Raw genomic sequence first — 51,311 nt, 5'->3', positions numbered from 1 at the left:
CCCAGCGCGGCCAGCAGCGAGGGCAGCAGGAACGCCACCCGCCAGTCGCCCAGCACGGTGTACAGCGTGGCCTGGATCCACATCAGCATCGGCGGCTTGTCCGAATACAGCTCGGTACCGCGGTGCGGGAACAGCCAGTCCCCGCTCAACACCATCTGCTTGGCCACCAGCGCGAAGCGCGGCTCGTCGGAGGGCCACGGATCGCGCATGCCCAGGCCGGCCCCAAGTACCAGCAGGGCCATCAGGGCAAGCAACCAGAATTCTCGGGACGCGCGTGTCTTCAGCATGGGCGCGATTCTAACGGTCTGGGACTACCCCTTCTTTAGCAGACGCGCATAGAAGAAGCCGTCAGCATCGTTCTCGCCGGGCAGGCGTTGGCGGCCGGCCCACGAATCGTGGCCGAAGGCGTCACCCAATGGCAGGAACCCCGCGCCCCGCGTGCGTTGCAGGAAGGCTTCGACCTGGAACTGGTTTTCCTCGCGCAGGATCGAGCATGTCGCGTACAGCAGGGTGCCGCCGGGTGCGAGCATGCTGAAGCAGGCGTCGAGCAGGCGTGCCTGGACGGCCACCAGGGCCTCGATGTCGGTCGCCCGGCGATGCAGCAGCACGTCCGGCTGGCGGCGGATGATGCCGGTGGCCGAACAGGGGGCATCGAGCAGGATCACATCGAACGGCTGCCCATCCCACCAGCTGGCCGGATCGGTCGCATCGGCCGCGCGGACCTGCGCGTGTTCGCCCACGCCGGTACGCGCGAAGGTCTCGCTGATCCGCTTGAGTCGGCGCGGATCGATATCCAGCGCCAGCAGCTGCAGGCTGGGGTCACGTTCGAGCAGATGGGCCGCCTTGCCACCCGGTGCCGCGCAGGCGTCGAGCACGCGCGCGCCCTTGGGCACGGCCAGCGCATCGGCCACCTGCTGGGCGGACAGATCCTGCACCGACAGCGCGCCCTCGGCGAAACCGGGCAGTGACGACACCGCCACCGGTACCGGCAGGCGGATCGCATCGGCGCACAGTTCGGAGGCCTCGGCGGCAATACCGGCCGCCTCCAGCTGCGCCAGCAGCGCTTCGCGGCTGGCCTGGTGGCGGTTGACCCGCAGCCACAGCGGCGCGGCCTGCAGGCTGGCGGCGAACACGCTCTCGGCCTGCTCCGGCCAGTCCTGCTCGATCATCTCGGCCAGCCACTGCGGGAACGCCTCGCGTGCCGGCAGCGGCGGAATGCCTTCGCGCTGGCAACGGCGCAGCAGCGCGTTGACCATGCCGGCCTGGCGTTCGCGACCCAGCGCGCGCGCGGCATCGACCGTGGCCGAGAGCGCGGCATGCGCCGGCAGCTCCAGCACGTCGAGCTGCGCAAACCCCACCAGCAGCAGCGCGCGCAGTTCATCCTCGCGCACGCTCAGCGGGCGCTCCATCCACTTGGCCAGTGCGGCGTCGTAGGCGGTCCGGCGGCGCAGCACGGCAAAGCACAGGGCCTCCAGCAGCGCGCGGTCCCGGCTGTCGTCCAGGGTCGGCAGGGCGGTGGCCAGTTCGGCCTTCAGCGAGCGGCCGCGGCCGATCACCTGGGCCAGCACGCGTGCGGCGAGTACCCGGGTCGGAACGCCCGGGGCCAGCGGGGCGCGGGTCGGGGCCTGTTTTTCCTGGCGCGGATGGGCCATCTCAGGCGCCCACGGTCAGGTCGCGGCGGGCATTGAGGTAGTCGGCGGCGGTGATTGCCTTGCCGCCTTCGCGCTGCAGCACGCGCAGGCGCAGCGCGCCCTGCCCGCAGGCGATGTCGATGCCCTCGCGGCCGGCGGCCAGCAGCGTGCCCGGGGCTTTGCCCTGGTTGTCGGCCAGCGCCACGGCACCATGGATGCGCACGCGCTCCCCGGCCAGCTGGGCCTCGGCGATCGGCCACGGGTTGAAGGCGCGCACGGTGCGCTCCAGCGCCTGGGCGTCATGGCTCCAGTCCAGCCGCGCCTCGGCCTTGTCCAGCTTGTGGGCGTAGGTCACGCCCTGCTCCGGCTGTGGCTGGGCGATCGGCTTGAGGCCGGCGCGCAGCAGGCCCAGGCCGTCGGACAGGACCTGCGCCCCCAGTTCGGCCAGGCGGTCGTGCAGCGATCCGCCCAGTTCGCCGGCCTGGATCGGGGTGTGCTGGCGCAGCAGCACCGGCCCGGTGTCCAGCCCGGCCTCCATCTGCATCAGGCATACGCCGGTATCGGTATCGCCGGCCTGGATCGCGCGCTGGATCGGCGCGGCACCGCGCCAGCGCGGCAGCAGCGAGGCGTGCACGTTCCAGCAGCCGTGGGTCGGGATGGCCAGCACCGCCTTGGGCAGGATGAGCCCGTAGGCCACCACCACCATCAGGTCCGGCTGCAGGTCGCGCAGCTGCTGCTGGGCGTCAGGGGTCTTCAGCGATTCGGGCTGGAACACCGGGATGCCGCGCGCGATGGCTTCCAGCTTCACCGGCGAGGGCGCGAGCCCGCGGCCACGGCCGGCCGGACGGTCCGGCTGGGTGTACACGGCCACCACCTCATGGTGGCGCGCGGCAGCGCGCAGCGACGAGACGGCGAACTCCGGCGTACCGGCAAAGACAATCTTCATGGCGCTCCCACTTGCAGAAAGAAAAACGGCGCCGGGGGTCGGCGCCGAGCAGGCGGTCGCGGCGTGCGGCCAGGCCGCGCCACCGCGCCCGCGGCCAGGTCAGGCAACGTGCTTGCGCTGCTTGGCCAGTTTCTTGCGGACCATCTCGCGCTTGAGCGGCGAGAGGTAGTCGATGAACAGCTTGCCGTCCAGGTGGTCCATCTCATGCTGGATGCATACCGCCAGCACGCCGTCGGTGGTCAGCTCCTGGGCCACGCCCTGGCGATCCAGGAAGCGCACGGTGATGCTGTTGGCGCGGGTGACGTCGGCAAAGATGCCCGGCACCGACAGGCAGCCTTCCTGGTAGACCTGGCCGCCATCGTTGGCGACGATCTCCGGGTTGATGAACACCCGCGGGGTGTCCTTCTCCTCACTGACGTCGATGACCATGAAGCGCTTGTGGACATCCACCTGCGACGCGGCCAGGCCGATGCCGGGGGCGTCGTACATGGTGTGGAACATGTTGTCGATCAGTTGCTGGAAGGCCGGCGTGGTCACTTCGGCGGCGTCGATCAACGCGGCCTTGGTGCGCAGGCGCGGGTCCGGGAACTCGAGAATGGGCAGGATAGCCATGGCAAATACCGTTGGGGAGCGCCAGTAAAGCGGCGTAGGTCGCAATTCTATCGCCAACGCTTGCCTTGCGCCCCGGTTTCTGGACTATAGTGCTCGAACCTGTTGGGGAATCAGGCACCACACCTATGTTTGAAAGAACTCGTACGGTCGTCGCCGTCGCGATGCTGACCGTCGCTACCTATGCTACCGCCGTTGAAGTGAATGGCGGGCACCCGGAAACCTATGTCGTCCAGAAGGGCGACACCTTGTGGGATATTTCCGCGCGCTTCCTTAAAAAGCCGTGGTTGTGGCCAGAAATCTGGCAGGCCAACCCGCAGGTCAAGAATCCGCACCTGATCTACCCGGGTGACGTGCTGAGCCTGGCCTACCTGGACCGCGTCGTGGCCCAGCCCGGCCCGCGCCAGGACGCCCCGATCAACGCGATCCCGCTGGACCAGGTCGAGCCCTTCCTGAAGCAGCTCAGCGTGGTGGACGACATCAAGTCGCTGCCCTACGTGGTCGCCCTGGAAGACAACCGCCTGCGCGCCACCACCGGGCAGACCGCCTATGTGCGGGGCCTGGACGGTGCGGAAGTCGGCCAGCGCTGGGCGGTGGTCCGCACCACCGTGCGCTACTCGCTGCCCAAGCCCACCGAGGACCTGACCGCCAGCGGTGATGTCACGCCGGGCAGCGGCAACCTGTGGAAGAACTTCGTGGCCGCGCCGAGCAAGCGCAACGAGATGCTGGGCTACGAACTGTCCCAGCTGAACGTGGGCACCGTGGTGAAGCTGCCGGACGGCAAGTCGGAAGTGACCACGCTGGCGCTGCAGGGCCAGGTCGACGGGCGCGAAGTGCGCGCCGGCGACCGCCTGGTGCCGGTCGAGGCCAACCCGTACGACCTGCAGTTCTTCCCGCACGCACCCGCCGCCCAGACCGAAGGCCTGGACATGCGCGTGCTGGCGGTGACGGACATGTACCTGGCCGGCGGCCCGCGCGATGTGATCGCGATCTCGGCCGGCAGCGCCAACGGCATCGACAACGGGACCGTGGTCTCGCTGTGGCGCCAGGGTCGGCATGTCGCCCACCGCATGGAGTATCCGAACTCCTCGCGGATGGACGACTCGCTCACCACGGGTGCCGGCCGCGTCTCGCTGCCGGATGAGTACGCTGCCCACGCGATGGTGTTCCGCACCTTCGACAAGGTCAGCTATGCGCTGGTGATGCAGGGCGTGAAGCCGGTGCTGGTGGGCTATTCGGCCAAGCACCCCGACGCGCAGTAATCGCACGGGTCGGCAACGCCGACCCCGCAACGCGGCAGGTACCGACCGTGGGTCGGTACGCAATCTGACGCAACACCACGACGGCGCCCCAGGGCGCCGTCGTTGTATCCGGGCTAGCCTGAGCAGATGCCCGACGACCTGCCCTCCTCCACCGAGGCGCTGCTGCGCCTGGTCCTGGCCGGCGGTGCGCTGGCCCCTCGACGCGCCCTGCTGGCCGGTTTCGACGATCCCGCCCTGGCCCTGCGCGCCGGCCCCAGCGCCTGGCGCGCCGCGGGATGCAACACCGAACAGCGGGCCCTGCTGGCCCTGCCCGACCGCGCCACCCTGGCCCACGGCCTGCACTGGCTGGCGCAGCCGGACCGGCACCTGCTGGCCATCGGATCCGATGACTACCCCAGCCTGCTGACCCGCGTGGACCAGGCCCCGCTGGCCCTGTTCGTGCAGGGCGACCCAACCGCCCTGTGGCACCCCGGTGTAGCAGTGGTCGGCAGCCGCACGCCCTCCCCCAGTGGTGCCGAGCTCGCCGGCGAGTTCGCCGGCGGCCTGGCCCGCAGCGGGCTATGCGTGGTCAGCGGGTTGGCCACCGGCGTTGATGCCCGTGCCCACCAGGCCGCGCTGGGGATCGCCGACGGGCGCACCGTGGCGGTGGTGGCCACGGGCCTTGACCTGACGTACCCGCCCCAGCACGCGGCGCTGCACGCCCGCATCGCCGCGCGCGGTGCGGTGGTCAGCGAGTACCCACCTGGCACCCAGGCGCGTCCCGGGCAGTTTCCGGCCCGCAACCGCATCGTCGCCGGCCTGACCCTGGGCACCCTGGTGATCGAGGCGGCGATGCGTTCGGGCGCACTGATCACCGCCCGCCTGGCCGCCGAGGCCGGACGGGAGGTCTTCGCCCTGCCGGGCTCCGTGCGCAACCCGCGCGCCCGCGGCTGCCACCGGCTTATCCGCGAGGGTGCACAGCTGGTGGAACACCCCGACGAGGTGATCCAAGGCCTGGCCGGACTGGCCGCCAGCCTGGGCAAGGACTTGCGTTCGCGCCTGGACGCCCCCACTGAACAGGCACGGACAGTACGCGGACGCGTCCCGCCTTCCTCCGACCCGGACTACCAGCGCTTGTGGAAATCGCTGGACGACAACCCAACCTGTATGGATTCATTGATCCAGCGCAGCGGATTGACGGCGGCCCGGCTGTCGGCCATGCTTCTGATCATGGAACTGGATGGAAAGGTGGTCGCCAACCATGGCCGCTACTGTCGAAAACCCTAGTTTCTTCACCTCCACAGCGTCGATGACGCAGGCCGAGGGGCAATGAAAGAGAGCATTCTGGACGTCCTGTTGTACCTGTTTGAACACTATTTCAGCGAAGACGCGGACATCGTCCGCGACCGCGACACCCTCCAGAACAGCCTGATACAGGCCGGCTTCAGCCCCACCGAGATCAACAAGGCCTTCGACTGGCTCGATGCCTTGGCCGAACAGCGCCCGGCCGTCACCCTGGCCCGCGTTGACGGCCCGGTGCGTATTTTCCACGGCCCGGAGCTGGACAAGCTTGACGTGGAAGGCCGCGGTTTCCTGATGTTCCTGGAGCAGCACGGCATCCTGGACGCCAACCAGCGCGAGCTGGTGCTGGACCGTGCCATGGCCCTGGACCAGGACGAACTGGACCTGGACGACCTCAAGTGGGTGGTGCTGATGGTGCTGTTCAACCAGCCGGGCGCCGAGGCGGCCTATGCCTGGATGGAAACACAAATGTTCGTGGACGAACCGGAACCCCTTCACTAAACGTACACTGAGTGCCCAGCGCATTCAGGAGCGGACCGTGGGCCAGTGGTTCTATGCAGAAGGAAACCGTCAGCAGCGTGGGCCGCTGACGTCTGAGGAGTTGATTGCGCTGTACCAGTCCAGCCGGATCGCGCTGGATACGCTGGTGTGGCGCGACGGCATGGCGCAGTGGCAGCCACTGCGCAGCGTGGCCGACGAGGTCGGCCTGGTGATCGCACCGCCGCCGCCAACGGGTGCCGCCCCGGAGGTGGAGTTCAACCCGCCCCCCATCGTCGAGCCGGTCGCCCCGGCGCCGCCGCGCATTCCGGGCTTCGACGTACCGACCCGGGAGCCTGCCGCGCCGCCGCGGCCGTCCTATCCCCGCCCCGCCGCGCCCCCACCGAAGAAGACCTCCGGTTGCCTGATCATCGGCCTGGTCGTGGCCGGGGTGTGCGTGGTGGTATTCGCCATCCTGGCGGCCATTGCCATTCCCGCTTACCAGGGGTACATCGACCGCGCCAGACTGGTCAATGCGGTGAGCACCCTGTCGCCGCTGAAGACACAGGTGGCCGTGTTCGCCCAGGAGAACAACCGTTGCCCGGTCAATGGCGATGACGGCTTCCTGAGTTCTGATGCCTACGCCAACGACGGCGTGAGTGCGGTGCGCATCGGTCGCTTCGGCGAAGGCAAGTGCGGCGTGGAAATTGAATTCTCCATGCCCGGCAAGCGCGCCCTGGACGGCAAGATGCTGTGGTACGAATACGACATTGAACGCCAGGAATGGACCTGCAGCAGTGACGCCGACAGCGAGTACATGCCGGCGCAGTGCCGCGGCTGAGCCGCACTTCAAATTACGGATGAAAAGGGGAAGTACGCAATGACTGAGTGGTATTACGCCGATGGCCAGGACCGTCAGGGTCCGTTGATGGCTGAAGAACTGCGCCAGCGCTTCCAGCGCGGGGAAATCAGCCTGACCACGCTGGTATGGCGCGAGGGCTACGGGGAGTGGAAGGCGCTGTCCGAAGCGGTGGAAGAGCTGCAGCTGCAGAACCTGACCAGCGCCGCCAGCAACCTGGGCAGTGGCTTCGACCTGCGCGGTGACTACACCGCCATCGATAACGGCACCGCGCCATTGCCGGGCACCGGTGGGGGCACCTACTCGCCCTATACCGCCCCGGGCGCTACCGGCAGCTACGGCTCGTCCGTGGTCAGCGGCGGCGAAGTGGTCTATGCCGGGTTCTGGAAGCGCGTCGCCGCCTACCTGGTCGACTACGTGTTGTTGACCGTGACCTCGGCAATCGTCGGCGGCATCATCGGCGCAGTGCTGGGGGTCGCGATGTCCAGCGGCGGCTCCAGCGGTTCGGCCATCGAGATGGCCGCGCAGGGCGTGGGCATGCTGCTCGGTATCGGCATCGGCGTGGCCTATTACGCTGCATTCCACTCATCGAAGGGCGGCGCCACGCTGGGCAAGATGGTGGTCGGGATCAAGGTGGTGCGTTCCGATGGTGAGCGCATCAGTGTGCTGCGCGCCATTGGCCGGTACTTCGCGGCCATGCTCAGCGGGCTGATCCTGTGCATCGGCTATCTGATGGCCGCATTCACCGACCGCAAGCAGACCCTGCACGACATGATCTGCGACACCGTCGTGGTGGACCGCTGGGCCTTCACCGAGCAGTCGCACCTGCAGCGGCACGAACTCGGGACGGCGACCGTCGTGATCCTGGTGATCGCCGGCCTGCTCACCGTGGGCCTGATCGGCCTGATGATCGCCATGTTCGGGGTCATCGCCGCGTCCATGTCCTGACCGGTCCTCACACAGGGCCGCTTGACACAAGCGGCTCCGGCGTGATTCCTCTACAAGGCGCAAAAACTGAACGCCCGGCGCATAACCGGGCGTTCAGCGTATGGAATTCGACGCCCGCCCTTCACTAATGCGGCCATTTGCTCCACCCTAGCGCCCTCTCCCGGGCTGCTGCCCACAGAATTCAATAGACATGCCCAAGCACCTGCTCATCGTCGAATCGCCCGCCAAGGCCAAGACGATCAACAAATACCTCGGCAAGGACTTCACCGTCCTGGCCTCGTATGGGCATGTGCGCGATCTGGTCCCGAAGGAAGGCGCGGTCGACCCCGACAACAACTTCGCGATGCGCTACGACCTGATCGACAAGAACGAGAAGCACGTCGACGCGATCGCCAAGGCGGCCAAGACCGCCGACGACATCTTCCTGGCGACCGATCCGGATCGCGAGGGGGAAGCGATCAGCTGGCACATCGCCGAGATCCTGAAGGAACGCGGGCTGGTCAAGGACAAGCCGATGCAGCGCGTGGTCTTCACCGAGATCACCCCGCGCGCCATCAAGGAAGCCATGAGCCAGCCGCGCGAGATCGCCAGCGACCTCGTCGACGCCCAGCAGGCGCGCCGCGCGCTGGACTACCTGGTGGGCTTCAACCTGTCCCCGGTGCTGTGGCGCAAGGTGCAGCGCGGGCTGTCCGCCGGCCGCGTGCAGAGCCCGGCGCTGCGCATGATCGTGGAGCGCGAGGAAGAGATCGAAGCCTTCATCGCCCGCGAATACTGGAGCATCGACGCGGCGTGCGCGCACCCGTCGCAGCACTTCAATGCCCGCCTGATCAAGCTGGACGGTCAGAAGTTCGAACAGTTCACCGTGACCGACGGCGACACCGCCGAGGCCGCCCGCCTGCGCATCCAGCAGGCCGCGCAGGGCAACCTGCACGTCACCGACGTGGCCAGCAAGGAGCGCAAGCGGCGCCCGGCGGCCCCGTTCACCACCTCCACGCTGCAGCAGGAAGCCTCGCGCAAGCTGGGCTTCACCACCCGCAAGACCATGCAGGTGGCGCAGAAGCTGTATGAAGGCGTGGCGATCGGCGACGAAGAAGGCACCGTGGGCCTGATCTCGTACATGCGTACCGACTCGGTCAACCTGTCACAGGACGCGCTGGCCGAGATCCGCGACGTGATCGCACGCGACTACGGCATTGCCGCGCTGCCGGACAAGCCGAACACCTACCAGACCAAGTCCAAGAACGCCCAGGAAGCGCATGAAGCCGTGCGCCCGACCTCGGCACTGCGCACGCCGGCGCAGGTCTCGCGTTACCTGACCGACGACGAGCGCAAGCTGTACGAGCTGATCTGGAAGCGCGCGGTGGCCAGCCAGATGATTCCGGCCACGCTCAACACCGTCAGCGTGGACCTCTCGGCCGGCAGCGAGCACGTGTTCCGGGCCAGCGGCACCACCGTGGTGGTGCCCGGCTTCCTTGCCGTCTACGAAGAAGGCAAGGACAACAAGAGCGCCGAGGATGACGACGAAGGCCGCAAGCTGCCGGCGATGCAGCCGGGCGACCGCGTGCCGCTGGACCGCATCGTGGCCGATCAGCACTTCACCCAGCCGCCGCCGCGCTTCACCGAAGCGGCGCTGGTGAAGGCGCTGGAAGAATATGGCATCGGCCGTCCGTCGACCTATTCGTCGATCATCCAGACCCTGCTGTTCCGCAAGTACGTGGAGATGGAAGGTCGCAGCTTCCGCCCGTCCGACGTGGGCCGCGCGGTCTCCAAGTTCCTGTCCAGCCACTTCACCCAGTACGTGGACTACGACTTCACCGCCAAGCTCGAAGACGAGCTGGATGCGGTGTCGCGCGGTGAGGAAGACTGGATTCCGTTGATGGCCCGCTTCTGGGAACCGTTCAACCGGCTGGTGGAAGAGAAGAAGGAATCGGTCGATCGCGCCGAGGCCAGCGGTGCCCGCGAGCTGGGCACCGACCCCAAGACCGGCAAGCCGGTGAGCGTGCGCCTGGGTCGCTTCGGGCCCTACGCGGCCATCGGCAGCACCGCCGAGGACGCCGAGGACAAGCCCAAGTTCGCCTCGCTGCGTCCCGGCCAGTCGATGCACACCATCAACCTGGAAGACGCGCTGGAGCTGTTCCTGATGCCGCGCGCGCTGGGTGAGGACAAGGGCGAGGATGTCAGCGTGGGCATCGGCCGCTTCGGCCCGTTCGCCAAGCGCGGCAGCACCTACGCCTCGCTGAAGAAGGAAGACGACCCCTACACCATCGATCTGGCCCGCGCGGTGTTCCTGATCGAGGAGAAGGAAGAGATCGCACGCAACCGGATCATCAAGGAATTCGAGGGCAGCGAAATCCAGGTGCTGAACGGCCGCTTCGGCCCGTACCTGAGCGACGGCAAGATGAACGGCAAGATTCCCAAGGACCGCGAGCCCGCCTCGCTGACCTTCGCCGAAGTGCAGCAGTTCATGGAAGAAACCGGCAAGCCGGTGCGCAAGGGCTTCGGCAAGAAGGCCGCCAAGAAGGTCGTGGCGAAGAAGGCGGTGAAGAAGGCCGCGGTGAAGAGGGAAGCCGCTGAACCGGTGAAGAAGGCCGCGGCGAAAAAGGCACCGGCCAAGAAAGCCACCAAGAAGGCGGCGGCCAAGAAGACCACCAAGAAAGCCGCCAAGAAGACCGTGGCGAAGAAAGTCTGAGGGATTGCCGGTCCGCGGCCCGCAGTAGCGGTGCCGTGCGGCGCGGGCGGATAATGCAGGCCCATGCTGGACCGGCTGCCGTCATGAACGAACTCACCCTGGACACCGCCCTGCCCGCGCTGCGCGCCGGCGGGGTGATCGCGTATCCCACCGAAGCGGTCTGGGGCCTGGGCTGCGATCCCGGCCATGAGGCGGCGGTGATGAAACTGCTGCGGCTCAAGCAGCGACCGATCGAGAAAGGCATGATCCTGGTCGCCGCCGACCTGTCCCAGCTGGACGACTGGGTGCGGCTGCACGCGTTGCCGCCCGAGCGCCAGACCGATGTGCTGGCCAGTTGGCCGGGCGCGCATACCTGGATCCTGCCGGCCGGCCCGCGCGCGCCGCGCTGGATCACCGGCGAACACAGCGGCATCGCGGTGCGGATCAGTGCCCACCCGCTGGTGGCCGCACTCTGCCGCGCGTGGGGCGGCCCACTGGTCTCCACCAGTGCCAACCTGGCAGGCAAGCCACCGGCACGCACCCGTGCCGAACTCGATCCGGCGCTGCTGCCCCTGCTGGACGGCCTGATCGATGGAGCCACCGGCGGCCTGGCGCAGCCCACGCCGATCCGCGATGCGCTGAGCGGCCAGGTCCTGCGTACCTGAGCGGCAGCGCGCGCTGCTTTTGCGCGCGCGCCGGCAAAGCCGCACACTGGCCCCATGCGCCGACCCACTGCTCCCTGGCTGATCCTGTTGCTGCTGTGTGGCAGCGCGCCGCTCGCTGCCCAGGACACAGGCAGCGTGCGCATCTATCGCTGCGTAGGCAGCACTGGGACCGTGTCGCTGCAGGACGCCCCCTGCCGCGACGGACGCCAGGAAGTGCGCGAGATGCAACGCCCGCGCGATCCTGCGCCGCGGGTCGTGCGCAGCGACCGCGACCCGGCCACGCCCGCGGCGGCACCGGCCGAACGTGAGGTGCGCTACGTCCACGTGCAACCGCCGCAACCCATCTACGAATGCATCCGCGACGATGGGAGCCGCTATACCAGCGATACCAGCGAAGGCAATCCACGCTGGGTATCGGTGTGGACCAGCGCCTGGCTGCCCGGCCGCGGGGCCGGCGGCGGTCACGGCGGCGGTCATTCCGGGCCACGCCCGCTGCCGCCGATCATGCCGATGGGCAGCGGCAGTGGCTCGGTGGCGTCCAGCGGCGGCTCGCTCACGGTCTCCGGCGGCGGCTCGCGGGTGGGCGGCAGCCTGACGGTCGGCGGTGGCAGCTCGCAGTGGCAGAGCGAGGGCTCTGCGTATCCAGGCACCTACCAGGACGTGGTGATTCCCGCCGGCAACGTGCTGGTCCGCGACCAGTGCCACGCGCTGCCGGCCAACGAGGTCTGTTCGATCCTGCGCGACCGCCGCTGGGAACTCGGTCGTCGCTACAACAACGCGCTGCAGGGCGAGCGCGACGCCATCAACCGCGAGCAGCGCGGCATCGATGCACGGCTGGATCGCGACTGCCGGTAGCGGTCCCGTTGTATCCTGCGCCAATGAAACCCTGGTGGCTCCTGTTGCTGTGCGTGGCGTTTCCGGCGATGGCCGACGACGCGATCGTGTTCCGCTGCACCGATGCGGACGACAACGTGACGGTGCAGGGCAAGCCCTGTCCGGCCGGCAGCCACCAGGTCATCCAGCGCATGGATGCAGCCCCTTCGCGCACGGAAGTGTCGGTGTCCACCAGCGCCACGCCCACGCCACCCGCAGCGCCGGCACCGCCAGTGCAGCGCCCCGCGCCGGCCGCGCTGCCGCCGCAGGTGCCGGGCAAGGCGCAGCCGATGGAACGCATGATCTCCGAGGCCTACCAGACTCCCGCCGGCACCGCGATCCTCGACAGTGCCACCCTGCCCAAGCCTGGCGATGTCAGCACGACCGGTGCGTCGGACAAGCCCCCGTTGCCGGACATCTACCAGTGCCAGGGCCGCGATGGCGGCCGCTACCTGCACGAGCGTGAGCCGGCGCCGCCGCATTGCGAGCTGATGTCGGTCACCGGGTTGGGGGGCGTGACACCGGTCAATGCGGCCAGCTGCGAAGTGATCCGCGACGATTGCCAACCGCTGCCCGAGGATCAGCGCTGCAGCGCCTGGCAGCAACGCTTCCGCGACGCCCGCGGCCGCGAGCGCTTCGCATCGCCGGACAGCCTGGCCGCCGCCAGCACCGAGCGTACGCGCCTGCAGGCGGTACTGTCGGACAGCAATTGCGCCGTGCCGCAATAGCGCGTGCGGACCAACGGTCCGCACCTACCCGTTACGGGTTAGAACCCGTACCTTAGAAACCCGCCGTCCACGGCGATGCATTCGCCGGTGACGTAGCTGGCCGCCGGCAGGCACAGGAAGCCCACGGCGGCAGCCACTTCCTCGGGCTCACCAATACGGCGCATCGGCGTGCGATCGATCACCTGCTCGTAGTAGTCCGGGTCCGACAAGGGACCAGAGGTCCGCCGGGTACGGATGTACCACGGTGCTACCGCGTTGACGCGGATGCCGTCCTCGGCCCACTCCACCGCCAGGTTGCGGGTCATCTGGTGCATGGCCGCCTTGGTCATGCCGTAGACCGCGCCACTGCGCACATGGGTCAGGCCGGACACGCTGCCCACGTTGACGATGGCCGACGCGGCGTGCCGCGCCAGCAGCGGATGCGCGTAACGCGACAGTTCAAAGGCCGAGAACAGGTTGGTCTCGAAGATTCCGCGCCATTCGTCTTCGGTGTATTCGGTGGCCGGCTTGCTGATGTTGCCGCCGGCATTGTTGATCAGCAGGTGCAGCCCGTCGCTGTGGTCTTCCACCCAATCCAGGATCTCGCGGCGGTCCTCGTCATCGGACACGTCCGCCGACAGCCCATGGATCTCGCGGTCGGGGAAGGCGTCGGCCAGCTCATCGCGGGCCACCTCCAGTGCGTCGGCATCGCGGCCGACGATCAGCAGGTCGGCACCGAAGCCCAACAGTTCGCGGGCGATCGCAAGGCCAATCCCGGCACTGGCACCGGTGATCAATGCGGTCTGTCCATCCAGTCGCCAACGCTGCGCGCTCACCTGTTTCTCCTGCCGTGGGGCACTGCCCCGTCACCGTGTGCAGGGCACCGTGCCCTGCGCTGCGGGCAGGATAGCCCGCATGCGGGTGTGGCGCACGCCATCACACATCGGGTGGAGCAGCGGTGCGACACTGCGCTTCCCTTGGGCTGTGCCTGCGAGGTTGCCATGTTCATTCGTATTGCCCTGCCGTTGGTGGGCCTGCTCGCGTTGAGCGGCTGCAGCCGCCCCGTGCCCCCGGCCCCGGACAAACCGCCGGAGCCGCAGGCCACCGCGCTGCGCGACGCCATGCAGCAGCCGCTGGACAAAGCCAAGGCTGCCCGCGACACGCTGGAGAAGGCGCCGGATACCAGTGCTGCGGACGACGCCGAATCGGGCCGGTAGATCACCCCTGAGTAGAAGCTTGGTGCTTGGTCTTCGATCATGTTCATCGCGAGCGTCGAGGGCCCCGCCGCGACCGGCAGGCCCCTATGTAAATGTCCCCCGGCGTCGCAGGCAAGGGTATGGAGGCCCCGCGCTCGCCCTACCGGCAGCCGCGTCTGACTCAACGCGCGCGCTCCCCTCAGATGGAAGAAGAACCAAAAAAAAACCCGGCCACGGCCGGGTTTTTCTTCGTTCGGCATCACCACCAAAAGTGGTGATCGTGCGTTATCAGAAGCCGCAGAAGCAGTACGCCAGCGCCTTTACGGGCGCGCTGCCGCGCGGGTCGCGGGCGGCGTCTTCGACGAAGCGCAGCTGGGTGTCCACTTCCGGCATCGAGCGGGCCAGCATCATCCGCGCCATGCCCGATTCGCCCAGCATCCACGCACCGGCATGGGAGCCGGCGAAGCCGCCGAGGAACTGTGCGAACGGCGTAGCGGGCTTCTCGATGTAGCGCACGCGCACCTTGTCCGGGCCGCCCAGCTTGGCGCGGTTGGCGGCGTCGGCAACGGCGGCCTTCAACCCACCGAACGCATCGACCAGACCGCGTTCCTTGGCCTGCGCGCCACTCCAGACGCGGCCACGCGCCACTTCGTCCACGGCCTCGACCGGCTTGTTGCGTGCATCGGCGACCTTGCCAGTGAAGTCGGCGTAGCCCTTGTTGATCACCGACTGGATGACCTGGCCCACGGCCGGGTCCATCGGCCGGGTGATGTCGAAGGCACCGGCGAAGCGGGTGGTGCCCACGCCATCGGTGTGCACGCCGATCTTGTCCAGCGAACGCGACAGGTTGGGGATCATGCCGAAGATGCCGATCGACCCGGTGATGGTCGACGGGTCGGCGTAGATGCGATCGGCGTTCATGCTGATCCAGTAACCACCGGAGGCGGCCAGGTCGCCCATCGACACCACCACCGGCTTGCCGGCGGCCTTCAGCGCGACCACTTCGCGACGGATCTGCTCGGAGGCGAACACTTCACCGCCGGGCGAATCCACACGCAGCACCACCGCCTTCACGTCCTTGTCGTCGCGCGCTTCGCGCAGCAGCGCAGAGGTCGATTCGCCGCCCACGCGGCCGGCCGGCAGGTCACCACCGGCGATTTCGCCGGAGGCCACCACCACCGCCACCTGCGGACGCGAATCCACCGGCGAACGACGGCCGTCGAGCTGGGACAGGTAACCGTCCAGGTTGATGCTGCGGAAACCGCCGTCGGCGTCTTCGTCCGCCACGCCGCGATCGGCCAGCAGGTCCTCTACTTCCTCGCGGGTCTTCAGGCCGTCCACCAGCTTCTGCTGCAGCGCGAACTTGGCCAGGTCGCCACCGGCAGCGGCGATGCCTTCAGGCAGGGTGTCGATGCCGGCGGCCAGCTGCGCGGCGTCGAGCTTGCGTGCCTTGGCGATATCGCCCAGGTAGCGCTGCCACACATCGTTCATCCAGAACAGGTCGGCTTCCTTGGCCTGCGGCGACGCCGCGTCCAGCACGTACGGCTCGGCCGCGGACTTGTACTCGCCCACCTTGAACAGGTGCACGTCAACGCCCAGCTTGTCCTGCAGGCCGGTGCGGAAATACTGGCGGTAACGGCCCAGGCCTTCCAGCACCACGCCCCCCATCGGGTCCAGGTAGATCTCGTTGGCCTGCGCGGCCAGCAGGTACTGCCACTGGCTCATGTTGTCGCTGTAGGCCACGATCTGCTTGCCCGACGCGCGCAGCTCCTGCAGCGACGCCGCCACTTCACGCATCGAAGCGAAGCCACTGGGCTGCAGCTTGTCCAGCTGCAGCACCACGCGCTCGATCTTCTTGTCCTGACGTGCCGCCTCCAGCGCGCGCACCAGATCGCGCAGCTGCACTTCATCGGCGCTGTTGTCGCCCACGGCCTTGGCCAGCGCGCGGCTGACCGGGTCGGCACTGAACTGTTCGACCAGCCGGCCTTCCGGCGCAATGACCAGCGTGGTGCGGTCCTCCAGCGCCTTGCCGGCACTGGCGCCCTTGCCCATCGCAATGACGAACAGCACCAGCACCAGGAACAGGAAGCCGAAGAACAGCAGGTTGAGGATCAGCCTGCGGGTAAAGTTCATCACATCCCACAGCCCGGTGAAGAAGCTGGCCACGGGGTTGCGACGCGCGGGTTGGTTCATGGGGAAAACTCCAGTTGGCATCTTGCCGTGGTACCAGCATAGCCGGTGCCGGAGGCCCCGGCATCGGACACAAGTCAGGGGGTCGTCAGGCAGCCGTGGTGAGGCTGTTTCCGACACGTCGGCTGCTGACATGCAGCCGCCACGCCATCAGGATCGCCGCGGCGGTCAGACCGAGGATGAGGCCCAGCCACATGCCCTGCGGGCCCATGCCCAGGCCCAGGCCGAGCCCGGCGCCGAGCGGCATGCCCAGGCCCCAGTACGAGAACATGGCGATGAACATGGGCACGCGGGTGTCCTTCAGCCCGCGCAGTGCGCCGGCCGACAACACCTGGATACCGTCGGGGAACTGGAAAGCGGCCGCATACAGCAGCAGGGTCGATGCCAGCGCGGCCACGCCCATGTCGGCGGTGTAGACCCCCACGATGGCGTCGTGCCCGAACAGCAACACCGCGGCAGACAGCGTCTGCGTGCCCAGGATGATCACCAGCCCGGCGATGGCCGCTCGGCGCACGCCAAGCCCGTTGCCGCGACCCACCGCATGACCCACGCGCACGGTGGTGGCCTCGGCCACGCCCATCGGGATCATGAAGCACAGCTGGGCCACGTTGATGGCGATCTGGTGCGACGCCGCTTCGGTCGCGCCCAGGCGGCCGATCAGCAGCGCGGTCACGATGAACAGACCGCCTTCCATCAGTACGGTGATGCCGATCGGCAGGCCGGTGCGCAGCAGGTCCCAGATGGCCGACCAGCGCGGCAGCTCCAGGTGCGAGAACAGCTCCAGATGCGCGAACCGCTTGGTCTTCCACAGGTAGCCCGCGAAACACAGCGCCTGGATCCACATCATGGTGGCCGAGGCGATACCCAGGCCTTCGGCGCCCATTTCAGGGAAGCCCAGCCTGCCGTAGCACAGCACATAGCCCAGCGGCGCCAGCACCAGCAGGCCGCCGAAGCCCAGCAGCATGGTCGGCAGCGTCCAGTGCATGCCTTCGCTGAGGTAGCGCATGCAGAAGTACAGGGTCAGCGCCGGGCCGCCCCAGCGCACCGCGTGCAGGAACGCGGTCGCGCCCGGCACGATGTCCGGTGCGATGCCGAACGCCGGCAGCAGCGGCGGCACCACCGTGAGGAAGGTGAACATGATCAGCCCCAGCCCCAGCGCCAGCCACAGGGCCTGGCGGAACAGCGGGCCGATCTCGCGCTCGCGGCCCGCGCCGTGCAGCTGCGACACCGAGGCGGTGAGCGAGATCAACGTGCCGATCGGGATCAGCATCGGCAGCCACAGCAGCGCGGTGCCGATGGTGACGGCCGCCAGCGTCTGGGTGCCGTGGTGGCCCGCGATGACGTTGTCGACGAAGGAGATCAGGCCGGTGGAGATATGGCCCAGGACCAGCGGCAGCGCGAGCAGGCCGGTGGCGCGCACTTCCCGGGAGAGGCGCGGCGTGGAGGTAGCGGTAGACATGGGATCACGGACGGCAACTACGGCAGCGCGCGGAGGGCACAGGCACCGGGTTGCGGCCGGTCATCTTACGCGCGCGGCGTGGCAAAACCCACGACCGCGGGTAAATGCGTGGTCGCGCCTGTACTCAGTGCCCCACGTGCTCGCGCAACCACGCATCACGCCCGGCGGGGGCCAACGCCAGGAACTGGTTGCGCACCTGGTCGCGTTCCTGCGGTGGGGTGCGCTGGGCCACCAGCGTGAGCTGGGCCAGCTGGTCCACGTTGAGTTGGCGCAGCACCGCCAGGGCCGGCTCACGCTGCTCGGCGGGCAGGAAGCCGAACAGGCCCTGCAGCTTGGGGAACAGCTGGCCAAGCTGCGGCCCCAGCAGCCAGCCGTCGCGGAAGCGCTGGTCCTGTTCGTTGAAGGTGGCGCGCAGGGTCTGCTGCTGCGCGGCCGGCAGCGCGGCCACACGGCGGGCCGCCTCGCGGATGCGGGCGCGCTCGGACTCGGGCAGCGCCTGCCACTGCGCATAGCGGCTGCGCAGCTCGCGCAGCTGCGCCGGGTCGAGCGCGGCGGCAGTGGCAGGAATCGCCGGCGCGGTGGTCGGGGTCGGGACGGACACCGGCGCGGGCAGCGGCAGCGGCTGTGGCGCGGCCTGCGCGGCGCCGGCCAGGCCCAGGGCGAGCAACAGGATCGACTTATTCATCGGCGGCAGCCGTCTCCAGGCCGGCGGTGGCTGGTTCGGGGCGGCTGGGCTGCGGCTGCGACTCGTCGACCGGCACCGGGCCACCGGCGGCGAACCAGGCATACAGATCGGCATCGCGGGCCAGGGTCAGCTCGGGGTCGGCCAGCATCGCCGCATCGCTGGCCGCATGGACCGGGTCGGCGGGCGCCGCCACGGGTACATCGTCATCCGACAACGCCTCGACCTGGACCGGATTGTCGGTGGACACCGCCCCGTCGGGCACGCTGGCCGCAGGATCCGGTGCCTGACGCTGGTGTTTCCACCACGCCGCGCCGCCCAGCAGCACGCCCGTGGTGACGACCAGGATGAGCAGGCCGCGCCACAGCGGGCGGCGACTGCGGCCTCGGGCCGCGCTGCGCCGCGCCGCGGCCTCGGGTGCCGCAGGCGCCCGCCAGGAGGTGGCGTCCTTGCCCGGGGCCGGCGCGGGGGCCGGTTGGTGCAGGCGTTGCAGGCGCGCCGCAGGCAGGTCGCGCAGGCGCTGCTGCACCTGTTCGGCCAGCGCGCGCCAGCCGGCGGCATCCGGCTGGCCATGGGCGTCGCGCGGGCAGGCCTCGGCCAGCGCCTGCTGGTACTCGGCCACCGGCATGTCGAGGATCTGCGCGGCAGCCGCTTCGTCCAAGCCACCACCGATGCGCAGCAACAGGGCCAGCCGGGCCGGCGGCGACAACGTGGGCAGGTGCGCCAGGCCGGGGGACCACACGCCGCCGGCCGCCGGCACCCGGATCGGATTGCGGTGGGCCAGCAGGATCCAGAACCGGTCCGGCCACTGGGCCATCGGCACATCGCTGGCGATCCCGGCAAAGGCACGCATCACCGCCACCAGCGCCTGCTCGGCAAGGGTGGGGTCGCCGCATTGCAGCTCGGCCACGACCAGGGCACGGCGTTCAACGCCGCGCAGGAAGGCGGACAGCGCGCCGGCTGCGGTAGTGGAAACAGGGGCGTTCGCAGCCGTCATAGCAACTCCATCATTTGCAGAAATGATAGCGATTGCGCCATCAGTCGGGCGTGCCAATGTGGGTGGTCCGTGAAGACGATCCACCCGTCAACCGTATGGCCGCCGCGCAGGTTGTGCACAGCACCAACAAAAACGGCAGAAAACCGGGTGTGAAGCAGGGGTCATGCATGTGTCAGCTTTGTTTCACAGCCATCTAGTTGATTTAAATCATTTTTATTGTGTGGCTATTTTTTGACCAACCCAGCCTCCAGTACGGAATGCCCTGACAAACAGCTCGGAGTTCGACACTGGCACACAGACTTATCCACAGAAGATGTGGATAAGACTGAATCTCCCTTCCACACAGATATTTAGCCGCTATTTAGGTTCCGTCTGCCGGCCCGGCGATAGATTCCATGCGCTGAACAGGCGGGTGCCCGACCGCTACACTGGACCGATGCTGCCCCCCGATCCAGCCCCCCCGCTGACCCTGGAAACCGCTCCGGCCCCATTTCCGGATGCCGCCAGCCTGCAGGTCGCCCTGCCCCTCCCGCTGCCGCAGTGGTTCGACTATGCGCCGCCCCCGGGCGAACCGCCGCATGCCGGCATGGTGGGCCGCCGAGTGCGGGTGCCGTTCGGGTCGCGCGAGCTGGTCGGGGTAGTCGCCGGTATCGGCACGGCAGCCGACGGCAACGCCCTGCGCGCCGCGCTGGCCTGGCTGGACGACGCACCGCTGCTGGCCGGCGAACTGTGGCGTTCGCTGCAGTGGCTGGCGCGCTACACACACGCGCCGCTGGGTGAGGTGGTCAGCACCGCCCTGCCCGGTCCGCTGCGCCGCGGCGAACCGGTGGCCGACACCCACCGCTGGGGGTGGCAGCTGACCGCCGCCGGGCACGAGCAGCGCGCGCGCCTTCGGGCAGGCACGCGGCCGCAGCGCGTTGCCGGGCTGCTGGTGGACGGCGGGCTGGACGAGGACGCCCTGGACGAGGTCATGGAGGACTGGCGCAGCGCCGCCCGCGCCCTGGCCAAACGCGGGCTGGTCGAGCGCATCGCGCTGGCGCACAGCGCCGCGGTGCCCGGCATCCGTCCCGGTCCCACGCCCAACCCCGAACAATCGGCTGCCATTGCCGCGATCACGGCCAGCCCCGGCTTCGGTGCGTTCCTGCTCGACGGCGTCACCGGCAGCGGCAAGACCGAGGTGTACCTGCAGGCCATCGTGGCCTGCCTGGCACGCGGGCGGCAGGCGCTGGTGCTGGTGCCCGAGATCGGCCTGACGCCGCAGACGCTGGCGCGCTTCCGCACCCGTCTCGGCATTCCGGTGCATGTGCTGCATTCGGGCCTCAACGACAACGAGCGCGCGCGGGTATGGGCGGCCGCCGCGCGGGGCGAGGCACAGGTGATCGTCGGCACCCGCTCGGCGGTGTTCACCCCCTTGCCCAACGCCGGGCTGATCGTCATCGACGAAGAGCACGACGGCAGTTACAAGCAGCAGGACGGCATCCGCTACCACGCACGTGACTTCGCGCTGGTGCGCGCCAAGGCACTGGACGTGCCGGTGGTGCTGGGCAGCGCCACGCCGTCGCTGGAATCGCTGCACAATGCGCGCGCCGGCCGCTACACGCACCTGCGCCTGAAGCAGCGCGCGGGCGAGGCGCGGCCGCCGCAGGTGCGGGTGCTGGATGTGCGCAAGCGCCCGTTGAAGGACGGGTTGTCGCCCGAGGTGATGGACGGCATCGCCCAGCATCTGCAGGCAGGCCACCAGGTCCTGGTGTTCAAGAACCGCCGGGGCTACGCACCGGTGCTGTTGTGCCACGACTGCGGCTGGACCGCGCCGTGCAGGCGCTGCGACGCGCCGATGACCGTGCACGCCGGCGGGCGGCGCCTGCAGTGCCACCACTGCGGCGCACGCCAGCCGGCGCCCATGGCCTGCCCGGACTGCGCCAGCCTGGCGCTGCAGCCACAGGGCATCGGTACCGAACGGCTGGAAGAGCGCCTGGTGGAGGCCTTCGCCGACTACCCGGTGATCCGCATCGACCGGGGCACCACCCAACGCCGCGACGCGCTGGAAACCCAGTTGGCCACGCTTGGCGATCGCGCCGGCATCCTGGTCGGCACGCAGATCCTGGCCAAGGGCCACGACCTGCCCAAGCTGACCCTGGTGGTGGTGGTGGGCATCGACGAGGGCCTGTTCTCGGCGGATTTCCGTGCCAGCGAGAAGCTCGCCCAGCAGTTGATCCAGGTGGCCGGCCGCGCCGGCCGCGCCACGGATGCCGGCGAGGTCTGGCTGCAGACCCACCATCCCGGTCACCCGTTGCTGGACACCCTGGTCAACGGCGGCTACCACGCCTTCGCCGACGCCGAACTGCAGCAGCGCGAGGCCGCCGGCTTCCCGCCGTTCGCGCACCTGGCGCTGCTGCGTGCCGAGGCGCAGCAGGTGGAGCATGCCAACGCCATGCTGACCGCGGTGCGTGAGCTGATCGTCGATGACATCGCGGTGGAACGCTATGGCCCGATGCCGGCCCCGATGCCGCGCCGTGCCGGCTACCAGCGCACCCAGCTGCTGCTGTCGGCCCCGTCGCGACGGCCGCTGCACGCGGTACTGGACCTGGTCACACCGCAGATCCACGCGTTGCCGCAGGCGCGCAAGGTGCGCTGGTCGCTGGATGTGGATCCGACGGATCTTTATTGACGGCGTGCGGACCCACGGTCCGCACCTGCCTCGCATGGATACCGCCCCGGCAGGTAGGGACCGTTGGTCCATACACGTGATGCACGCGGATCAGGTCAACGCGGTCATGACACCACGCTGGTATGCAGGGCGCTGCTTCAGCCGTTCGTACCACGCCGCCAGGTGCGGCAGGTCCGGCCGCTGGATCGGCATTTCGAACCACGCGTAGGCGAATGCGCCGAGCGGAATATCGCCCATCGCGAAGTCATCGCCGGACAGCCATGGCTGCTGCGCGAGCGCGTCGTTCGCCAACGCCAGCAATTCGCCCGACCGCACCAGCGCCGCAGCGATGCGGCCCTCGTCACGGTCGGACGGTGCCGTGCGCAGCGTGCCCCAGAACAGGTCGCGGAACGTACCGGCGAAGGTCGAGGTGGTCCAGTCCATCCACTTCTCCGACTGCGCGCGTGCCACCACGTCCTCCGGGTACAGCGTGCCCAGCGCATAGCGCGCGGCCAGGTAGCGCACGATGGTGTTGGACTCCCACAGCGGCAGGCCGTGGTCTTCGATCACCGGCACCAGCCCGTTGGGGTTCATGGCGCGGTACTCCGGCGACTGGGTGCCGCCGAACGCGCCGCCCACTTCGATGGACGCGTACGGCAGGCCGATCTCCTCGGCGCACCACAGTACTTTGCGCACGTTGCTGGAATTGTGCCGGCCCCAGATCTTCAGCATGGTGGTGTTTCCTGTGTTCGGAGAGCGGCGATTACGATACGCCTGTGTGGTGGGTTTTTTTATTTTTGTTTTGTTTGCCGACTAACAGTCGGCACTACGGTCGGCACTACCGCGCCTTCTTGGGGAGTGCGCGCACGTAGGTGGACTTGCCGTCCTTCTTCATTTCGAACAGTCCCGTGGCGGCCAGCAGTTCGCTGAGTTTGCTGTAGCCGTAGTTGCGCGAGTCGAACGAGGCCTGGTTGCCGATCTGGCTGCCCACCGGGCCCAGGTGCGACCAGCCATCTTCGCCTTCGGCCGAGGTCACCGCACGGCGCAGCATCTGCACCAGGCGGGTGTCGTTGCGCAGTTCCGGGCCGCTCTTGCGCGGGCGGGTCTCCTCGCTGTCCTGCTCCACCTCCGGATCGGTGGCGTGCCCCTGGCCCAGCGCTTCCAGATAGGTGAACTTCGAGCAGGCGTTGACGAACGGCTCGGGCGTCTTCTTCTCACCGAACCCGTATACCTTCACCCCGTCGGTCAGCAGGCGCATCACCAGCGGGGTGAAGTCGGCATCGCTGGAGACGATCGCAAAGCCGTCCAGGTTGCGCGCGTACAACATGTCCATCGCGTCGATGACCATCGCCATGTCAGACGCGTTCTTGCCGCGGCTGTAGGCGAACTGCTGGATCGGTCGGATCGCGTATGCGTGCAGCACCGATTCCCAGCCCTTCAGGCGCGGACTCTTCCAGTTGCCATAGGCGCGGCGCACGTTGGCCACGCCGTAGCGCGCCACTTCGGCCAGCACCACGTCGATCTTCGACGACGGCGCGTTGTCGGCATCGATCAGCAACGCGATGCGCTTTTCCGGTTCGGTCATGTCAGCCTCCAGAGCGGTAACGGGACGCCGCCGGGCAAGCGCGACGGCTGCTGAACCCAGTATCTGTCATCCGCGTGAACATCGTGCTTCACGTGCGACGATAGGTCGCGTCGACCATGTTCCCATGGGGTCGGAAGGCCGACCCCCGCCAAGGAGTCATTGCATGACCCGCGATTCCCTGCCCCACCTGGTCATCATCGGTGGTGGTTTTGCCGGCCTCTGGGCCACCCGCGCACTGGCCAGCGCGCGCGTCCGCATCACCCTGGTGGACCGTCGCAACCACCATCTGTTCCAACCGCTGCTGTACCAGGTCGCTACGGCGGGGCTGTCCGCGCCCGACATCGCCGCCCCCCTGCGGCACATCCTCGGCAACCAGCGCAATGTCGAAGTGCGCCTGGGCGAAGTGACCTCCATCGACAAGCACACGCACCAGATCACCCTGGCAGACGGCAGCCAGCTCGGCTACGACACGCTGATGCTGTGTACCGGCGCCACCCACGCCTATTTCGGCCACGACGAATGGGCCGCCGATGCGCCCGGCCTGAAAACCCTAGACGATGCCATCGCGCTGCGCCGCAAACTGCTGCTCGCGTTCGAGCGCGCCGAGGCCGAGCCCGATCCCGTGCGCAAGGCCGCCTGGCTCAGCTTCGCCGTGGTCGGCGGCGGTCCCACCGGGGTTGAACTGGCCGGCACGCTGGCCGAAATCGCCCGTCACACGCTGCGCAACGAATTCCGCCATATCGACCCGGCCAGCGCCAAGGTGCGGCTGGTGGAGGCCGGCCCGCGGGTGCTGTCCAGTTTCCCCGACGTGCTCTCGCTGAAGGCGCGCCGCCAACTGGAGAAGCTGGGCGTGGAAGTACTCACCGGCACGCCGGTAAGCAACATCAACGGCGAGGGTTTCCAGCTCGGCGACCAGTTCATGGCCGCGCGCACCGTGGTGTGGGCCGCCGGCGTGGCCGCCTCACCGCTGGCGCGCACGCTGGACGTGCCGCTGGACCGTGCCGGCCGCGTACCGGTGCAGCCGGACCTGACCCTCGACGGGCACCCCGAGATCTTCGTCGCCGGCGACCTGGCCGCACTCAGCCAGGCCGACGGCAAGCCGGTGCCCGGCGTGGCACCGGCGGCCAAGCAGATGGGCAAGCACGTGGCGGGGATCGTCCGCGCGCGGCTGGACGGCAAACCGGCACCGGGGGCGTTCAAGTACCAGGACTTCGGGAATCTCGCCACGATCGGGCGCATGGCCGCCATCGTCCATCTGGGCCGGCTGCAGTTGTCAGGCGTGCTGGCCTGGTGGTTCTGGCTGGCGGCGCACGTGTTCTTCCTGATCGGCTTCCGCAACCGCCTCGTGGTACTGCTCAACTGGGCCGTGGCGTACTGGAGCTACCAGCGCAGCGCGCGGATCATCTTCGGGGATGACCGGGAGGATAGGCGACCCGGGCGCTGACGGAGGCAGCGACGCACGGCGTCGCGCTACCTGTCATGGGTCGTTGCCGCGGGCCAGGTGCACGTCCCAGGTACACAGGTAGTCCGGGTTGGTGATGGTCAGTTCCATCGAACGCAGGGTGTAGTCACCGGGTGCGGCCGGCGTGTAGTGGTCCAGCGTGGGCGGCAGGAACAGCTCCTCCCCGTCGACCGCGCTGGCCAGCACGACGCCTTCGTCGTCGTTGATGCGCAGCACCTCGCCGACGAACTGGCGATGCTCCAGCGCGTTGCCGTCAGCATCGAGGTAGGTGATGCCCGCCAGCACGGTCTTGCCCAGCATGGCCTGGGCTTTGTCGCTGCCTTCTAGGGTCATGGCACGCTGTCCGGGCTCAGTCCTGCACCATGCAGCCCCAACCGTCGATGCGCCCTTCGAACCTGGCCGCCTCTGATTCCAGCAGCGCTTCGAAGCCCGAAATGTTGCCGTGGGTCGGCACCATCAACGGATGTGCCAGGACCTGCCAAGGGAAGTCGTCATTGCCTTCGTAGGCGGAGAACGAAACCTTCTGCTCGTTCCGGAGCAGGTGCACCGAGAAACGGAGGGCGGCGTCCTCGTCCGGGAAGATGACCGCGAAATCCACCTCCCGCGCCACCGAGAGATCATCGCCGTCCTGCAGCATCTTCCACAGCACATCGCCGTTCTCGTCATCGGGGTACAGCGCGGGATCGCGTGACATGGCAGTCCGGTGGTCGCAGGGGATGGGGCAATCTTCCCACGCCGTCGCGCTCAGCGGGTGATGCGCCGGCGCCGTGAGTGCCCTGCCGGGCACGTTCACCCGGCAGGCTCCATAGGCGCCTGCAGCCACGCCAGCTTGCGCGCGCGCGGCTGGCGCTTGAGCGTGCATTCGGCCTTCAGTGCAGCTGAGCGATCCGGGTAGGCGCGCATGGCCAGCACCCGCAGCGGCGGATTGGCGCGGGTGTAGCGGGCACCCTTGCCGGCCAGGTGGGCCTGGAAGCGGGCGTCCACGTCGTTGCTGATGCCGGCGTAATAGCTGCCGTTGCGGCATTCCAGCAGATAGACGTACCAAGGGGCGGGTTCAGCGGGCATACCGGGATTATCCACCGCCACGGGCGTGCTGGCTGCTAGAATCCGCCCCGGATGCAGGAGAGAGGCGCCGCGCTGGCGCCCGCCGAAGGCGCAGGCTCCCATAATCGCTCAGGCCGGTGGCTCGATACGCCACCAACCATGCATCCAACACGCCGATCTGGAGAGAGGTCTTCAATGACCCGCCGAAGGGGCACGTGGCCTGGCCACTGAACTCTCAGGCAAAAGGACAGCGGGAGCGGCAACGGAATCCCACCCTGCGACAGTGCTGCGGCGCTGGCGTGGCCCGTGCGTGTTTCCGTCCCCGCCTGTGCCCTGCCCGGAGCCGCCCATGCTGCTGTCCCTGATCTACCTCATCGCCATTTCCGCCGAAGCCATGACCGGGGCGCTGTCCGCCGGGCGGCGGCGCATGGACCTGTTCGGCGTGGTGATCATCGCCTGCGTCACCGCACTGGGCGGCGGTTCGCTGCGCGATATCGTGCTGGGCCACTACCCACTGGGCTGGGTAAAGCACCCCGAGTATCTGGGCTTCACCATCTGCGCGGCGTTGATCGCCACCTGGGTGGCACGCTGGATGCACCACTTCCGCCGCACCTTCCTGGTGCTGGATGGACTGGGACTGATCTGCTTCACCCTGATCGGCTGCGCGGTGGCGCGCGATGGTGGCCATTCGGTGCCGATCGTGCTGATCGCCGGCATGCTGACCGGCGCATTCGGTGGCGTGCTGCGCGACGTGCTGTGCAACGAAGTGCCGCTGATCTTCCAGAAGGAGCTGTACGCGGTGATCACCCTGCTCACCGGTGCGGCCTGGCTGGGCCTGCTGGAACTGGGCGTATCGCTCAATGCCGCCACCCTGTGGTGCCTGGGCGGCGGCTTCGCGTTCCGCCTGATGGCGATCCACTTCAAGTGGGAAATGCCGAAATTCGTGTACCGCGACGAGGTGCATTGAACGAAGCGTTCAATGCACCGGTAGCGACCGGGCGCAGGTGGCGCCCCACCGCGTCGATCAGGAGTGGTTGAGCGACAGCATTATCGTCAGGTCGTCGATGGGCGATGCGATGAAGCCGTGTTTGAGATAGAACGCCTTTGCCGTGTCGTCGATGGCATGGCACAGCAACGCGCGCGCACCGATCTGGCGGCTCGCCTGGACGGCGCGCATCACGGCATCCTTCAGCAGGCCTTGGCCAACGCCCTGGCCCGCCCAGTCCTTATGCACCGCCAACCGCCCGAGTACGATGACCGGGATGGGATTCGGCATGTTGCGCCGAACCCGTCCTGGCGCGGTCTGATGTGACATCGAACCGGCTGCCAACGCGTAGTACCCAACCACCCCGCCCTGCTCATCGCAGGTGACAAAGCATCTGGACGCCCCGGATGCCTGATTCTGATATGCACGCTCGATCAGCCATTTGCTGAGATCTGGCGCGCTGCAAATGAAGCGCTCAAGCCGATGCCCCGCAGTGAGCGCGGCCGGTGCTGTGAGCCGCAACGCTCAGCGCTCCCAGGGTGCCGGGGTGTTCAACAGGCGGCGAATGGCCGCGTTGTCTTCCAGGGGCGCTTCAAGGGCGGCGTTGAAGCGCCGCAGATTCTCTGTGCTGAGCAGGAACTGGGTCTGGTCCGCGAGCACTTCGCGCGCCCTCTCGCAGGCCGCATCGAGAATGAACTCGGTGCGGTTCACGCCACTGATCTCAACGGCACGATCGATGAGCGCCTGCTTGTCAGCGGGCGCGCGGAAATTGATGACTTTGCTGGGCGTGCTCATGGGAAGGTCTCGCAGCACAATTGCATGTGCATACATTGTACATACACCCCGTCGAACGCTCAAGGAAGGTCCACAGTTTGCGTGAGAACTGCGGATTCAACCAATTGATTTTATTGGCCAAGTTGGTCGTATCCGGTAGGCGCGGCGTTGTGAAGCGGGGCAGAGCCCCGCTCTACCGGCGACCCGGGTCAGGCCGCTTCGCTCAGCCGATGCGCGCGGCGGGCACGCACCGCTTCGGCCAGCGATGCGAGCACGGCCAGGGAACTGTCCCAGCCGATGCAGCCGTCGGTGATGCTCTGCCCGTAGACCAGCGGTTGGCCGTCCACCAGCTCCTGCCGGCCAGCCACCAGATGGCTTTCCACCATCACGCCCACGATGCGGTCTTCGCCCGCGGCGAGCTGCGCATTGATGTCGGCGATGACCTTGGGCTGGTTCTCCGGGTTCTTGCTGCTGTTGGCATGGCTGGCATCGATCATCAACCGCGCCGGCAGATGCGATTTGACCAGCGTCTGGCTGGCCGCATCCACGCTGGCCGCGTCGAAGTTCGGCACCTTGCCGCCCCGCAGGATCACGTGGCAATCCGGGTTGCCAGCGGTGGCGACGATGGCGGTGTCGCCCTGCTTGGTCACCGACAGGAAGTGATGCGGGTTGGAGGCGGCGCCCACCGCATCGGCGGCGATCTTGATATTGCCGTCCGTGCCGTTCTTGAACCCCACCGGGCACGACAGGCCCGACGCCAGTTCGCGGTGCACCTGGCTCTCGGTGGTACGTGCACCGATCGCGCCCCAGGCCACCAGGTCGGCGATGTACTGCGGCGAGATGACGTCGAGGAACTCCACACCGGCCGGCAGGCCAAGCTTGTTGATGTCGCGCAGCAGGCCGCGCGCAACACGCAGGCCCTTGTTGATCTGGAAGCTGCCATCCAGGTCCGGATCATTGATCAGGCCCTTCCAGCCCACGGTGGTGCGTGGCTTCTCGAAGTACACGCGCATGACGATTTCCAGCTCGTCCGCGTAGGCATCACGCAGCGGCTTGAGGCGCTGCGCGTACTCGATCGCGGCGACCGGATCGTGGATCGAACAAGGGCCGATCACCACGGCAAGGCGGTCGTCGCGACCGTGCAGGATCTCGTGCAGTGCCGCGCGGGACGCGCTGACCGTGGCCGATGCTTCATCGTCGCAGGGCAGCATGGAGAGCAGCTGCGCCGGCGGCGTGAGCGGCTCGATGTTTCGGATGCGAAGGTCGTCGGTGTGGGGGGGCATGGGGGGTGTCTCCTGGAAGGTAGGGGTCCCCAGCGCGGCGGCAATAAAAAAGCCGCCAGGTGCGCTGGCGGCTTTCGGGAATGCGTCTGAAGATTTCTTCAGGGTGAACGCATGCCTTCCTCCGCCGGTGGCTTCGGAAAGTAATACCAAAAGTAGGAATTGGCGTGGCGTGCGTTCATTGGAGAGTATTGATAACACAGGGGTTTGGGACTGCCAACTGTTTCATTCGCAACTGCGCAACAAAAAACCCCGCCTTTCAGCGGGGTTCTTCGTTTGCAGTGCGACAGGTGCGGGGACTTAGAAGTCCATGCCGCCCATGCCACCCATACCGCCCATGCCGCCGCCTGCTGCGCCGGCGCCGTCATCCTTCTTCGGCGCTTCAGCCACCATCGCTTCGGTGGTGATCATCAGGCCGGCGATCGAGGCCGCGTTCTGCAGTGCCGAACGGGTCACCTTGGTCGGGTCCAGGATGCCGAAGGCCAGCATGTCGCCGAACTCGCCGGTGGCGGCGTTGTAGCCGAAGCTGCCGGTGCCTTCCTTGACCTTGTTGACGATCACGGACGGCTCTTCGCCGGCATTGGCGACGATTTCGCGCAGCGGAGCTTCCATCGCGCGCAGGGCGATCTGGATGCCATGGTTCTGGTCTTCGTTGTTGCCCTTCAGGTCACCCAGCGCGCTGACGGCACGCACCAGCGCGACGCCGCCGCCCGGAACCACGCCTTCTTCAACGGCCGCACGGGTAGCGTGCAGGGCGTCGTCGACGCGGTCCTTCTTTTCCTTCATTTCGATTTCGGTCGAAGCGCCGACCTTGATCACGGCAACACCGCCGGCCAGCTTGGCCACGCGTTCCTGCAGCTTCTCACGGTCGTAATCGGACGAGGTCTCTTCGATCTGCGCCTTGATCTGGGTGACGCGCGATGCGATGGCATCCTGCTCGCCGGCACCGTCGATGATGATGGTGTTTTCCTTCGAGACCTGGACCTTCTTCGCACGACCCAGGTCGGTCAGGGTGGCCTTTTCCAGCGACAGGCCGACTTCTTCGGAAATCACGGTGCCGCTGGTCAGCACGGCCATGTCCTGCAGCATCGCCTTGCGACGATCGCCGAAGCCCGGTGCCTTGACCGCCACGACCTTCACGATGCCACGGATGGTGTTGACCACCAGGGTGGCCAGCGCTTCGCCTTCGACTTCTTCAGCGACGATCAGCAGCGGCTTGCCGGCCTTGGCCACGCCTTCCAGCACGGGCAGCAGGTCGCGGACGTTGGAGATCTTCTTGTCGTACAGCAGGATGAACGGGTCATCCAGGTCGGCGGTCTGCGCCTGCTGGTTGTTGACGAAGTACGGCGAGAGGTAGCCGCGGTCGAACTGCATGCCCTCCACGACGTCCAGCTCGTTTTCCAGGCCCGAGCCTTCTTCAACGGTGATGACGCCTTCCTTGCCAACCTTCTTCATCGCTTCGGCGATGATGTTGCCGATCGACTCGTCCGAGTTGGCCGAGATCGTGCCGACCTGGGCAATGGCCTTGTCGTCAGCGGTGGGCTGGGAGATGTTCTTCAGCTCGGCAACGGCGGCCACGACGGCCTTGTCGATACCACGCTTGAGGTCCATCGGGTTCATGCCGGCAGCAACGGCCTTGGCGCCTTCGCGGATCAGGGCCTGGGCCAGCACGGTGGCGGTGGTGGTGCCGTCGCCGGCGTCGTCGTTGGTACGCGACGCGACTTCCTTCACCATCTGCGCGCCCATGTTCTCGAACTTGTCAGCCAGTTCGATTTCCTTGGCGACGGACACGCCGTCCTTGGTGATGGTCGGGGCGCCGAAGCTCTTTTCGAGCACGACGTTGCGGCCCTTCGGGCCCAGGGTAGCCTTGACGGCATTGGCGAGAATGTTGACGCCGCGCACCATGCGCGAACGTGCGTCTTCACCGAAACGAATTTCCTTGGCAGCCATTAGCGTTTACCTTTTCTGTAGAGCCGGACGATGCCCGGCTGATCAATGTTGGGGACACGAAACGCCGGGCCAGGCCCGGCAGCGCCAAACTCAGCCGACGATGGCGAGGATGTCGTCTTCGCGCAGGACCTTGTATTCCACGCCTTCGCTCTTGTAGCTGCTGCCGGCGTACTGGCCGTAGATGACCTTGTCGCCCACCTTCAGGGCCGGCGCGCGGACGCTGCCGTTGTCCAGCGGCTTGCCGGTGCCCACGGCCACGACTTCACCCTTGGTCGACTTTTCCTTGGCGGAGTCGGGGATGAAGATACCGCCGGCGGAAACTTCATCGGCTTCGATCGGCTTGACCACGACGCGGTCGTGAAGCGGCTTGATGCTCATGTGGGGCCTCTTAAGTTGTTGATTGGGCTGAAAAAGTCCGGCGATATTAGCACTCACCCAGGGTGACTGCCAGCAACGCTCGTGAAAAAACCCGCCAGTGCGGGACAAGGCAGAGATGGTGCTGCCCCGCGCCCTTTCAAGGGGCTTGACGGGAATTTGTGAGGCGCGGCCTGCCCCCGCCATTCATCCGCCAAAATCTTGACGCACGTCCCAGTGTTGAGTGCCGATCACGACATATCGATAGATGTGTCATCTGGATTGACTAGATTCACGCGGCAAATCCCAATCACAAGGAGCCGTAGATGAGGTTGCTCACACCGCTGTCGCTGGGGTGCCTGCTGGCATTGGCTGCCAGTTCCGCCCAGGCCGAAGTCTTCATCAATGAACTGCACTACGACGACAACACCCCCGCCGGGGACGTAGGCGAGGCCATCGAGGTGGTCGCCACCGGGGGCGAGGACCTCAGCAGCTACCGCCTGTACCTGTACAACGGCAGCACGCCGTCGGCAGCCACGGTCTATGCCAACAACCCGGTCCCGGCCGGCACCGCCGCCAGCTGCGGCAAGGCCAGCATCGCCACCGTCACCTACCCCACCAATGGCCTGCAGAACGGGTCCAACGACGGTATCGCGCTGGTCGACGCCAGCGGCAAGGTGGTCCAGTTCATCAGCTACGAAGGCACCATCACCGCCTCCGGGGGCCCCGCCGCCGGGCTGACCAGCCAGAACATCCCGGTCAGCGAGAGCAACAGCACCGCCCCGGGCACCTCCCTGCAGCTCACCGGCAGCGGCAGCCAGTACAGCCACTTCACCTGGGCCGGCTCGGCCGCGCAGACCTTCGGCACCTGCAACAACGGCCAGACCTTCAGCGGCGGCGGCAGCACCGGACCGAACACCCCGCCCTCGGTCAGCACCACCACCCCCGAACAGGGTGCCACCACCTTCCCGGCCGCCGCCGACCTCGCGGTGACCTTCAGCGAGACCGTCACCGTCACCAGCGGCGCGTTCACGCTGAGCTGCGGCCAGTCCGGCACGGTCCCGCTCACTCATGCCAGCAGCGGTACCCGCTTCACCCTGTCCACCAACACCGCACTGGTGGCCGGTGAAGCGTGCCGGTTCGACATCCGCGCCGCCCGCATCAAGGACGCCCAGGGCGCACGCCCGGCCGCCGACACCCGCATCGCCTTCACCGTGGCCAGCGGCGGGACCGATCCCGGCCCGGGCCCCGATCCGGATCCGGGCAGCTACTACTCCAGGGTCAACACCTCCAGCCCCAGCCAGCTGCGCTGCTCGCTGCACGCCACCATCAAGGGCCACACTTCCTACCCCTACAGCGGTTCGGGCACCAGCACCTGGACCATCCTGGAGATCGCCGACGAGGACCCCAACAACAGCGGCCGCATCCTGGACGCCTACCGCAACCGCAGCTACGCCAAGGTCAGTGACCGCGCGGGCACCGGCAGCGGGCTCACCTACAACCGCGAGCACACCTGGCCCAACTCGCTGGGCTTTGCCAGCACCACCGGCGACAAGGGCCTGCCGTACGCGCCCTACACCGACACCCACATGCTGTACCTGACCGATGCGCAGTGGAACGCGGACCGCGGCAACAAGCCGTTCGCCAAGTGCGACAGCAACTGCGGCGAGCGCGCCACCGAGGCCAACAACGGCCAGGGCGGTGGCAGCGGCGGCTATCCGGGCAACTCCAACTGGGTGCGCACCCCGGACGGCAATACCGGAACGTTCGAGGTGTGGGGCCGTCGCAAGGGCGATATGGCGCGTGCGGTGATGTACATGGCCATCCGTTATGAAGGCGGCAAGGATGCGGCCACCGGCCAGTCCGAACCGGACCTGGAGCTGACCGACGACCGCAGCAGGATCGTCAAGACCTCCGCCTCGCCGGCGTACATGGGCCTGCTCTCGACCCTGATCGACTGGCACCTGTCGGACCCGCCGGATGCGGCCGAACGCGCCCGCAACGAGGTGATCTACAGCTTCCAGGGCAACCGCAACCCGTTCATCGACCACCCCGAGTGGGCCACGCCTGGCCTGTTCACCTCGGCCAAGCCGGCTACCTGCGAGCTGGCGAATTGAGGTAGTCGGTGGTGCCGGCCAGCGGCTGGCACCACCGGGTTTGCCTGGAGCCGGCCAGCGGCTGGCACTACCGGGTCTGGGATGCCGGCCGGTTCCGTTGGGACCGGCCGGCATCCGCATTACAATCGGCGGTCATGCCTACCGCTGATCCCGTATTCATTCTTTTGACCACCTGCCCCGACGCAGCGACCGCCGCGCGGCTGGCACATGCGTTGGTCGAAGAGCGCCTGGCCGCCTGCGTGACCCGCCTGGACGGCGCGCACTCGACCTACCGCTGGCACGGCGAGGTCACCGAGGACCACGAGGTCCAACTGCTGATCAAGACCACCGGCAGCCGTCTCGACGCCGCCATCGCGCGCGTGCAGGCGCTGCATCCGTATGAACTCCCCGAGTGCATCGCGGTCGAAACCCGCGCCGGCCTGCCGGCGTACCTGGATTGGATTCGGGCGCAGACCCGTGAGGAAACTGATTGATGTCGCTGCTTCGTCGCATTGCCGCGCTGTGTGCGCTGTTCGTGGTGTCCCTCCCGGCGCTGGCCGTCAGTGAAAAAGACCTGCTGCCCGTGGACGAGGCGTTCGGGCTGACCGCGCAGGCGCGCGACCGCGACCGCATCGAGGTCAGCTGGAAGATCGCGCCGGGGTATTACCTCTACCGTCATCGCACCACGGTGAAGTCCGATGCCGGCTTCAGCGCCGAGGCGCTGCAGATGCCGGCCGGCAAGAAACATCACGACGATTTCTTCGGCGAGGTCGAAACCTACCGTGACCGCCTGGTCGCCGTGCTGCCGGGCAAGGCCGCGGACGATGCCGGCACGGTCACGTTGGAAGTGCGCTACCAGGGCTGCGCCGATGCCGGCGTGTGCTACCCGCCGCAGAAGCGCAGCGTGCAGGTGAAGCTGCCCGGCGGCACCGCACGTGGCGACAGTGCCGTGGTGCCGGCCGTCAGCAGCGGCGCGGCGTCGCCGTTCAACAACCCGCTGGCCGGCAACACCGCCTCCAGTGGGCTGCGCCTGCCGGGTGCGGCGAGCACCCAGTCGCTGCCGCTGCCGTCCGAACGCGCGTTCGGCTTCGACGCCATCGTCGGCGACGGCAATACCGTGCTGCTGCGCTTCAGCCCGGCGCCGGGCTATTACCTGTACCGCGATCGCACCACGCTGAAGCTGGAGGGCGCGGCAGGCATCCGTGCAGACAAACCGCTGTGGCCGGCCGCCAGCGCGCATCGCGACGAACACTTCGGCGATGTGTCGGTGTACTTCGACCAGGTGGACGTGAAGCTGCCGCTGCGCCGCAGCCGCGCCGAGGCCGCCGAGGCGACCCTGGTGATCACGTTCCAGGGCTGCCAGACCGATGGCATCTGCTACCCGCCGATGACGCGGCGGGTGAAGCTGGCACTGCCGGCCGGCAAGATCAACGCCAGTGCCGATGAAGTGGCACGCCGCAGCGAGGTGATCGCCCCGCTGCCCACGCGCGAAAAGCGTGCGCAGGCCCGCGACGCCACAGGCATCGCGACCCAGCCGATGCTGATCCGCCCGAACGAACCGGCGCTGGCCCCGACCGATGTCGGCAGTGCCGATGCCACCGCAGGCAACGCGCAGCGCACCCGCCCGCCCGGCACCGAAGCGGCCCCGACCACGCTGGTGGCCGCACTGCTGCTGGCGCTGGCGGCCGGCCTGATCCTCAACCTGATGCCGTGCGTGCTGCCGATCCTGTCGCTGAAGGTACTGGGCGTGGCGCAGAGCGGCGAGAGCCGCCAGCGCGCGCGCAGCCATGCGCTCTGGTACACCGCCGGCGTGCTGGTGGCGTTCGCCGCGATCGGTGCGCTGGTGCTGGCCCTGCGCGCCGCCGGCCAGGCGGCGGGTTGGGGCTTCCAGCTGCAGCACCCGTGGTTCATCGCGGCCCTGGTGTACCTGATGTTCACCGTGGGCCTGAGCCTGTCCGGCGTGTTCACGCTGGGCGGCAGCCTGGGCGGCGTGGGCCAGTCCCTGGCGTCGCGTTCGGGACCGGTCGGCGACTTCTTCACCGGCGTGCTCGCCTGCGTGGTGGCCAGCCCGTGCGTGGCACCGTTCATGGGGGTGCCGCTGGCGTATGCGTTCACCGCGCCCGCGTTGCCGGCCATGCTGGTGTTCCTGGTGCTGGGCCTCGGCCTGGCGCTGCCGTTCCTGCTGATCGGCTTCGTGCCGTCGCTGGCCAGGCGCCTGCCGCGACCGGGCGCGTGGATGGAAACACTGAAGCAGGTGCTGGCCTTCCCGATGTATGCCACCGCACTGTGGCTGCTGTGGGTGTTGGGCAAGCAGCGCGGCGTGGATGCCATGGCGCTGGTACTGGGCGGGCTGGTGGTACTGGGCCTGGCGCTGTGGTGGTTCGAGCGCAGCCGCTGGCGCAGCCAGCGCGTCGGCGCACTGCTGTCCAGCCTGCTGCTGCTGGGCGCACTGGTGCCGGTGTGGGGCGTTACGCGTATCGAGGCACCGGCCAAGGCCGCGCTCAACGCCACCGACAACGTGGTGGCCTATTCGCCGCAGATGCTGGACCGGCTGCGCCAGGACAATCGCGTGGTGTTCGTCAACATGACCGCTGACTGGTGCGTGACCTGCAAGGCCAACGAACGCGCGGTGCTGGGCACGCATGCGTTCCAGGACACCCTGCGCCGCACCAACGCGGTGTACATGCGGGGCGACTACACCAACGTGGACCCGGAGATCACCGCGTTCCTCGATGAGCACAAGGCGGTCGGCGTGCCCCTGTACGTGGTGTACGGCCCGGGCGCACCGCCCACCGTGCTGCCCACCGTGCTGACCCAGGCAATCGTCGAAGAAGCGCTGCTGCGCACCGCACGATGAGCGCGCCGCCGCCCCGCATCTCGTTGATGGCGGTGGCGGCCGTTGCCGCGGTGCTGGGACTGGTCGCTGGCGTGTACTACGTCGCGCGTACGCCGCAGGACCTGCGTTTTCCCGCCGTGGACCGCCCTGCGGCGGTGCCGGCGAAGCCGGGTGAAGCGATGCCGGCGATCACACTGCCGGACGTGGATGGAACGCCGGTGGATTTCACCCGCTTCCGCGGCCGCCCGCTGCTGATCAACGTGTGGGCCAGCTGGTGCGGCCCCTGTGTGGAAGAGATGCCGATGCTGGCCGCGTTCGCCGCCGCGCAGCCGGCCGACGGCGTACAGGTGCTGGGCCTGGCCATCGATACGCCCGAGGGCGTGCGCGATTACCTGGACCGGGTGCCGGTGACGTACCCGATCGTGATCGAACAGCCCGCGCCCGATGATGCCAGCGTGCGCCTGGGCAATGCGCAGGGCCTGTTGCCGTACACGGTGCTGGTGGGTGCCGACGGAACGATCGTCAGGCAGAAGCTGGGGCCGTTCGCGCCCGGAGAAATCGAACGGTGGGTGGGCAGTACCGACCAACGGCCGGTACCTACGCGGTAGCTGCCCACCGTTGGTGGGTAAGGGCGCCGGGGATCACGCGAAAAACCGCCGCAGATATCCAGCCGTCTTCCCCCCCGTCGAGCGGCTCACCTGCTGCGGCGTCCCGGCCGCCACGATCCGGCCACCCTCTTCACCGGCGCCCGGCCCCACATCGATCACCCAGTCCGCATCGGCCACGGTGCGCAGGTCGTGCTCGACCACCACCACCGTATTGCCCGCCTCCACCAGCCCGTGCAGCTGCGCCATCAGCTTGTCCACGTCGGCCGGGTGCAGCCCCGTGGTGGGCTCATCAAGCACGTACAGGCTGTTGCCCTGCTGGCTGCGCTGCAGCTCCGTGGCCAGCTTGATGCGCTGCGCTTCGCCACCCGACAACTCGGTGGCCGGCTGGCCCAGCCGCAGGTAGCCCAGGCCGATGTCGCGCAGCAGTTGCAATGGACGCTGCACCACCGTTTCATCGGCAAAGAACGCCAGCGCCTCGTCCACCGTCATCGCCAGCACCTGGGCGATGTTGCGGCCATTCCATTCCACCTCCAGCGTCTTGGCGTTGTAGCGCTGCCCGTGGCAGGTGGGGCACGGCGCGTAGACGCTGGGCATGAACAGCAGTTCCACATGCACGAAGCCTTCGCCCTCGCAGGTTTCGCAGCGGCCCTGGGCAACGTTGAAGGAGAAGCGGCTGGCGCTGTAACGCCGTGCCTTGGCCATGCGGGTGCCCGCGAACAGCTTGCGCACGTGGTCGAACAGGCCGGTATAGGTGGCCAGGTTGGAACGCGGCGTGCGGCCGATCGGCTTCTGGTCCACGTTCACCAGCCGCCGGATCGCGGTGTGCCCGGCATGCAGACGGCCGCGCGTGCGCTCGATGCGGCTCGGCTGCGGCAGCTCGTCGTCCACCTCGGCAACGGCCGGTTCGTGGCCGAGGTGTTCGCCCACCAGTTCCACCAGCGCCTGGCTCACCAGGCTGGATTTGCCCGAGCCGGAGACGCCCGTGACCGCACAGAACGCGCCGAGCGGGAAGCGCGCATCCAGCCCATGCAGGTTGTTGCGGTGGATCCCGCGCAGCTCCAGCCAGCCCGATGGCGTGCGCGGGGTGCGCCGCGCAACGGTGGCATCGGCAAACAGGTAGGCGGCCGTGGCCGATGCCTTGATGCCGCGCAGGCCTTCCGGCGGGCCGCTGTAGAGCACCTGCCCACCGTGCTGGCCCGCGCCGGGCCCCACGTCCACCAGCCAGTCGGCACGGCGCAGCATCTCAAGATCGTGCTCGACCACGAACAACGTATTGCCACCGGCCTTGAGCTGGTCCAGCGCGTGGTACAGCGCCTCGCCATCGGCCGGGTGCAGGCCCGCCGTGGGCTCGTCGAGCACGTACACCACGCCGAACAGACTGGAGCGGATCTGCGTGGCCAGGCGCAGCCGCTGCAGCTCCCCTGGCGACAACGTGGGCGTGGCCCGGTCCATCGACAGGTAGCCCAGGCCCAACGCCTGCAACGTGCCGATGCGCTCGACCAGATCGTGGGCAATGCGCTGGGCGGCGATCCGCTTCTCCTCGGACAGGTCCGGGGTGCGGCGTACATCGCTGCTGCCGGTGTGCGCATGGCCGCCGCCGGCGACGCGCTGCTGGTCGGCCTTGCGACCGGCGGCACGGCTGCGGGTGGCGCGTGCGGCGGGGGCGTCGAAGCGGCCTGCCGCCGCCGGGCGCAGCACCTCGGCCATCGCCGCCAGCGACAGCTGCGACAGCGCGCCGATATCCAGCCCGGCAAACGTCACCGCCAGCGACGCACGCTTGAGCCGCTTGCCGTCGCACACCGGGCACACGGTACCCACCATGTAGCGCGCCACGCGCTTCTTCATCATGGCGCTCTGGGTGGTGGCGAAGGTATGCAGCACGTAGCGCCGCGCTCCGCTGAAGGTGCCCATGTAACTGGGTTCTTCCTTGCGACGCAGCGCGGCGCGGGTCTCGGCCGGGGTGAAACCGGCGTACACCGGCGCCACCGGCTGTTCCTCGGTGAACAGGATCCAGTCGCGCTGCTTCTTCGGCAGGTCGCGCCAGGGAATGTCCACGTCGTAGCCCAGCGTGACCAGGATGTCGCGCTGGTTCTGGCCGTGCCAAGCGGGCGGCCATGCCGCGATGGCGCGCTCGCGGATGCTCAGCGACGGGTCGGGCACCATCGACTGCTCGGTCACCTCGTACACATGGCCCAGGCCATGGCAGTTCGGGCACGCCCCCTGCGGCGTGTTGGGCGAGAAGTCTTCCGCATACAGCATGGGCTGTTTTGCGGGATAGGTGCCGGCGCGCGAGTACAGCATGCGCAGCATGCTGGACAACGTGGTCACGCTGCCCACGCTGGAGCGCACGCTGGCCGTGCCGCGCTGCTGTTGCAGGGCGACCGCCGGCGGCAGGCCCTCGATGGCATCCACGTCCGGTACGCCGACCTGGTCGATCAGCCGGCGCGCGTACGGCGACAGCGACTCCAGGTAGCGTCGCTGCGCTTCGGCGTAGAGCGTGCCGAACGCCAGCGACGATTTGCCGGAGCCGGAGATGCCGGAGAACACCACCAGCGCATCGCGCGGGATATCCACGTCGACGTTCTTGAGGTTGTGTTCGCGTGCACCGCGCACGCGGACGAACGCGTCACCGGAGCGGGTGGAGGACGGGCGGTTTCGGCGTGTGCTCATCCAGGAAGGATACCTCCGGCAACGAAAGCGATTGCGCTCCCCTCGTAGACGCCGTTATCACGGGTGCATCACGCGCCCACCGGAATCAACGGGCGCATCGCCGATGGCCGCGCCATTTCCGCTGTCGAATGTTGGCTCGCGCCTACATTCCTCTTTCCACTGCAATGCCTTTGGGGAAACGACTTGATGCCATGACGACGGCGACGGGTGCATCGTGCAGGCACACGACCTGGAACCGGCCATGCCCGCTCGCGATGCATCCCCTGCCCTGCTGCCTCCCTCGCGCTGGCGTACGCTGCCGCGCGGTTTCTACCGCCGCCACCCCACCGAGGTCGCGCCGGACCTGCTGAACACGCTGCTGGTGCGCGACGATGGGCGCGCCGGGCGCATCGTGGAAGTGGAGGCCTACGCCGGTGACCAGGATCCGGCGGCGCATTCCTTTCGGGGGATGACCGCGCGTACTGCCAGCATGTTCGGCGAGTGCGGTCACCTGTACGTCTACTTCACCTATGGCATGCACTGGGGCTCGAACGCGGTCTGCGGCGAGGTTGGACAGGGCTGGGGCGTGCTGCTGCGGGCGCTGGAGCCCGTGCACAGGCTGGACCTGATCCGCGCCGCGCGCCCCGCCATCCGCCGCGACCGTGAGCTGGCCAGCGGACCGGGGCGCTTGTCGCAGGCGATGGGCATCACCCGGTCACTCGATGGCGCGGACCTGGTGAATAATGACCGTGGCATCCGCATCGTGTCCGATGGCACGCCGCCGCCGCTGGATCCGGTGGTGGGACCGCGCATCGGCATCCGGCGGGCAATGGATTTCCCGTGGCGCTGGCACGTGCGTGGGCATGCGCATGTGTCCGGGCCGGTATCGGGGCGCGGGTAGGCCGAAGGGTGTCACGACCAACGGTCGTGACCTACCGGGGTGGGAGCGCACGACCGTTGGTCGTGCGGTGCTCCTTGAGCAGCGGCAGCGGATCATATGCGCCGTTGGCGCCGTAGATGCCCCAATGCAGGTGCGGCGGCGTCCCGGCGGCGTTCCCGCTGTCGCCTACATACCCCAACACGGTGCCTGCCTGCACCACCTCGCCTTCCATCAGATCCGCACGCCAATCCTCCAGGTGCGCGTAGTAATAGCGCTCGCGTGCAGGACCCACCACCCAGACCTGGCGGCCGCCCAGCCCGGTGTCGCGCACCGAGACCACCACGCCCGTCGTCGCACTCACCACCGGCGTGCCGCGCTTGGCGAAGATGTCGATGCCAGCGTGGGTGCGGTCACGCCCGCGCGGTGCGCCGAAGGTATCGGCGATGCGACGCGCGGCCACGCCCTCCACCGGCACCGGCAGCGAGCTGGGCGGCGGCATGCGCGACAGCGCCCACATGGCACGTGGCGCCTTGAGCCAGTCGCTGTTCCAAAGCGCAAAGGCCCCGACGGCAACCACGCCCAGCACCAGCAGGCGCCACAGCCAGCGCCGTAGCGTGAACGCCACGGAACGCCGGTGCGGCGTGGCAGCGGACGCAGTGTCATCGTGCTCGTCGGACGTCGAAGGCGTGTTCATGGATTCCAGCATGGCAGAGGTGATGTCCAGAACGCATGCAGGGCATCGCCGCTGCATGCGTATTGGACACGGGCGCTACGGAGTGGTGCCGCCAACGGACGTCGCCACACGCAGCGGAATACGCAGCACGCTGTCGGTGTGCCAGTCGATCTTCAGCGGCGCACCCGCGTCGGCCACGGACTCGTCGCTGACGTCACGGCCGGTGCCGTGGTTGACCTGGTGCTGGGCATCCTTGAGCACGTCCACGATCACCAGCAGACGGCTGCCGGCAGCCAGCTGCCGCCCGGTCATGCGCGTGCGCTGCAGGGGCAGCGTGGTCCAGCGGCCTGGCGTGAGCAGCTGGCGATGGGTCATGTCGCGGGCGTAGCTTGCGCGGCCGACGAAGTAGGAAAGCTGCATCACCCGCCCGTCCTGCATCAGCTCGTACAGCGTCACCGTCAGGTCGACGTCGCGTTTGTTGATGCGGATCTTGAGATCGCCGGTGAAGCTGCCAACCACGTCGACCGGCGTGGAAAACGCGTCGCTGACGAAGGCCAGGCCACCATCGGTCGGCGCTCCGTCACGCACGATCGGATAGGGATAGTAGGAATGGCGCTGGGTGCTGCGATCCGCGAAGTCCACCGTCTGGCTGATGGCATCGCGCTGGCGCGACGCTTGGTCGCTCAGACGGTAGCGGTCGCCGTCGCGCACGCTGGTGAGGTGGAACGCGCGGTACGCGCCTGCCGCCGCGTCCAGCGAGGGGGCGTGTTCCCAGCGGTTGGCGCCCATCAACTGGTAGTTGACCCGATCCGACAGCAGCGCAGGCAACGGCGCGCCGCGCAGCACATGATCAAACCATTCGAAGGTGATGCCTTGGGTGTCAAACTGCGCCGCCGGGTCCACCGCATAACCCCGCAGCTCCATCGCCTTGACCGGGGCCTGCGAACCGAAGTGGTCATAGGGCCCGATGAGCAGGCGGTGGTCGGCACCGGGCACGCGATGGGTGTGCTGCTTGACGTACTCCAGCGCCGATATCTGGCCATCGTCGTAGTAGCCGGTGACCGACAGCACCGGGATGGTGATGCGGGTGAAGTCGTCGCCATAGGGCACCATCGCCTGCCAGTAGGCGTCGTAGTCCGGGTGCGCCAGCCAACGCTGCAGCCAGGGGTTGGGCGTGCCGTCCACCTGGTCGATCTGCCGGTAGGGGCGGCCGGAGCGGTACCAGCGTTCGGTCAACGCATCCCAGCGCGCGCGTTGGTTGTAGGTGTCGTTGTCGAGCAGACGGGTGTTGGCCACGTAGAATGGCCACGCATAGTTGGCCGACAGGAACACGTTGTTCTCCATCGGCAGCCCCAGCCCGGGGATGGCCGCGACGTAGGGGGCGATTGCCTTGAGTGCCGGGTGCGCGTGCTTGGCTGCAGCCCACGCCGCAAAGCCGCTGTAACTGCCGCCGTACATCACCACCCGGCCATCGTTCCAGGGTTGGCGGCTGATCCAGTCGATGGCCGCATTGCCGTCGTCGCCCTCGGTTTCGTAGGGTGCCACCGCGCCGGTGCCGAGCCGCTTGCCGCGCGCATCGACCACCACGCCGACATAGCCGCGCGCCGCCGCCAGCGCCGCCTGGCTGCGGTTCTTCCGAGGGTTGGTGTAGATGGTGAACATCATCGCCGCCGGTTGCGGGTCGCGCACGCCGCGCTGGCGGACCACGTGGGCCGACAACACCACGCCGTCGGCGGCGGGAATCAATACGTCGTCGTCGATCTCGAAGCGTCGGTTCTCGTCCTCGTCGACCAGCGCCGGCGCCAGCGTGGCGGCTGCCCCGTAGGTCTGCACGAAGGCGGCCTGGCGCACGAGTTCCAGCGCCACCTCGCGCGTGATCGCCGGTTTGCCGGCCTGTGCGGCCAGGGCATCGCGCAGCTCGGCCTCCGCCGAAGGCAGGTTGGTCACGAACCAGTAGTGGGTCTGCAGCGCGGCCAGGTCGTCCAGCAGGGCGAACTGTTCGCGGAAGGCGCGTGCGTAGGCCGTGTCGAAGGGTTCGCGGGTGTTCGTGCGTGACAGGGCCTGGAGCTGATACGGCACCCAGCGCTGCGCCCGCCCCTCATCGCCAGCCTCCCGGAACGACTGCTGCAGGCGCGCGATGGCGGCGGCTGCATCGGCATGGCGCCCCGCCACCAGCAGCAGCTGGCTGCGCTGGGGATCGGTCAGGGAATCGGCCGGACGCGGGTCCAGGAGGCCTGCCGCCAGCGTGGCCAGTGCGGCGTCGCGCTGCGCAGGCGTGGCCTCGGCAGAGAGCGACCACGGCAGCGTCGAGCCATCCGCCGCAGAGGCGACCAGCGGCAGCAGCATGACCCACAGCACCGCCAACAAACGGAACATGCCCCGCCGGCCGCGCGCGGCAACATGCAGATCAGGTGCGGCCACGGTGCAGTCCTTGCGAAGTGTCGGGTGGCAGGCAGCTTACCCTGCCGGCGCCCATGCCATACTCGGCGGGCAAGCGGTGTATCGCCCCGCTCCACCAAGGTCCGTGCATGTCCGCCATCGCTACCTGCCCCCGCTGCGCTACGACGTTCAACGGCCGCAAGGCGCTGCTGTGGGGCGGCGTTGCGCCGTTCTACTCGCCGTTCTCCAGGCGCACCGTCGCGCTCAAGGTGCGTTGCCCGTATTGCCACCATGAGTTCGCCACGCCGGACATCGAACTGTTCGGCTTCCTCTCGCCCAACGGCTACCGCGTGGTGGTCATCGGCATACTGGTGGTGTGCGTGGTGCTGGCCAAGTACCTGCCGCACTGAGCCGCCTGCGTTACGACGCCGGCACGGCCTCGGGGAAGGTCCAGCGGCCTTCCAGGATCTCCTCCTTTGGCCGGTACAGCCGCACCATGTAGTTCCAGCCGCCCACGATGGGCAGGCAGTTTGGCACCTTGCCGTCGCAGCCCCCGAACTGGATGTCCACCGAACCGTCCTCATTCTGCTTCGCGGTCACGTTGTTGAGGGTGTATGCGTTCTGCGCGTTCTTCTCGTAGTAACCCTTGCCGTTGTACAGACTGACCGACCAGAAACCATCCACGGGCACGTCGGCGACGTGGAGGCGGTAGACAGTCCTGCCATCGTTCTTTTCCGGGGTGACATTGAGGTACATCGCATCCGCATCGGGGTTGCCGCCCCACGCCGATGCCGAACCGATCAGCCGGCGCACCGGGTCTACCGTGTCACGGGTGCCGAACATGTGCCGGGTATCGGGGAGGGTCGAGGCCAGCGCAAGCAACGCGTCGCGCACCTTGGCCTGGCTTGCCGCATCCCACTTCGGCACGTCGAAGCTGCCTTTGGACGCCTGCTGCACCTTGATGGCGTCCTGCAGCGCATGCACCTGTGCCATGTCATCGGGTTGGGTGGGGTCCACCAGGGTGCGCACGGCGACGATGACGTAGCGGGTCCCGTCCTTGCCGCGGCTCAAGGTGTACGTGCCCGCGTTGTAGGCGACCTGAGTGGTGTATTGGTCCTCATCGATAACCTGCATGGACATGAAGCGCTTGCCTGCATCCGGCAGCGTAATGGTCACCGGCCCTGCGTCCAGATCGAACACCGCGGCGGAGTACAGCGTGTCGCGGTTCATCCGGATCACCGTCTGGTTGTCGATCGCGGTGGGTTCGCGACGATGGACGAACGCCCCAAGCCCGCCATCCTTGACGGTGGCGGCGAAGTAGAGGTCGCTCTCGGCCCGCGGAAAATTATCGGCCGTCACCGGCAGGCTGCCGGGCTCGGGCACCGGCGCCACCGGCGTGGGCGCGGCGGCAGGTGCGGGCGTGGCGGCTGCGGCAGGGGCCTGTGCAACGGGCGCGGGCGGCGCCTCGGGCTCGCGCCGGCAGGCCGTCAGCGCCAGTGCAGCGGAGAACAACAGCAGGCCCGTACGGGCAATGCGCAGTGTCATCGTGTTCACGGCGATGATCTCCAGGGAGGGTTTCCACACAGGTCAAGGAACGCGTTGCAGGGCCGGGGCCTTCCATTGCCCGTCCAGCGCAGCCGCCTGCGGCTGGTACAGGCGCATGACCACGAAGAACGGTCCCGCCGGTGCCGGCAACCAGTTCGACTCACGTGCCGCACCGGGCGAGGCATGCTGGATGTACAGGGTGATGCCGCCGTCGGCATCCTTCTGCAGGCCGGGCAACATGCTGGAGTTGATGAGGTAGCGGTTGAGTGGATTGGCGCTGAGCAGGCTGGAGGGCAGCTCATAGAGTGTGGCCGACCAGAACGCATCCACCGGTGGCAGTTGCCCGGGCGCGAAGCGCAGCGTGTAGCGTTGCGTGCCATCCAGCTTCTGTCCCGTCGCATCGACGAAGTACACCGGGTACAGCGCCTCGTCCTTCGAGTTTCCGTAGATGCCCAGCACCGCGCCACTCATGCGCTGCAGGTAGTCGTTCTTCAATGCGTCGCGGGTGCCGAACGAATCGGCACTGCTCACCTTGCCGGTATCGATGTCGTTGGTCTTGTGGTCATTGAAGGCCTTCCAGGCATCGGCCATGCCCGCCTCGAGTGCCTGGCGGCGGTCGGCCGGCATGGCGGCAACATCGAATGGCTTTCCCGCCTCGATGCCGATGCTCGCAAAGCGCTTGCGCAGGTCGACTTCACTGGGATGGACCGGTGCGAGCTGGAGCAGGAAATTGAGCACGCCGAAGAACGCTGACGAGGTCTTCTGCTCTTCCGGACTCAAAGGCGCGACGAAGGCGATCGGGGGTGCGGGCGGCGGCGGTGGCGTGCCGAGGAAGGTCGACAACGGCTGCACGGTGTAGCCGGCCTGGATCTTCTTGACGTTGGCGATGTCGTCCGGACCCAGCAACTGGGTGCGGAACAGCACGAACGCCAGCTCGGTCTCCGAGAGGATCACCTCCTTGATGCCGGCCGGCATCTCACCCTGCCAGCCCGGCCCGGCAAGCAGGAAGCTGCCGCCGCCGTTGCCGGTGGTCCGTGTGCCGACGTACGCGAAGTTGAAGGTGTACATGTCGATGAACTGCGCCGAGAAGTAGCGCCCGGCAGGCACCACCGGCACGGTGATCACCAACGGTTCGGTACGCAGGTCCGCGCCCAGCATCGAGTAGGGCGTGTCCGAGTTGGGCGTCTGGGTAGCCTTGTCATCGGGCGTGAACACCCGCGCGTTGTTGTGGATTTCGTTCCATGCACCTTTGTATTCGGGATTGGCGCGGTCCACGAAGTACGCGTATTGGATGCGGTAGTTGTCCACCATGGGGAAGCCGTAGATATAGGCCTCCTTGGCAATCGTGCGGACGTCTTCCAGTGACGGTCCGGCCGAGGCGGCAGGGGTCTTTCCTGCCGTGGACTGGACCTGCTCGTCCGCAGGTCTGCGGCATCCGGTTGCAATGACGAGCAGGGTCAGTGCCACCAATATCCAACGCCACCCGCGCAGCGGGAGGCGAAGGAAAGCAACGTCAGTGTGGTCGACGGGCGCAATGCGATGCGAAGACATGGCGGTGATCCTTGAGGGCCGACGCAGCGGCATCGGCAGGCCGGGTACGAGGATGTCGACACGGATGGTAGCAACGGAAATGCGCCGCCAGTACCGTAGTTCTACGGAGCCGGATCACCAGTTCCAGCGCATGCCGAGCTTCCCGTTCCAGGCGGTTTCATCGCCGTTGAAGGCCCAGCTGTAATCGAGGTCGGCAAAGAGGTAGCCGGTCTGGCTCACCTGCCACGTGCCGCCCAGTCCCAGCTCGGCCCAGCTCCCACCCATATCCACCGCGAACGGCAGATAGCCGCTCTGGGTGGCAAACGATGCGCGCGGCTGGCCGCGGAACTCGCGCCACACGTTGGCGCGCAGCCAGGCAGTGCTGCTGCGTGCATCGCCTTCCGCGGTGGCACGCTGTCCGGTGCGATTCAATCGCGCACCGATGCGGCCCACGAGCGAGTCACCCTGGCTGAATCGAACCTGCGCGGTCCCGTCGTCCAGGTCGTCCACATCCACCTGCTGCCAGATCACCTGCGCCTGTGGTTCCAACCGCCAGCGCCCGTCCTCGACCGACGCACCATCGCCGTCGTTGAGGATGAACGGCCAGCCGCCTTCCAGTGACAGCACCAGGCCATCGGCATCGACGAAGTTGTCGGCCGCGCGTGGCGACTGGATACGCAGGTCGTACCAGGTGTACTGCGCAACCGCATCCAGGTACGCGCCCTTCTCGGCAAAGGCGGTCCAGTAGCCACCGATGGAACCGGCCGTGAAGCGATCCGTCCCCGCGTGGAAACGGTAGTCCACGAAGTTGTGGCGCACCTCGCCCCGTCCCTTGCCGTACGCGAGATACATGCCTGCGTGCTGCCGGCTCAGATCCTCGGCATCCACCCGACGGTACAGGTCGGTACCGATCTGCAGCGCGTCGAAGCGGTAGTCGAAGTCGGGGCCACGGGTGCCGTAGATGCCTCGGCGGCCCCCGTCATGTTCGCCGTCATGGCCCAGATAGCGCACCCAGGCGCCATTGAACCCGCGACGGCCGGGATCGATATCCGTACGCTGCCGCAGCAGCTGCTCATCGCCCACCCGCTCGTGCAGCGTGTCCACCAGCGTGCGCCCGTAGACCTGCGCCATGGCCGGTACAGCGGCGATCAACGACACCTCCTGCCGGTACGCCGGGACGAAGGGAACGGGGGGCGTCGGCGGATCGGGTGACGGTGGTGATGGTGGCGTCGGGGGTGTTGGCGGAGGCGGCGGAGGCGCAGGACACGGCGGAACCGGACCGCCCGGCACCGCGCAGTCGATCACCGAGCGAAGGTACCAGCTGTTCTCGATGTCTGGTCCCGCCTGCGTCGCGCTGCCACCGCGGTAGAGGAAGTACTCGTAGGGGCCTGCCACGACTGGCGCGGCCAGTGCGAAATTATCGGCGGTCGTGGTGGCGTTGACGGCCTGGACCACGCGGATGCCATCCGCCACGGTCAGATCGCCCAGGCCGCCGGTGTTGTGGATTTCGATGAAGCCCGGGCCGCTGCTGGTGCCGTCCACGACCACCAGCTGGTCCGACGGTGCGTCGTCGCCGGCCAGCCAGGTGTTGAGCGAAAGCGTGCCATCGCCGCTGTAGCGCGACACGGTCAGCGTCAGGTAGCTCGACGCCAGCGTGGGATCGCCGCTCGGCGCTGCAAAATCGATCCGGCTGGGATCATTCACCAGGGTCGTGAGGTTCGAACTGCCGGTCATGTTCCAGCGCGTGTCCTGCAACACCAGGTTCGCCACACTGCCAGGCAGGGTGAGCGCGGCGCCGGTGAGTTCACTGCCGGTCGCCGTCACGTTGGCCACGGTGGGCACGTCGGCGGCGGGCTGTGCGACGAACGCCATCGGCAAGGGTATGGCCGGGTCGTCCGGCGGCAGATCGGGCAGGGTCTCGGGCACCACCGCATCCAGTGCATCGAACTCGCCGATCGCCGCGGCCTTGAACCACAGCACGTTGCCCTGCACGGTGCTGCCCACAAGCACGATATCCGCCGCGCCGACGGCGCCCACCGCCGGGCCATCGCGGCTGACGAGCGTGGATCCGCTGGCCTGCGCAGAGGCCGGCGCGGGGTCGCCACGGACCAGCAACGCGGCGGCACCGGCGCCGCTGGAGGACAACCGGCTGTTGCTCATCTCAACCCGGCCACCGTTCCACGCCACCGACGCATGCGCCTGCGGACCATGGCTTTCGACCTGGCTGGTGTCCAGCAGCAACCGGCTGTTGGTGGACCACGCCAGCAGTCCGTGTGCCTGGGTACCGCCCGTGGCGATGGTGCTGCCCGTAGCGGTCAGCAGGCTGTTGGCGTACGCAGCCAGCCCATAGCCGTGCAGGCCCTGCGTGCCGACGTTGATGCCGGTCGCGCGGATCTGCCCGGCGGCGGCCGCGCGCGCGCCGATCGAGTCGGTACCGCGTGTGGACACGGTGACGTTGGCGAGGGTCGCAAGCGCATCGACGCCTTGGATATTGAAACCCTCGCTGATGTCGCCGAGCGTGGTGATGCTGCTGCGCGCGCCATCCGGACGCCCAGTGAGCGGATCGACATTCATCCATACCCGGCCGCCCGGCGTACCGACGAAGACGCCGTGTCCCGGATTTCCAGACGCCAGATACCGGCTGGGCTCGCTGACCGGGTTGCCACTGGCGTCGATCGGCATGCCGAAGGTGGGCGCCGCCAGGTCCGTGCCCAGCAGCACCCCGGTGTACACCGTGTCGCCGCTGGAGATCAGCGTACCGGCGCTGCCACCACTCGCATTGAGCGTCAGTGCCGGCCGGCCCGCGTTGATGATGAGCGAACCGGCGCTGTCGATCGTGCCACCGGTCGCGTTGAGGCCGGCACTGCCCGCACCGCCGGCGCCGATATACAGATTGCGTGCGGTGACCCGCGTGGCCGCACCGTCTGCACGGATGCCGGCGCCTGTGCCGGACGTGGTCAACCGGCTGTCGGCAACACCCACCTGCGCACCGGCCTGGCCATAGATCGCATTGGCGTTCAGCGCCGTGGTGCGGATATCGACCTGCGCAAGCGTGGCGGATGGCCCGGTGCTGCCGTTCGTACCCTGCACCAGCACGCCGTTGGAGTTGACGCCATGGGTGGTGATGAGGGTATTGGCCGCCAACAGCTGCGAGCGTGCGGTCGCCGACTGGGCCACCAGGATGCCGGTGCTGTTGTTGCCGTAGGTATCAATGCGGGTGGCGCTGCCCAGCGGCGTTCCGTCGGCGGCCACGTCCACCCACAACACGCCGCCGCTCGCCGATGCCTGCATGCCGTTGGCGCCGGTCGTGCCACTGGCCACGAACGCGGCGGGGTCGAGGGTGGGAGCACCGCCTGCATCGACGGGAAGGCCGTAGCCGGCCGACGCAGGATCGGTGCCGAGCTGCACGCCGGTCACGATCTGGTTGCCACGACTGAGCACGCTGCCACCGGTGGCCGCCTGCAGGCCCACGGCGGCGTTGCCCCCGTTGATGCCCGACGTGAACACCTGGCTGTTGGCCAGCGTGACGCTGCCGCCATTGAGCGCCTGTGCGCCGATGCCGGCGTTGAGCAGCGTGGACAGCCGCAGTCCCTGGCCGTCGATGACACTTCCCGCGCCATCGGCGCGCAGCGCATTGCCGCCCTGCCCGGCGGCCACCACCACCGCCGTGCCACCACCGAGCGCCACCGCGCTGCCACCGGCAGCCAGCACGCCGTGGGCGTTCTGCCCCGCGACGCGGATGTCCAGGTCCTGCACCGTCACCGTGGAACTCCCGCTGGCAGACAGGCCATGGGCGGTGATGCCGCGGGTGCTGATGCCCACTCCATCAAGCGTGCCGGAGGCGTCGATGAATGCAAGGCCCGTCGCCGCCGTACCGGTGGTGTCGATGTCCAGCTGCGAGGCACGCAGCCGGGAACCGGTGGCGAAGCGTGCGCCCATGTTGTTGTTGCCGCGGGTGACGATGCGCAGCGCATGCACGTCGAATACCGCGCCGCTGCCGGCATTGAGGCCGTGGCTGCCGTTGCTGGCCCCGGCGCCGGTACCCAGGATGTAGATGCCGGTCGTTGCGGCCAGCGGGTTGCCCGCGTTATCCACGTTGACCCGCACGGTACCGTCGGTAGCACTGATGCCGTGCGACGAAGTGGCTGCCCGTCCTACGAAGTCATTCGGATCGGTGACGCGGTTGCCGGCGGCATCGACCGGGAGCCCATAGGTACTGGGGTCGCCCGCCTGCGTCCCCAGCACGATGCCGGTGGCGATGAGATCTCCCTGGCCGGTGAAGCTGCCGCCGGCGACCTGGATGCCTTCGCTGTTGGCCAGCGAGGTGAACAACGCGGTGCCGAGGGTGCTCAATGCAGTGCCCGCTTCGCTGCGTGCGGCAGGGCCCCCTGCACCCAGGCGGCTGATGGTGGAGCCGGCCGCGAGGAACCGGATCGTGCCACCGCTGCTCGAACACACGGTTGCGGTATTGGCCGCGCTGGTCACCAGTGTGACCGCGCCCGTCGCATCGATCATGCCGCCGTTCACGGCGTAGAACGCGGGCGCGCCGGTCTGCGCGGGCGCGTAGGTGCCACCGGCCACGAT

At 68.0% G+C, this 51,311-nt stretch carries 43 protein-coding genes, 1 pseudogene and 2 riboswitches (1 of these 46 only partly in view); of the genes and pseudogenes, 19 read left to right on the top strand and 25 right to left on the bottom strand.

Annotated features, from left to right (window positions below; translation table 11 throughout):
- From RT456_RS07315 to def, 4 genes and pseudogenes are all read right to left on the bottom strand, one after another.
- Window positions 1–287: pseudogene (locus RT456_RS07315) on the bottom strand (dolichyl-phosphate-mannose--protein mannosyltransferase); the annotation flags it as partial.
- A gap of 24 nt (window positions 288–311) precedes the next feature.
- Complete coding sequence (gene rsmB, locus RT456_RS07310; protein ID WP_313344520.1) at window positions 312–1,652, bottom strand: 16S rRNA (cytosine(967)-C(5))-methyltransferase RsmB; 1,341 nt, start codon at window positions 1,650–1,652, stop codon at window positions 312–314.
- 1 nt (window position 1,653) lies between these two features.
- The gene (gene fmt / locus RT456_RS07305) at window positions 1,654–2,577 is read right to left on the bottom strand and encodes a methionyl-tRNA formyltransferase (RefSeq protein WP_313344518.1); all 924 of its coding nucleotides are present in this window, start codon (window positions 2,575–2,577) and stop codon (window positions 1,654–1,656) included.
- Window positions 2,578–2,676: 99 nt separating this feature from the next.
- On the bottom strand, window positions 2,677–3,189 hold the full coding sequence (gene def / locus RT456_RS07300) for a peptide deformylase (protein ID WP_313344515.1): 513 nt from the start codon (window positions 3,187–3,189) through the stop codon (window positions 2,677–2,679).
- A gap of 125 nt (window positions 3,190–3,314) precedes the next feature.
- Between def and RT456_RS07295 the strand changes: the two genes are divergently transcribed.
- From RT456_RS07295 to RT456_RS07255, 9 genes are all read left to right on the top strand, one after another.
- Window positions 3,315–4,448 carry a LysM peptidoglycan-binding domain-containing protein gene (locus tag RT456_RS07295; RefSeq protein WP_313344513.1) on the top strand — a complete coding sequence of 378 codons (1,134 nt, stop codon included), beginning with the start codon at window positions 3,315–3,317 and terminating at the stop codon, window positions 4,446–4,448.
- A 126-nt stretch (window positions 4,449–4,574) separates the two neighbouring features.
- Complete coding sequence (dprA, locus tag RT456_RS07290; RefSeq protein WP_313344510.1) at window positions 4,575–5,714, top strand: DNA-processing protein DprA; 1,140 nt, start codon at window positions 4,575–4,577, stop codon at window positions 5,712–5,714.
- Between the two features lie 42 nt (window positions 5,715–5,756).
- Window positions 5,757–6,230 carry a DUF494 family protein gene (locus tag RT456_RS07285; RefSeq protein ID WP_313344508.1) on the top strand — a complete coding sequence of 158 codons (474 nt, stop codon included), beginning with the start codon at window positions 5,757–5,759 and terminating at the stop codon, window positions 6,228–6,230.
- 37 nt (window positions 6,231–6,267) lie between these two features.
- Window positions 6,268–7,047 carry a GYF domain-containing protein gene (locus RT456_RS07280; protein WP_313344505.1) on the top strand — a complete coding sequence of 260 codons (780 nt, stop codon included), beginning with the start codon at window positions 6,268–6,270 and terminating at the stop codon, window positions 7,045–7,047.
- Window positions 7,048–7,086: 39 nt separating this feature from the next.
- Window positions 7,087–8,013, top strand: a complete 927-nt coding sequence (locus RT456_RS07275; RefSeq protein WP_313344503.1) for an RDD family protein — start codon at window positions 7,087–7,089, stop codon at window positions 8,011–8,013.
- Between the two features lie 190 nt (window positions 8,014–8,203).
- On the top strand, window positions 8,204–10,702 hold the full coding sequence (locus RT456_RS07270; RefSeq protein WP_313344500.1) for a DNA topoisomerase I: 2,499 nt from the start codon (window positions 8,204–8,206) through the stop codon (window positions 10,700–10,702).
- 53 nt (window positions 10,703–10,755) lie between these two features.
- Window positions 10,756–11,346 (top strand): Sua5/YciO/YrdC/YwlC family protein, encoded by a 591-nt coding sequence (locus RT456_RS07265; protein ID WP_313344498.1) that lies wholly within the window; start codon window positions 10,756–10,758, stop codon window positions 11,344–11,346.
- A gap of 54 nt (window positions 11,347–11,400) precedes the next feature.
- Window positions 11,401–12,201, top strand: a complete 801-nt coding sequence (locus tag RT456_RS07260) for a DUF4124 domain-containing protein (RefSeq protein ID WP_313344495.1) — start codon at window positions 11,401–11,403, stop codon at window positions 12,199–12,201.
- A gap of 23 nt (window positions 12,202–12,224) precedes the next feature.
- On the top strand, window positions 12,225–12,947 hold the full coding sequence (locus RT456_RS07255; RefSeq protein ID WP_313344492.1) for a hypothetical protein: 723 nt from the start codon (window positions 12,225–12,227) through the stop codon (window positions 12,945–12,947).
- A gap of 38 nt (window positions 12,948–12,985) precedes the next feature.
- Here the strand turns inward: RT456_RS07255 and RT456_RS07250 are convergent, their stop codons facing one another.
- Window positions 12,986–13,762, bottom strand: a complete 777-nt coding sequence (locus tag RT456_RS07250) for an SDR family oxidoreductase (protein ID WP_313344489.1) — start codon at window positions 13,760–13,762, stop codon at window positions 12,986–12,988.
- Between the two features lie 165 nt (window positions 13,763–13,927).
- Between RT456_RS07250 and RT456_RS07245 the strand changes: the two genes are divergently transcribed.
- Window positions 13,928–14,143, top strand: coding sequence for a hypothetical protein (locus RT456_RS07245; RefSeq protein WP_313344486.1), 216 nt, complete (start codon window positions 13,928–13,930; stop codon window positions 14,141–14,143).
- Window positions 14,144–14,410: 267 nt separating this feature from the next.
- On the opposite strand, the gene sppA is transcribed toward RT456_RS07245, so the two are convergent.
- The 4 genes from sppA to RT456_RS07225 form a co-directional block, all read right to left on the bottom strand.
- Window positions 14,411–16,315, bottom strand: coding sequence for a signal peptide peptidase SppA (gene sppA, locus RT456_RS07240; RefSeq protein WP_313344483.1), 1,905 nt, complete (start codon window positions 16,313–16,315; stop codon window positions 14,411–14,413).
- A gap of 85 nt (window positions 16,316–16,400) precedes the next feature.
- Window positions 16,401–17,771: an MATE family efflux transporter gene (locus RT456_RS07235; RefSeq protein WP_313344480.1), complete on the bottom strand. Its 1,371-nt coding sequence runs from the start codon at window positions 17,769–17,771 to the stop codon at window positions 16,401–16,403.
- A gap of 124 nt (window positions 17,772–17,895) precedes the next feature.
- Complete coding sequence (locus tag RT456_RS07230; protein WP_313344477.1) at window positions 17,896–18,456, bottom strand: DUF3106 domain-containing protein; 561 nt, start codon at window positions 18,454–18,456, stop codon at window positions 17,896–17,898.
- Window positions 18,449–19,450, bottom strand: a complete 1,002-nt coding sequence (locus RT456_RS07225; protein WP_313344474.1) for a hypothetical protein — start codon at window positions 19,448–19,450, stop codon at window positions 18,449–18,451. The genes RT456_RS07230 and RT456_RS07225 overlap by 8 nt, the downstream gene beginning before the upstream one ends.
- 412 nt (window positions 19,451–19,862) lie before the next feature.
- On the opposite strand from RT456_RS07225, the gene RT456_RS07220 reads away from it, so the two are divergent.
- Complete coding sequence (locus RT456_RS07220) at window positions 19,863–22,118, top strand: primosomal protein N' (RefSeq protein WP_313344471.1); 2,256 nt, start codon at window positions 19,863–19,865, stop codon at window positions 22,116–22,118.
- Between the two features lie 90 nt (window positions 22,119–22,208).
- Here the strand turns inward: RT456_RS07220 and RT456_RS07215 are convergent, their stop codons facing one another.
- Both RT456_RS07215 and RT456_RS07210 read right to left on the bottom strand, forming a co-directional pair.
- Window positions 22,209–22,829 (bottom strand): glutathione S-transferase family protein, encoded by a 621-nt coding sequence (locus RT456_RS07215; protein WP_313344468.1) that lies wholly within the window; start codon window positions 22,827–22,829, stop codon window positions 22,209–22,211.
- A 106-nt stretch (window positions 22,830–22,935) separates the two neighbouring features.
- Window positions 22,936–23,682 carry an NYN domain-containing protein gene (locus RT456_RS07210; RefSeq protein ID WP_313344464.1) on the bottom strand — a complete coding sequence of 249 codons (747 nt, stop codon included), beginning with the start codon at window positions 23,680–23,682 and terminating at the stop codon, window positions 22,936–22,938.
- A gap of 163 nt (window positions 23,683–23,845) precedes the next feature.
- On the opposite strand from RT456_RS07210, the gene RT456_RS07205 reads away from it, so the two are divergent.
- Window positions 23,846–25,126 carry an NAD(P)/FAD-dependent oxidoreductase gene (locus tag RT456_RS07205; protein WP_313344461.1) on the top strand — a complete coding sequence of 427 codons (1,281 nt, stop codon included), beginning with the start codon at window positions 23,846–23,848 and terminating at the stop codon, window positions 25,124–25,126.
- Between the two features lie 33 nt (window positions 25,127–25,159).
- Here RT456_RS07205 and RT456_RS07200 read toward each other — a convergent pair whose 3' ends face one another.
- The 3 genes from RT456_RS07200 to RT456_RS07190 all read right to left on the bottom strand — a co-directional run bounded on the left by RT456_RS07200 (window position 25,160) and on the right by RT456_RS07190 (window position 26,230).
- Window positions 25,160–25,477 (bottom strand): hypothetical protein, encoded by a 318-nt coding sequence (locus tag RT456_RS07200; RefSeq protein WP_313344458.1) that lies wholly within the window; start codon window positions 25,475–25,477, stop codon window positions 25,160–25,162.
- A 16-nt stretch (window positions 25,478–25,493) separates the two neighbouring features.
- Window positions 25,494–25,838 carry a ribonuclease E inhibitor RraB gene (locus RT456_RS07195; protein ID WP_313344456.1) on the bottom strand — a complete coding sequence of 115 codons (345 nt, stop codon included), beginning with the start codon at window positions 25,836–25,838 and terminating at the stop codon, window positions 25,494–25,496.
- A 95-nt stretch (window positions 25,839–25,933) separates the two neighbouring features.
- Window positions 25,934–26,230 (bottom strand): GIY-YIG nuclease family protein, encoded by a 297-nt coding sequence (locus RT456_RS07190; protein ID WP_313344453.1) that lies wholly within the window; start codon window positions 26,228–26,230, stop codon window positions 25,934–25,936.
- A 23-nt stretch (window positions 26,231–26,253) separates the two neighbouring features.
- Window positions 26,254–26,336, top strand: a riboswitch (glycine riboswitch).
- Window positions 26,337–26,356: 20 nt separating this feature from the next.
- Window positions 26,357–26,447: riboswitch (glycine riboswitch) on the top strand.
- Between the two features lie 90 nt (window positions 26,448–26,537).
- Between RT456_RS07190 and RT456_RS07185 the strand changes: the two genes are divergently transcribed.
- Window positions 26,538–27,155: a trimeric intracellular cation channel family protein gene (locus RT456_RS07185; protein ID WP_313344451.1), complete on the top strand. Its 618-nt coding sequence runs from the start codon at window positions 26,538–26,540 to the stop codon at window positions 27,153–27,155.
- A 57-nt stretch (window positions 27,156–27,212) separates the two neighbouring features.
- Here RT456_RS07185 and RT456_RS07180 read toward each other — a convergent pair whose 3' ends face one another.
- The 5 genes from RT456_RS07180 to RT456_RS07160 all read right to left on the bottom strand — a co-directional run bounded on the left by RT456_RS07180 (window position 27,213) and on the right by RT456_RS07160 (window position 31,555).
- Entirely contained in the window at window positions 27,213–27,695 is a 483-nt protein-coding gene (locus RT456_RS07180; protein ID WP_313344448.1) for a GNAT family N-acetyltransferase, read from the bottom strand.
- A gap of 3 nt (window positions 27,696–27,698) precedes the next feature.
- A complete protein-coding gene (locus tag RT456_RS07175) occupies window positions 27,699–27,968 on the bottom strand; it encodes a DUF1778 domain-containing protein (protein ID WP_313344445.1) in 270 nt (89 codons plus the stop codon).
- A 188-nt stretch (window positions 27,969–28,156) separates the two neighbouring features.
- Entirely contained in the window at window positions 28,157–29,230 is a 1,074-nt protein-coding gene (locus RT456_RS07170) for a 3-deoxy-7-phosphoheptulonate synthase (protein WP_313344442.1), read from the bottom strand.
- Window positions 29,231–29,527: 297 nt separating this feature from the next.
- Window positions 29,528–31,177: a chaperonin GroEL gene (groL, locus tag RT456_RS07165; RefSeq protein ID WP_313344439.1), complete on the bottom strand. Its 1,650-nt coding sequence runs from the start codon at window positions 31,175–31,177 to the stop codon at window positions 29,528–29,530.
- Between the two features lie 90 nt (window positions 31,178–31,267).
- Complete coding sequence (locus RT456_RS07160; protein ID WP_313344436.1) at window positions 31,268–31,555, bottom strand: co-chaperone GroES; 288 nt, start codon at window positions 31,553–31,555, stop codon at window positions 31,268–31,270.
- Window positions 31,556–31,857: 302 nt separating this feature from the next.
- On the opposite strand from RT456_RS07160, the gene RT456_RS07155 reads away from it, so the two are divergent.
- The 4 genes from RT456_RS07155 to RT456_RS07140 all read left to right on the top strand — a co-directional run bounded on the left by RT456_RS07155 (window position 31,858) and on the right by RT456_RS07140 (window position 37,071).
- Window positions 31,858–33,648 (top strand): endonuclease, encoded by a 1,791-nt coding sequence (locus RT456_RS07155; protein WP_313344433.1) that lies wholly within the window; start codon window positions 31,858–31,860, stop codon window positions 33,646–33,648.
- A 134-nt stretch (window positions 33,649–33,782) separates the two neighbouring features.
- Window positions 33,783–34,121 carry a divalent-cation tolerance protein CutA gene (cutA, locus tag RT456_RS07150; RefSeq protein WP_313344430.1) on the top strand — a complete coding sequence of 113 codons (339 nt, stop codon included), beginning with the start codon at window positions 33,783–33,785 and terminating at the stop codon, window positions 34,119–34,121.
- Entirely contained in the window at window positions 34,121–36,484 is a 2,364-nt protein-coding gene (locus RT456_RS07145) for a protein-disulfide reductase DsbD domain-containing protein (protein ID WP_313344428.1), read from the top strand. The genes cutA and RT456_RS07145 overlap by 1 nt, the downstream gene beginning before the upstream one ends.
- Window positions 36,481–37,071 (top strand): TlpA disulfide reductase family protein, encoded by a 591-nt coding sequence (locus tag RT456_RS07140; RefSeq protein ID WP_313344425.1) that lies wholly within the window; start codon window positions 36,481–36,483, stop codon window positions 37,069–37,071. The genes RT456_RS07145 and RT456_RS07140 overlap by 4 nt, the downstream gene beginning before the upstream one ends.
- A 33-nt stretch (window positions 37,072–37,104) precedes the next feature.
- On the opposite strand, the gene RT456_RS07135 is transcribed toward RT456_RS07140, so the two are convergent.
- Complete coding sequence (locus RT456_RS07135; RefSeq protein ID WP_313344423.1) at window positions 37,105–39,741, bottom strand: excinuclease ABC subunit UvrA; 2,637 nt, start codon at window positions 39,739–39,741, stop codon at window positions 37,105–37,107.
- A gap of 241 nt (window positions 39,742–39,982) precedes the next feature.
- Here RT456_RS07135 and RT456_RS07130 point away from each other — a divergent pair, with 241 nt between their 5' ends.
- Window positions 39,983–40,621, top strand: a complete 639-nt coding sequence (locus tag RT456_RS07130) for a DNA-3-methyladenine glycosylase (protein ID WP_313344420.1) — start codon at window positions 39,983–39,985, stop codon at window positions 40,619–40,621.
- A gap of 31 nt (window positions 40,622–40,652) precedes the next feature.
- On the opposite strand, the gene RT456_RS07125 is transcribed toward RT456_RS07130, so the two are convergent.
- A complete protein-coding gene (locus RT456_RS07125) occupies window positions 40,653–41,294 on the bottom strand; it encodes a M23 family metallopeptidase (RefSeq protein ID WP_313344417.1) in 642 nt (213 codons plus the stop codon).
- Between the two features lie 75 nt (window positions 41,295–41,369).
- Window positions 41,370–43,694: a CocE/NonD family hydrolase gene (locus tag RT456_RS07120; protein ID WP_313344414.1), complete on the bottom strand. Its 2,325-nt coding sequence runs from the start codon at window positions 43,692–43,694 to the stop codon at window positions 41,370–41,372.
- Window positions 43,695–43,801: 107 nt separating this feature from the next.
- Here RT456_RS07120 and RT456_RS07115 point away from each other — a divergent pair, with 107 nt between their 5' ends.
- Window positions 43,802–44,062: a hypothetical protein gene (locus RT456_RS07115; RefSeq protein ID WP_313344412.1), complete on the top strand. Its 261-nt coding sequence runs from the start codon at window positions 43,802–43,804 to the stop codon at window positions 44,060–44,062.
- Between the two features lie 10 nt (window positions 44,063–44,072).
- On the opposite strand, the gene RT456_RS07110 is transcribed toward RT456_RS07115, so the two are convergent.
- The 3 genes from RT456_RS07110 to RT456_RS07100 all read right to left on the bottom strand — a co-directional run.
- Window positions 44,073–45,197: a DUF1254 domain-containing protein gene (locus RT456_RS07110; RefSeq protein ID WP_313344528.1), complete on the bottom strand. Its 1,125-nt coding sequence runs from the start codon at window positions 45,195–45,197 to the stop codon at window positions 44,073–44,075.
- Between the two features lie 42 nt (window positions 45,198–45,239).
- Window positions 45,240–46,664, bottom strand: coding sequence for a DUF1254 domain-containing protein (locus RT456_RS07105; protein ID WP_313344410.1), 1,425 nt, complete (start codon window positions 46,662–46,664; stop codon window positions 45,240–45,242).
- Window positions 46,665–46,862: 198 nt separating this feature from the next.
- Window positions 46,863–51,311, bottom strand: partial view of an autotransporter outer membrane beta-barrel domain-containing protein gene (locus RT456_RS07100; protein ID WP_313344407.1) — the 3' portion only. Its footprint extends 171 nt past the window's final position; 4,449 of the gene's 4,620 nt are visible here — the last part of the coding sequence; its start codon lies off the right edge, out of view — the gene reads right to left on this strand; its stop codon occupies window positions 46,863–46,865.

Origin of the sequence: Stenotrophomonas sp., assembly GCF_032099025.1 — a bacterium.
Classification (GTDB): domain Bacteria; phylum Pseudomonadota; class Gammaproteobacteria; order Xanthomonadales; family Xanthomonadaceae; genus Stenotrophomonas.
This window is presented reverse-complemented; position numbering and strand designations above follow the sequence as displayed.

Coding starts and splice junctions, on each gene's coding strand:
- groL (WP_313344439.1), bottom strand. CDS start 31,177: ATGGCTGCCAAGGAAATTCGTTTCGGTGAAGACGCACGTTCGCGCATG.
- RT456_RS07260 (WP_313344495.1), top strand. CDS start 11,401: ATGCGCCGACCCACTGCTCCCTGGCTGATCCTGTTGCTGCTGTGTGGC.
- cutA (WP_313344430.1), top strand. CDS start 33,783: ATGCCTACCGCTGATCCCGTATTCATTCTTTTGACCACCTGCCCCGAC.
- RT456_RS07160 (WP_313344436.1), bottom strand. CDS start 31,555: ATGAGCATCAAGCCGCTTCACGACCGCGTCGTGGTCAAGCCGATCGAA.
- fmt (WP_313344518.1), bottom strand. CDS start 2,577: ATGAAGATTGTCTTTGCCGGTACGCCGGAGTTCGCCGTCTCGTCGCTG.
- def (WP_313344515.1), bottom strand. CDS start 3,189: ATGGCTATCCTGCCCATTCTCGAGTTCCCGGACCCGCGCCTGCGCACC.
- RT456_RS07255 (WP_313344492.1), top strand. CDS start 12,225: ATGAAACCCTGGTGGCTCCTGTTGCTGTGCGTGGCGTTTCCGGCGATG.
- RT456_RS07195 (WP_313344456.1), bottom strand. CDS start 25,838: ATGTCACGCGATCCCGCGCTGTACCCCGATGACGAGAACGGCGATGTG.
- RT456_RS07230 (WP_313344477.1), bottom strand. CDS start 18,456: ATGAATAAGTCGATCCTGTTGCTCGCCCTGGGCCTGGCCGGCGCCGCG.
- sppA (WP_313344483.1), bottom strand. CDS start 16,315: ATGAACCAACCCGCGCGTCGCAACCCCGTGGCCAGCTTCTTCACCGGG.
- RT456_RS07295 (WP_313344513.1), top strand. CDS start 3,315: ATGTTTGAAAGAACTCGTACGGTCGTCGCCGTCGCGATGCTGACCGTC.
- RT456_RS07245 (WP_313344486.1), top strand. CDS start 13,928: ATGTTCATTCGTATTGCCCTGCCGTTGGTGGGCCTGCTCGCGTTGAGC.
- RT456_RS07140 (WP_313344425.1), top strand. CDS start 36,481: ATGAGCGCGCCGCCGCCCCGCATCTCGTTGATGGCGGTGGCGGCCGTT.
- RT456_RS07175 (WP_313344445.1), bottom strand. CDS start 27,968: ATGAGCACGCCCAGCAAAGTCATCAATTTCCGCGCGCCCGCTGACAAG.
- RT456_RS07155 (WP_313344433.1), top strand. CDS start 31,858: ATGAGGTTGCTCACACCGCTGTCGCTGGGGTGCCTGCTGGCATTGGCT.
- RT456_RS07235 (WP_313344480.1), bottom strand. CDS start 17,771: ATGTCTACCGCTACCTCCACGCCGCGCCTCTCCCGGGAAGTGCGCGCC.
- RT456_RS07265 (WP_313344498.1), top strand. CDS start 10,756: ATGCAGGCCCATGCTGGACCGGCTGCCGTCATGAACGAACTCACCCTG.
- RT456_RS07225 (WP_313344474.1), bottom strand. CDS start 19,450: ATGACGGCTGCGAACGCCCCTGTTTCCACTACCGCAGCCGGCGCGCTG.
- RT456_RS07215 (WP_313344468.1), bottom strand. CDS start 22,829: ATGCTGAAGATCTGGGGCCGGCACAATTCCAGCAACGTGCGCAAAGTA.
- RT456_RS07275 (WP_313344503.1), top strand. CDS start 7,087: ATGACTGAGTGGTATTACGCCGATGGCCAGGACCGTCAGGGTCCGTTG.
- RT456_RS07270 (WP_313344500.1), top strand. CDS start 8,204: ATGCCCAAGCACCTGCTCATCGTCGAATCGCCCGCCAAGGCCAAGACG.
- RT456_RS07130 (WP_313344420.1), top strand. CDS start 39,983: ATGCCCGCTCGCGATGCATCCCCTGCCCTGCTGCCTCCCTCGCGCTGG.
- RT456_RS07200 (WP_313344458.1), bottom strand. CDS start 25,477: ATGACCCTAGAAGGCAGCGACAAAGCCCAGGCCATGCTGGGCAAGACC.
- RT456_RS07170 (WP_313344442.1), bottom strand. CDS start 29,230: ATGCCCCCCCACACCGACGACCTTCGCATCCGAAACATCGAGCCGCTC.
- rsmB (WP_313344520.1), bottom strand. CDS start 1,652: ATGGCCCATCCGCGCCAGGAAAAACAGGCCCCGACCCGCGCCCCGCTG.
- RT456_RS07115 (WP_313344412.1), top strand. CDS start 43,802: ATGTCCGCCATCGCTACCTGCCCCCGCTGCGCTACGACGTTCAACGGC.
- RT456_RS07135 (WP_313344423.1), bottom strand. CDS start 39,741: ATGAGCACACGCCGAAACCGCCCGTCCTCCACCCGCTCCGGTGACGCG.
- RT456_RS07125 (WP_313344417.1), bottom strand. CDS start 41,294: ATGAACACGCCTTCGACGTCCGACGAGCACGATGACACTGCGTCCGCT.
- RT456_RS07185 (WP_313344451.1), top strand. CDS start 26,538: ATGCTGCTGTCCCTGATCTACCTCATCGCCATTTCCGCCGAAGCCATG.
- RT456_RS07145 (WP_313344428.1), top strand. CDS start 34,121: ATGTCGCTGCTTCGTCGCATTGCCGCGCTGTGTGCGCTGTTCGTGGTG.
- dprA (WP_313344510.1), top strand. CDS start 4,575: ATGCCCGACGACCTGCCCTCCTCCACCGAGGCGCTGCTGCGCCTGGTC.
- RT456_RS07205 (WP_313344461.1), top strand. CDS start 23,846: ATGACCCGCGATTCCCTGCCCCACCTGGTCATCATCGGTGGTGGTTTT.
- RT456_RS07285 (WP_313344508.1), top strand. CDS start 5,757: ATGAAAGAGAGCATTCTGGACGTCCTGTTGTACCTGTTTGAACACTAT.
- RT456_RS07210 (WP_313344464.1), bottom strand. CDS start 23,682: ATGACCGAACCGGAAAAGCGCATCGCGTTGCTGATCGATGCCGACAAC.
- RT456_RS07110 (WP_313344528.1), bottom strand. CDS start 45,197: ATGACACTGCGCATTGCCCGTACGGGCCTGCTGTTGTTCTCCGCTGCA.